58 protein-coding genes (1 of these 58 only partly in view) are annotated in these 55,296 nt (G+C 70.3%); 38 read left to right on the top strand and 20 right to left on the bottom strand.

What is annotated here, in order from left to right:
- On the top strand, positions 1–1,121 hold the 3' portion of the coding sequence (gene yczR / locus ACWF7A_RS40115) for a MocR-like transcription factor YczR (RefSeq protein ID WP_452255733.1). Its footprint begins 316 nt before the window's first position; only the last 1,121 of its 1,437 coding nucleotides appear in the window; its start codon lies off the left edge, out of view; it ends in the stop codon at positions 1,119–1,121.
- 295 nt (positions 1,122–1,416) lie between these two features.
- Here the strand turns inward: yczR and ACWF7A_RS40110 are convergent, their stop codons facing one another.
- Positions 1,417–2,211, bottom strand: coding sequence for a hypothetical protein (locus ACWF7A_RS40110; RefSeq protein WP_452255732.1), 795 nt, complete (start codon positions 2,209–2,211; stop codon positions 1,417–1,419).
- Between the two features lie 406 nt (positions 2,212–2,617).
- Between ACWF7A_RS40110 and ACWF7A_RS40105 the strand changes: the two genes are divergently transcribed.
- Entirely contained in the window at positions 2,618–3,304 is a 687-nt protein-coding gene (locus ACWF7A_RS40105; protein WP_452255731.1) for a hypothetical protein, read from the top strand.
- On the opposite strand, the gene ACWF7A_RS40100 is transcribed toward ACWF7A_RS40105, so the two are convergent.
- The 5 genes from ACWF7A_RS40100 to ACWF7A_RS40080 form a co-directional block, all read right to left on the bottom strand.
- Complete coding sequence (locus tag ACWF7A_RS40100) at positions 3,274–5,265, bottom strand: CHAT domain-containing protein (RefSeq protein WP_452255730.1); 1,992 nt, start codon at positions 5,263–5,265, stop codon at positions 3,274–3,276. The genes ACWF7A_RS40105 and ACWF7A_RS40100 overlap by 31 nt on opposite strands.
- Complete coding sequence (locus ACWF7A_RS40095; RefSeq protein ID WP_452255729.1) at positions 5,262–5,618, bottom strand: hypothetical protein; 357 nt, start codon at positions 5,616–5,618, stop codon at positions 5,262–5,264. Before ACWF7A_RS40095 ends, ACWF7A_RS40100 begins: the two co-directional genes overlap by 4 nt.
- Complete coding sequence (locus ACWF7A_RS40090; RefSeq protein WP_452255728.1) at positions 5,615–5,776, bottom strand: hypothetical protein; 162 nt, start codon at positions 5,774–5,776, stop codon at positions 5,615–5,617. Before ACWF7A_RS40090 ends, ACWF7A_RS40095 begins: the two co-directional genes overlap by 4 nt.
- Positions 5,773–6,303 carry an RNA polymerase sigma factor gene (locus ACWF7A_RS40085; protein ID WP_452255727.1) on the bottom strand — a complete coding sequence of 177 codons (531 nt, stop codon included), beginning with the start codon at positions 6,301–6,303 and terminating at the stop codon, positions 5,773–5,775. Before ACWF7A_RS40085 ends, ACWF7A_RS40090 begins: the two co-directional genes overlap by 4 nt.
- A 96-nt stretch (positions 6,304–6,399) precedes the next feature.
- On the bottom strand, positions 6,400–7,563 hold the full coding sequence (locus tag ACWF7A_RS40080; RefSeq protein ID WP_452255726.1) for a pyridoxal phosphate-dependent aminotransferase: 1,164 nt from the start codon (positions 7,561–7,563) through the stop codon (positions 6,400–6,402).
- An 80-nt stretch (positions 7,564–7,643) separates the two neighbouring features.
- Between ACWF7A_RS40080 and ACWF7A_RS40075 the strand changes: the two genes are divergently transcribed.
- Positions 7,644–8,840, top strand: a complete 1,197-nt coding sequence (locus ACWF7A_RS40075; protein WP_452255791.1) for a DUF445 domain-containing protein — start codon at positions 7,644–7,646, stop codon at positions 8,838–8,840.
- Here ACWF7A_RS40075 and ACWF7A_RS40070 read toward each other — a convergent pair.
- A complete protein-coding gene (locus tag ACWF7A_RS40070; RefSeq protein ID WP_245822736.1) occupies positions 8,813–9,310 on the bottom strand; it encodes a CGNR zinc finger domain-containing protein in 498 nt (165 codons plus the stop codon). The two genes, ACWF7A_RS40075 and ACWF7A_RS40070, sit on opposite strands and share 28 nt — an antisense overlap.
- A gap of 86 nt (positions 9,311–9,396) precedes the next feature.
- On the opposite strand from ACWF7A_RS40070, the gene ACWF7A_RS40065 reads away from it, so the two are divergent.
- Genes ACWF7A_RS40065 through ACWF7A_RS40055 form a run of 3 tightly spaced genes read left to right on the top strand, consistent with a single transcriptional unit; the run spans position 9,397 to position 12,832 of the window.
- On the top strand, positions 9,397–9,921 hold the full coding sequence (locus ACWF7A_RS40065) for a PadR family transcriptional regulator (protein ID WP_452255725.1): 525 nt from the start codon (positions 9,397–9,399) through the stop codon (positions 9,919–9,921).
- Positions 9,918–10,595 carry an ABC transporter ATP-binding protein gene (locus ACWF7A_RS40060; protein ID WP_452255724.1) on the top strand — a complete coding sequence of 226 codons (678 nt, stop codon included), beginning with the start codon at positions 9,918–9,920 and terminating at the stop codon, positions 10,593–10,595. Before ACWF7A_RS40065 ends, ACWF7A_RS40060 begins: the two co-directional genes overlap by 4 nt.
- Complete coding sequence (locus ACWF7A_RS40055; protein WP_452255723.1) at positions 10,592–12,832, top strand: FtsX-like permease family protein; 2,241 nt, start codon at positions 10,592–10,594, stop codon at positions 12,830–12,832. Before ACWF7A_RS40060 ends, ACWF7A_RS40055 begins: the two co-directional genes overlap by 4 nt.
- Here ACWF7A_RS40055 and ACWF7A_RS40050 read toward each other — a convergent pair.
- Together ACWF7A_RS40050 and ACWF7A_RS40045 are read right to left on the bottom strand one after the other, a co-directional pair.
- The gene (locus ACWF7A_RS40050) at positions 12,768–14,786 is read right to left on the bottom strand and encodes an NACHT domain-containing protein (protein ID WP_452255722.1); all 2,019 of its coding nucleotides are present in this window, start codon (positions 14,784–14,786) and stop codon (positions 12,768–12,770) included. The genes ACWF7A_RS40055 and ACWF7A_RS40050 overlap by 65 nt on opposite strands.
- Positions 14,787–14,858: 72 nt before the next feature.
- The gene (locus tag ACWF7A_RS40045) at positions 14,859–15,926 is read right to left on the bottom strand and encodes a methyltransferase domain-containing protein (protein ID WP_452255721.1); all 1,068 of its coding nucleotides are present in this window, start codon (positions 15,924–15,926) and stop codon (positions 14,859–14,861) included.
- Positions 15,927–16,044: 118 nt separating this feature from the next.
- On the opposite strand from ACWF7A_RS40045, the gene ACWF7A_RS40040 reads away from it, so the two are divergent.
- From ACWF7A_RS40040 to ACWF7A_RS40020, 5 genes are all read left to right on the top strand, one after another.
- Complete coding sequence (locus ACWF7A_RS40040) at positions 16,045–16,422, top strand: helix-turn-helix domain-containing protein (protein ID WP_189159062.1); 378 nt, start codon at positions 16,045–16,047, stop codon at positions 16,420–16,422.
- Positions 16,423–16,427: 5 nt separating this feature from the next.
- On the top strand, positions 16,428–17,087 hold the full coding sequence (locus ACWF7A_RS40035) for a hypothetical protein (RefSeq protein ID WP_452255720.1): 660 nt from the start codon (positions 16,428–16,430) through the stop codon (positions 17,085–17,087).
- A 101-nt stretch (positions 17,088–17,188) separates the two neighbouring features.
- Positions 17,189–17,482, top strand: coding sequence for a DUF2516 family protein (locus ACWF7A_RS40030; RefSeq protein WP_266036577.1), 294 nt, complete (start codon positions 17,189–17,191; stop codon positions 17,480–17,482).
- Positions 17,479–18,135 (top strand): alpha/beta fold hydrolase, encoded by a 657-nt coding sequence (locus tag ACWF7A_RS40025; RefSeq protein WP_452255719.1) that lies wholly within the window; start codon positions 17,479–17,481, stop codon positions 18,133–18,135. Before ACWF7A_RS40030 ends, ACWF7A_RS40025 begins: the two co-directional genes overlap by 4 nt.
- Before the next feature lie 9 nt (positions 18,136–18,144).
- Positions 18,145–18,693, top strand: a complete 549-nt coding sequence (locus ACWF7A_RS40020) for a type 1 glutamine amidotransferase domain-containing protein (RefSeq protein WP_452255718.1) — start codon at positions 18,145–18,147, stop codon at positions 18,691–18,693.
- Between the two features lie 30 nt (positions 18,694–18,723).
- Here ACWF7A_RS40020 and ACWF7A_RS40015 read toward each other — a convergent pair whose 3' ends face one another.
- Positions 18,724–19,482, bottom strand: coding sequence for a MerR family transcriptional regulator (locus ACWF7A_RS40015; RefSeq protein ID WP_452255717.1), 759 nt, complete (start codon positions 19,480–19,482; stop codon positions 18,724–18,726).
- 75 nt (positions 19,483–19,557) lie between these two features.
- Here ACWF7A_RS40015 and ACWF7A_RS40010 point away from each other — a divergent pair, with 75 nt between their 5' ends.
- Positions 19,558–20,106, top strand: coding sequence for a YbaK/EbsC family protein (locus tag ACWF7A_RS40010; RefSeq protein WP_402904767.1), 549 nt, complete (start codon positions 19,558–19,560; stop codon positions 20,104–20,106).
- Here ACWF7A_RS40010 and ACWF7A_RS40005 read toward each other — a convergent pair.
- The gene (locus ACWF7A_RS40005) at positions 20,103–23,513 is read right to left on the bottom strand and encodes an nSTAND1 domain-containing NTPase (RefSeq protein WP_452255716.1); all 3,411 of its coding nucleotides are present in this window, start codon (positions 23,511–23,513) and stop codon (positions 20,103–20,105) included. The genes ACWF7A_RS40010 and ACWF7A_RS40005 overlap by 4 nt on opposite strands.
- Positions 23,514–23,626: 113 nt before the next feature.
- Here ACWF7A_RS40005 and ACWF7A_RS40000 point away from each other — a divergent pair, with 113 nt between their 5' ends.
- Both ACWF7A_RS40000 and ACWF7A_RS39995 read left to right on the top strand, forming a co-directional pair.
- Positions 23,627–24,898 (top strand): hypothetical protein, encoded by a 1,272-nt coding sequence (locus ACWF7A_RS40000; protein ID WP_452255715.1) that lies wholly within the window; start codon positions 23,627–23,629, stop codon positions 24,896–24,898.
- Positions 24,899–24,957: 59 nt separating this feature from the next.
- Complete coding sequence (locus tag ACWF7A_RS39995; protein ID WP_452255714.1) at positions 24,958–25,425, top strand: hypothetical protein; 468 nt, start codon at positions 24,958–24,960, stop codon at positions 25,423–25,425.
- A gap of 44 nt (positions 25,426–25,469) precedes the next feature.
- On the opposite strand, the gene ACWF7A_RS39990 is transcribed toward ACWF7A_RS39995, so the two are convergent.
- Positions 25,470–26,537, bottom strand: a complete 1,068-nt coding sequence (locus tag ACWF7A_RS39990; RefSeq protein ID WP_452255713.1) for an LOG family protein — start codon at positions 26,535–26,537, stop codon at positions 25,470–25,472.
- Positions 26,538–26,664: 127 nt separating this feature from the next.
- Between ACWF7A_RS39990 and ACWF7A_RS39985 the strand changes: the two genes are divergently transcribed.
- Positions 26,665–27,639: an aminotransferase class III-fold pyridoxal phosphate-dependent enzyme gene (locus tag ACWF7A_RS39985; protein WP_452255712.1), complete on the top strand. Its 975-nt coding sequence runs from the start codon at positions 26,665–26,667 to the stop codon at positions 27,637–27,639.
- Positions 27,640–27,886: 247 nt separating this feature from the next.
- On the opposite strand, the gene purU is transcribed toward ACWF7A_RS39985, so the two are convergent.
- Genes purU through ACWF7A_RS39965 form a run of 4 tightly spaced genes read right to left on the bottom strand, consistent with a single transcriptional unit; the run spans position 27,887 to position 30,785 of the window.
- Entirely contained in the window at positions 27,887–28,738 is an 852-nt protein-coding gene (purU, locus tag ACWF7A_RS39980; protein ID WP_452255711.1) for a formyltetrahydrofolate deformylase, read from the bottom strand.
- A gap of 37 nt (positions 28,739–28,775) precedes the next feature.
- Entirely contained in the window at positions 28,776–29,501 is a 726-nt protein-coding gene (locus ACWF7A_RS39975; RefSeq protein WP_452255710.1) for a maleylpyruvate isomerase N-terminal domain-containing protein, read from the bottom strand.
- 10 nt (positions 29,502–29,511) lie between these two features.
- Positions 29,512–30,318 carry a class I SAM-dependent methyltransferase gene (locus ACWF7A_RS39970; protein WP_452255709.1) on the bottom strand — a complete coding sequence of 269 codons (807 nt, stop codon included), beginning with the start codon at positions 30,316–30,318 and terminating at the stop codon, positions 29,512–29,514.
- Positions 30,297–30,785, bottom strand: coding sequence for a DUF2505 domain-containing protein (locus tag ACWF7A_RS39965; protein WP_452255708.1), 489 nt, complete (start codon positions 30,783–30,785; stop codon positions 30,297–30,299). The genes ACWF7A_RS39970 and ACWF7A_RS39965 overlap by 22 nt, the downstream gene beginning before the upstream one ends.
- Between ACWF7A_RS39965 and ACWF7A_RS39960 the strand changes: the two genes are divergently transcribed.
- Positions 30,784–31,884 (top strand): UDP-N-acetylmuramate dehydrogenase, encoded by a 1,101-nt coding sequence (locus tag ACWF7A_RS39960; protein WP_452255707.1) that lies wholly within the window; start codon positions 30,784–30,786, stop codon positions 31,882–31,884. The genes ACWF7A_RS39965 and ACWF7A_RS39960 overlap by 2 nt on opposite strands.
- Positions 31,885–31,988: 104 nt before the next feature.
- Positions 31,989–33,002 (top strand): hypothetical protein, encoded by a 1,014-nt coding sequence (locus ACWF7A_RS39955; protein WP_452255706.1) that lies wholly within the window; start codon positions 31,989–31,991, stop codon positions 33,000–33,002.
- Here the strand turns inward: ACWF7A_RS39955 and ACWF7A_RS39950 are convergent.
- The gene (locus ACWF7A_RS39950; RefSeq protein WP_452255705.1) at positions 32,956–33,687 is read right to left on the bottom strand and encodes an SDR family NAD(P)-dependent oxidoreductase; all 732 of its coding nucleotides are present in this window, start codon (positions 33,685–33,687) and stop codon (positions 32,956–32,958) included. The two genes, ACWF7A_RS39955 and ACWF7A_RS39950, sit on opposite strands and share 47 nt — an antisense overlap.
- 93 nt (positions 33,688–33,780) lie before the next feature.
- Between ACWF7A_RS39950 and ACWF7A_RS39945 the strand changes: the two genes are divergently transcribed.
- The 6 genes from ACWF7A_RS39945 (at position 33,781) to ACWF7A_RS39920 (ending at position 40,353) form a co-directional block, all read left to right on the top strand.
- Positions 33,781–34,920, top strand: coding sequence for a L,D-transpeptidase (locus ACWF7A_RS39945; protein WP_452255704.1), 1,140 nt, complete (start codon positions 33,781–33,783; stop codon positions 34,918–34,920).
- A 43-nt stretch (positions 34,921–34,963) separates the two neighbouring features.
- The gene (locus ACWF7A_RS39940) at positions 34,964–35,728 is read left to right on the top strand and encodes an alpha/beta fold hydrolase (RefSeq protein WP_452255703.1); all 765 of its coding nucleotides are present in this window, start codon (positions 34,964–34,966) and stop codon (positions 35,726–35,728) included.
- The gene (gene mshA / locus ACWF7A_RS39935; RefSeq protein ID WP_452255702.1) at positions 35,725–36,972 is read left to right on the top strand and encodes a D-inositol-3-phosphate glycosyltransferase; all 1,248 of its coding nucleotides are present in this window, start codon (positions 35,725–35,727) and stop codon (positions 36,970–36,972) included. The genes ACWF7A_RS39940 and mshA overlap by 4 nt, the downstream gene beginning before the upstream one ends.
- A 5-nt stretch (positions 36,973–36,977) precedes the next feature.
- On the top strand, positions 36,978–37,457 hold the full coding sequence (locus ACWF7A_RS39930; protein ID WP_452255790.1) for a YbjN domain-containing protein: 480 nt from the start codon (positions 36,978–36,980) through the stop codon (positions 37,455–37,457).
- Positions 37,458–37,517: 60 nt separating this feature from the next.
- Positions 37,518–38,378, top strand: coding sequence for a DUF4349 domain-containing protein (locus tag ACWF7A_RS39925; RefSeq protein ID WP_452255701.1), 861 nt, complete (start codon positions 37,518–37,520; stop codon positions 38,376–38,378).
- A gap of 409 nt (positions 38,379–38,787) precedes the next feature.
- The gene (locus ACWF7A_RS39920) at positions 38,788–40,353 is read left to right on the top strand and encodes a 4-coumarate--CoA ligase family protein (RefSeq protein WP_452255700.1); all 1,566 of its coding nucleotides are present in this window, start codon (positions 38,788–38,790) and stop codon (positions 40,351–40,353) included.
- Between the two features lie 55 nt (positions 40,354–40,408).
- Here the strand turns inward: ACWF7A_RS39920 and ACWF7A_RS39915 are convergent, their stop codons facing one another.
- The gene (locus tag ACWF7A_RS39915; RefSeq protein ID WP_452255699.1) at positions 40,409–40,639 is read right to left on the bottom strand and encodes a hypothetical protein; all 231 of its coding nucleotides are present in this window, start codon (positions 40,637–40,639) and stop codon (positions 40,409–40,411) included.
- 37 nt (positions 40,640–40,676) lie between these two features.
- A complete protein-coding gene (locus ACWF7A_RS39910) occupies positions 40,677–41,315 on the bottom strand; it encodes a TetR/AcrR family transcriptional regulator (RefSeq protein WP_452255698.1) in 639 nt (212 codons plus the stop codon).
- A 59-nt stretch (positions 41,316–41,374) separates the two neighbouring features.
- Between ACWF7A_RS39910 and ACWF7A_RS39905 the strand changes: the two genes are divergently transcribed.
- From ACWF7A_RS39905 to ACWF7A_RS39840, 14 genes are all read left to right on the top strand, one after another.
- Positions 41,375–41,818 (top strand): VOC family protein, encoded by a 444-nt coding sequence (locus ACWF7A_RS39905; RefSeq protein WP_452255697.1) that lies wholly within the window; start codon positions 41,375–41,377, stop codon positions 41,816–41,818.
- 5 nt (positions 41,819–41,823) lie between these two features.
- Positions 41,824–42,570, top strand: coding sequence for a phosphoglyceromutase (locus tag ACWF7A_RS39900; RefSeq protein WP_452255696.1), 747 nt, complete (start codon positions 41,824–41,826; stop codon positions 42,568–42,570).
- A gap of 178 nt (positions 42,571–42,748) precedes the next feature.
- On the top strand, positions 42,749–43,921 hold the full coding sequence (locus ACWF7A_RS39895) for a sensor histidine kinase (protein WP_452255695.1): 1,173 nt from the start codon (positions 42,749–42,751) through the stop codon (positions 43,919–43,921).
- Positions 43,918–44,598 carry a response regulator gene (locus tag ACWF7A_RS39890; RefSeq protein WP_452255694.1) on the top strand — a complete coding sequence of 227 codons (681 nt, stop codon included), beginning with the start codon at positions 43,918–43,920 and terminating at the stop codon, positions 44,596–44,598. Before ACWF7A_RS39895 ends, ACWF7A_RS39890 begins: the two co-directional genes overlap by 4 nt.
- Positions 44,599–44,625: 27 nt before the next feature.
- Positions 44,626–45,606, top strand: coding sequence for a Ppx/GppA phosphatase family protein (locus tag ACWF7A_RS39885; RefSeq protein ID WP_452255693.1), 981 nt, complete (start codon positions 44,626–44,628; stop codon positions 45,604–45,606).
- Positions 45,606–46,892, top strand: coding sequence for a hypothetical protein (locus ACWF7A_RS39880; protein WP_452255692.1), 1,287 nt, complete (start codon positions 45,606–45,608; stop codon positions 46,890–46,892). Before ACWF7A_RS39885 ends, ACWF7A_RS39880 begins: the two co-directional genes overlap by 1 nt.
- Entirely contained in the window at positions 46,889–47,734 is an 846-nt protein-coding gene (locus ACWF7A_RS39875; protein WP_452255691.1) for a sugar phosphate isomerase/epimerase family protein, read from the top strand. Before ACWF7A_RS39880 ends, ACWF7A_RS39875 begins: the two co-directional genes overlap by 4 nt.
- A 53-nt stretch (positions 47,735–47,787) precedes the next feature.
- Positions 47,788–48,684, top strand: coding sequence for a proline dehydrogenase family protein (locus ACWF7A_RS39870; protein WP_452255690.1), 897 nt, complete (start codon positions 47,788–47,790; stop codon positions 48,682–48,684).
- Positions 48,681–49,463 carry a thioesterase family protein gene (locus tag ACWF7A_RS39865; protein WP_452255689.1) on the top strand — a complete coding sequence of 261 codons (783 nt, stop codon included), beginning with the start codon at positions 48,681–48,683 and terminating at the stop codon, positions 49,461–49,463. The genes ACWF7A_RS39870 and ACWF7A_RS39865 overlap by 4 nt, the downstream gene beginning before the upstream one ends.
- A gap of 10 nt (positions 49,464–49,473) precedes the next feature.
- Positions 49,474–50,283: a pyrroline-5-carboxylate reductase gene (proC, locus tag ACWF7A_RS39860; RefSeq protein WP_452255688.1), complete on the top strand. Its 810-nt coding sequence runs from the start codon at positions 49,474–49,476 to the stop codon at positions 50,281–50,283.
- Between the two features lie 137 nt (positions 50,284–50,420).
- Positions 50,421–50,633, top strand: a complete 213-nt coding sequence (locus tag ACWF7A_RS39855) for a helix-turn-helix domain-containing protein (RefSeq protein ID WP_030477960.1) — start codon at positions 50,421–50,423, stop codon at positions 50,631–50,633.
- A 120-nt stretch (positions 50,634–50,753) separates the two neighbouring features.
- Positions 50,754–50,855 (top strand): 30S ribosomal protein bS22, encoded by a 102-nt coding sequence (locus ACWF7A_RS39850; RefSeq protein WP_015105422.1) that lies wholly within the window; start codon positions 50,754–50,756, stop codon positions 50,853–50,855.
- A gap of 275 nt (positions 50,856–51,130) precedes the next feature.
- Positions 51,131–52,168, top strand: a complete 1,038-nt coding sequence (locus ACWF7A_RS39845; protein WP_452255687.1) for an NAD-dependent epimerase/dehydratase family protein — start codon at positions 51,131–51,133, stop codon at positions 52,166–52,168.
- 16 nt (positions 52,169–52,184) lie between these two features.
- Positions 52,185–53,144, top strand: a complete 960-nt coding sequence (locus ACWF7A_RS39840) for a lysophospholipid acyltransferase family protein (protein WP_452255686.1) — start codon at positions 52,185–52,187, stop codon at positions 53,142–53,144.
- Here the strand turns inward: ACWF7A_RS39840 and ACWF7A_RS39835 are convergent.
- Positions 53,113–54,384, bottom strand: coding sequence for an isocitrate lyase/phosphoenolpyruvate mutase family protein (locus ACWF7A_RS39835; RefSeq protein WP_452255685.1), 1,272 nt, complete (start codon positions 54,382–54,384; stop codon positions 53,113–53,115). The two genes, ACWF7A_RS39840 and ACWF7A_RS39835, sit on opposite strands and share 32 nt — an antisense overlap.
- 29 nt (positions 54,385–54,413) lie before the next feature.
- Here ACWF7A_RS39835 and ACWF7A_RS39830 point away from each other — a divergent pair, with 29 nt between their 5' ends.
- Positions 54,414–55,184, top strand: a complete 771-nt coding sequence (locus ACWF7A_RS39830) for an ArsR/SmtB family transcription factor (RefSeq protein WP_452255684.1) — start codon at positions 54,414–54,416, stop codon at positions 55,182–55,184.
- The last annotated feature ends 112 nt before the right edge of the window (positions 55,185–55,296 follow it).

Below are 55,296 nucleotides of genomic sequence, written 5' to 3'. Positions count from 1 at the left end.
ACACGTTGATCGACCTGTCCCGCGCCGCGCCGCCCGCGTTGCCGTCCGTGCGGCTCGCCATGGAGGTGGCGATGGGCCAGATGCCGGAGCACCTCGCGTCGCACGGGTACGACGAACGGGGTCTTCTGGTGCTGCGGCAGCGGATCGCCGACCGGTACGCGGCTCGGGGACTGCCGACCTCGCCGGACCAGATCGTGGTGACGTCCGGGGCTCAGCACGCGTGGGCGTTGGTGCTGCGGCTCTTCGTCGGGCCCGGCGACCGGGTGCTGGTGGAGCAGCCGAGCTACCCCAACGCGCTGGAGGCGGTGCGGGCGTCGTTCGGCATCCCGGTGCCCGTGCCGATGCTGGCGGACGGCTGGGACCTGGACGGGTTCGAGGCCGCGCTGCGGCAGGCGGGTCCCCGGCTGGCCTACCTGATCCCGGACTTCCAGAACCCGACCGGACTGCGGATGTCGTCCGAGTCGCGGGAGTCGCTTTCGGCCGTTCTGAGAAAAGCACGCACTCCGGTGGTCATCGACGAGACCTTGGTGGAGCTGGCGCTCGACTCGGCCGAGGCGCCGTTGCCGATGGCCGCGTTCGGCGGGCATTCGGTGGTGACGCTGGGATCCGCCAGCAAGTCGCACTGGGGTGGACTGCGGATCGGGTGGATCAGGGCGTCCGCGGACGTCGTGCACCGGCTGCTGTCGACGCGGGCGGCGATCGACCTCGGCACGCCGGTGTTCGAGCAGCTCGTGCTGGCCGCGTTGCTGGAGTCGCCGGAAAGCGTTCTGCGGCAACGGCGCGAGGAGGCCCTGGTGCAGCGGGACGTGGCGGTCGCGGCGTTGCGCGAACATTGTCCACAGTGGAGTTTCGACGTGCCGGCCGGTGGGCTCGGGGTGTGGTGCACGCTCGACGGGCCGGTGAGCACGCGCATCGCGGTGGTGGCGCAGAACCACGGCCTGCGGCTCGTCCCAGGTCCTCGGTTCGCGGTGCACGGCGGGTGCGAGCAAATGCTCCGAGTGCCGTACACGCAGTCACCCGAAGTGCTGCGTGAGGCGATAGCCCGTTTGGGTGTGGTGGCTGCATCCGTTGCGGGTACTGGATTTCCGGCGGGCGCCGACCTGTCCGTACCGGTCGCGTGACACACGTCGGCCCGGTCTCCCGCAGCGGTGGAGACCGGGCCGACGAACTTGCAACCGAGAGGCCTGCGGAGGGGGACGACCCAGGGATTGGCGTCCCCCGTCCGCAGGTTTCCCGTGTGGTCCGAGACTGCGGGGGCAGCGCGGCACTCGGACCAGACCCGACCTGCCAGGGCGCGGTTGGCAGGTCAGGAAGACTGGGTTCCTTGCGTACAACGGGAAATAAGAGGAGGAGTTACTGGCGCGACGGAACAGAACGGTCACAAATCGCGCAGAGGGCAGACTTGTCCTGTCGGACTCAGTCGGGTGACGTGGCGGGCAGGCCCGGAATGCTGCCGGGCGCAGTGCCGTCGCGACGCTCCTCGACCGACCACGTGGTGGGCGGGAAGAGCGAGTCGTGCGACGTCAGAACGGCGAGCACGCCGCGCGTGCCGCCGGAGTTGTCGGTGTGGCCGGACGACGCGGAGGCCGTCGCGATCACGACGGGCGCCTGCTGCGGTGCGGGCAGCGGCGCGTCCGGGCCGGGAGCGGACCAGTTGTAGTCGCTCGCGGGCGCGGGTTCGGACTTCACGGGAGCGGGCACCGGGAGGTCGGGCAGCAGCTGAACGACCTTCTTGGCCACCAGCACGGGTGCGGGTGGCGGAGGAGGAGGCGGCGGCGGGAGCTCGGCGGCGATCTTCGCCGCGATCTTGGCGGCGCGCACCGCGGCCTTGGCCTGGACGACCTCGGCCGGCGCCTGGTTCGTGACGGTGCCGGAGCGCGTGGTGCTGTTCGAGCCGCCGGTGAAGTCGAGGATCGGGCCCTCGTCGGGCTCCTCCTCCGGTTCTTCTTCCGGCCTGGTCACGACCGGCGGCGGGATGAGCTTCTCCGGCTGGTGCTTCTCGACGACCGACGCGGTGAAGGACTTCGCCCACCCGGCGGGATCCTCGAGCAGCTGCGGGGCCTCGGCCTCGGCCTCGGTGGTGATCTCGACGGCCGGCGGTTCCTCGGGACTGGCCGACGCGGTCGTGCCGCTCAGCAGCCAGGCGGCGGCGGTGAGCCCGCCGAGCGCAGCGGTCCGCAGCAGCAGTGCACGAACTCCACCACCTGCCACAGGATCACCACCCGTCCACCGTTTCGGGTCACCCTCAACGCACAGCGCCGTCGGAGGTCGACGTAGAGCTATGTCTAGCACCGGAGAGTGACTTCGTGAACCAACTCGGCGCGAAACACCCGGAAGGGCGGTCTCGTGCGGCTGTCCGTGTTGCCCTGATCAGGCATGAACACCGTCAGTGTCGTCATCGGATCGAGTGACTTTGCGCGTCGGTCCCCTGTGGACCGTGTCGCGGCGGGGGATGGTGTCCGATGTGGACGCGCCAAAGCAGGTCAACAGCCTCTCTGAGCTGGTCGATCACGCCTCTCGCGAGCTCGGCCCCGTAGTCGTGCACGACAGCGCGGGGCCAAACGAGTGCTTGGTCCGTTCGGGGGAACTAGTAGTGCTGCCAGCGGACGCACCCACTGTGCGCAAGCGTTTGCGAGGCGTCTACTCGCACGAGGAGATCGCTTCGGGTGCCATCCGCATGCATCTGAAGGCGTCCGAACGAGCGCGCGTCGTGGAGATCGCCGTGGAGGTGGGCGCCACGCCGAACCACGTCCACATCGCCTGCCCGATCATGATCGGCACCTCCCGTCCGGTGGTCGGCGAACGCATCCCCGAGTTGCTGGGCGAGGGCACGGTCGCGTTGCTCGACACCCCTCTCGAAGCCCCGCACGGCGCGTTGGTCGCCGGTGTCCTCCGCCACCACGGCGCCTCGGTGCGTCCGTTCCCCGTCCTGGGCGCCTCGGGGTTCGGCGACGACCTGACCCTCGCCGCCGCTCTGCGCGCGACCCGCGACCTGCCGGTGGTGCTGGTGGCGTCCGGCACGTACTCGTTCGACGACGAGTGCCCGCCCGTGCTGGCCTCGTGCGGCGGGAACGTGGTGGCCGCGGCGGGCAACGGCGGTTCCGCACGCCCGTGGTGGCCCGCTGCTCTGCCCGCGGTGACGGCGGTGGGCACCTCGGCCGCGTTCTCGGGCCGCGGTCCCTGGGTCGACGTGGTCGTGCCCGGTGTCGACGTGCCGGCCACGGTGGGGACGTCCCAGCAGTTGTGCACCGGCACCTCCTTCGCCGCGGCCCTTCACGCCGCGACCCTCGTGCCGGTGCCGTAGCAGCTGAAGCCGAGGTGGGCGACGGCCCTCGCCGCCTCCGCCGGGTGGTCGATCCCGCGGTGGACCTCCCGCATGGCCTCGCTGACCAGCGCGTCCGGTACCGGGAGGACGCTCGCGATCACAGCCCTGGTGCCGGCGTCGAGGAAGGCGCGGGCGAGGCCCGACTCGCAGGCCGACAGCACGACGGTGTCGGGCGGGTTCCGGATTCTCGCGATGTCGTAGCCGTAGAGCGGGCCGTCGCGCAGGTCGAGGTGGGAGAACAGCGGGTTGCCGGGGTGGACGTGCCCGTGCGCCGCTATGTGCACGACCCCGGCGCCTTCCAGCGACCTGAGCGTCTCCTCGACGGTGGGCTCGACGACGTCACCGCCGTGTTCTCGTTGGAGCGCGGTCACTTCCCTGCCCACGTTCGGCCCGTTGATCCAGACTCGGCGGCCGCGGTGACCGGCCGGACGCCAGTGCCTCGTCGACGGGACGACGTGGACGCGGCGGCCGAGCGCGGCCCACGGCATCTCGTGGAGCACGCCGTCCGGGATCACGACGACCTCCTCCGCGTCCGGCAGGAGATCCGTCACGACAGCGCGTCCGGCCCGCAACGCGAGCCTGGCGGTGCTGACGAGTGCGGCCGGCTCGGGGACCGTGCGCATGCCGGCACGCCCGTCGATCAGGGTGACCGCCTTCATCTGTCCTTCGTGGACGATGAAGCTGACCAACGGAAGTCCCGGGGGCGTGGTGACGTCGTGGCGGGTTCTGGTGCCGGCGGCCAGGGTCAGCCTCCGCACGTCGCGTTCCAGTGCTTCCAGCGGCAGCCCGAACGCCCTCGCCCCGCGCAGGCTCGTGAGCGCGTTCATGAGGTCAGGTTCGTTGGGAGGCAACGGAACCGACGCCCGGTGGTGCTCGGACCAGTGCAGCACCTCGCGCGCGGTTCTGGCGAGCCCGAGCGCGTGCCCGGTCAGCTCGCGGCGCGGCCAGTCGCCGTGGTGTTCGTCGAGCAGCTTGAGCCCGGCCCGGCACGCGGCGAGCGCACCTCGGCGATCCGACCGCCGTGCCTGCGCGAGCCACCCGAGTGCCCGCGTCTGCACAGGTCCGCGAAACCTGTGCGCCGCAACGGCGTCGAGCTTCCCGGCGGCCAGCATGAACTCGACGTCCGGCCCGCCGAGTCGCCGCGCGGGCTCGGGATCGCCGTCCCGCAGGGCACAGCGGGCACTCAGCACGGCCAGCTCCGGTACGTGCCTGTTGCAGCGCCGCAACAGTTCCATCGCGGGAGCCAGCACCGAGCGCGCCTCCGCCGTCAGTCCGGCGGCGAGCAGCGCCTCGGCCCGGTCGACGAGAGCCTCGGGCCTGCTGGCCGAGTCCAGACCGTTCTTCGCGGCCTCTTCGTACCGGCGCAGCGCGAGCGGCAGGTCGCCGGCGAGCATCGCGACGAACCCCTTGTTGTGCAGGCACATCGCCGCCCTGCCCGGCTCGCCCAGCGCCCGCAGCACCGTCTCCGCCGCGGTGAAGTCGGCTTCCGCCCGGGAGAGCTCGAGCGCGGAGCACCGTGCGATCCCGCGCCCGATGAGCGCGTTGGCCAGCCAGCGTTCGTCGCCGTGCCGGCGCAGGTCCTTGATGACCGCGGTGAGTTCGGCGATGGCCAGCCGAGGTTCTGTCGCGCAGAGGTGCAGCCCGCGCAGGCACCGCGCCCGCCCCAGGTCCCTGCCGCGCAGCCCGGGCGTGGCGAGGTCGAGGTGCTGAAGGCTCTGCCTGCGGCGCCCGCGATCCAGGTCGATCCACGCGAGCGTGAGGTGGAACCGGGCCTCGCCGGTGAGCCGCAGCCCGCGCCGCGCGAACCGGGCGGCGACGTCGAGGTGGCCGAGCTCCACGTGGGCGACGCTGAGGTCGTGCAGGGCGTCGGCGCGCTGGGCCGGGGTGCCGCGGACCTCGGTCGTGGCGATGGTGGCCCGAGGATCGGCGCTGGCGCTCATGCGACGAACCAGCCCGTCGTCGCGCCGAGCGCGGGCACCGTCACGCAGATCGGGCCCGGCCTGACGCTCGTGCGGAACCAGCCTTCGGCGTCGGGCCGCAGCGCTTGGACGCAGGACGGGGAGTGCACCTCGACGGCGAGGCTGTCGTCCATGACGCCGGTCAGCCGGCCCGCGTCGACCTGCAGGTGCAGGCGGCCGGTGCCGAGGTGGAACACGAGCTGGTGGGAGGAACCGCGGACCGGTTCTCGGACGGCCTCCATGAGATCGAGGCCGGTCGGGCGCGGGGTCAGGACGGGCGGTGGGGTGTCCGAGCGGAGCAGGTCGGCGATCTCGTCGAGCAGTGAGTCCCTCATCGCGCACCTCCGAGGTCGGGCAGGCTGTGGACAACGGGCTGAGGCCGGGTCTCAGCGCAGTTCAGGAGGGTGGCCGCCAGGCCGTCGGCGGTGAGCCGGGGCGGGCCGTCGGTGCGGTCCGGCCGGCCGGCCGGCAGCGTCAGGAGGGCGTCCCTCATCGCAGGCCCTCCACCTTCCGTCGCAGGTCAGCGAGGCAACGGCTGCGCGTGGAGCCAACGCTCCCCACCTTCATCCCCAGGGCGTCGGCAACCTGTGCATAACTCAGTTCGGGGCTGTGGGCGGCGATCCTCAGCAGGCGCTGGCAGCGCTCGGTCAAGGTCGTCAGCGCGGACCACAGCCGGCGCTGCCGATCGTTGGTGATGGCGACCTCGTCCGGGGCCGGCAGGACGGAGGCCGGCTCCCACAGGTCGTACGAGACCTCACGGCCGCGGGTGCGCAGGACCGCCAGCGACTGGTGAGTGGCGGTACGGACCAGCCACGTGCCGATGCGCTCCGGTTCTCGAATGCGGGTCAGGTGTTCTGCCAGGCAGAGCCACGTGCACTGGTAGACGTCGGCGGCGTCGGCCTGGCTCAGGCGGAACGATCTGGGCACCGACCAGACGAGGCGGGAGTAGCGGTCGACGAGGGCGTCCCAGCCCGAGAGGCCGGAACGCCACGCCACGAGAAGCTCTGTGTTCGAGTCCATGCCATTTGGAGTCGAACTCCGGTGAGGAGGCTCCAAGCCTCACCCGAAAGTGGGTTGTCCACAGTTGTGGAGAAACTCATCCACACCTGTGGACAACTACAGCTTGTGGAGCCTTTCCACGGCTTCGTCGATCACGGCGTCCTGCTTGCAGAACGCGAAGCGGATCAGGTGCTTCCACTGGTCCGGGCGGTCGGTGAACACCTGGACGGGCACGGCCGCGACGCCGATCTTCGCCGGCAGGTCGCGGCACAGGGCCAGGCCGTCCTCGTAGCCCAGGGGCCGGACGTCGGCGCAGATGAAGTACGTGCCCTCGGACGACCGCACCTCGAAGCCGGCGGCACGCAGACCCTCGGCCAGACGGGCGCGCTTCGACGCCAGCGAGTCGCGCAGCGACGTGACCCAGTCCAGTTCGGCGGTCAGCGCGTGGGCGACGGCTGGCTGGAACGGGGCGCCGCCGACGAAGGTCATGAACTGCTTGGCCGCGCGCACCGCGCCGACCAGTTCGGCGGGGCCGCAGACCCAGCCGATCTTCCATCCCGTGCAGTTGAACGTCTTGCCCGCGCCGGAGATCGACAACGTCCGCGACGCCATGCCGGGCAGCGAGGCCAGCGGGATGTGGACGAGCCCGTCGAACACCAGGTGCTCGTAGACCTCGTCGGTGATCGCCAGCAGGTCGTGCTCGACGCACAGGGCGGCGATCGCTTGGAGCTCCTCCAAGCGGAACACCGTGCCGGTCGGGTTGTGCGGGGTGTTGACCAGGATGGCCCGCGTCCGGGGCGTGACGGCGGCGCGGAGGGCGTCCACGTCCAGCGCGAGGCGGCCGGACTCGTCCTCGCGCAGGCCGACGGTCACCCGCGTCGCACCCGCCATGGCGACGGAGGCGGCGTACGAGTCGTAGTACGGCTCGATGAGGATCACTTCGTCGCCGGCCTCGACCAGCGCCAGCAGCGAGGCCGCGATGGCCTCGGTGGCGCCGACGGTCACCAGGACCTCGGTGTCGGGGTCGTACGAGAGCCCGTACCGCGAGCGGTGGGCGGCGACGGCGCGGCGCAGCACCGGCATGCCGGGACCCGGCGGGTACTGGTTCACGCCCGACGCGATCGCCGACTGGGCCGCCGCGAGCATCGACGACGGACCGTCGGTGTCGGGGAAGCCCTGACCGAGGTTGACGGCGTCGTGCCGCACGGCCAGCGCCGTCATCTCCGCGAAGATGGTCGACGTGAACGGCTGCAACCGAGGAACTAGCGCTGGTACCCGCACAACGCAGGATCTTCACGGACAATGGTGTCGTGGAGCAACTGACCGTCGCTGACCAGCAGAAGCGCACCGACCTGCGCAAGATGAAGCTCGTCGCGACGAGCTTCCTGATAGGCGCGACGGTGATCTTCTTCGCCACCCACGCCTTCGAGGGCGCCTGGGTCGGCTACGTGCGGGCCGCCGCGGAGGCCGGCATGGTCGGCGCGCTCGCGGACTGGTTCGCCGTCACGGCGCTCTTCCGCAGGCCACTGGGCCTGCCGATCCCGCACACCGCGATCATCCCCGAGCGCAAGAACATGTTCGGCCAGACGCTCGGTGACTTCGTCGGCGTCAACTTCCTGAGCCCCGAGATCGTGCAGGACAAGCTGCGCCGGGCGGGCATCGCGGAACGGGCCGGGGCCTGGGTCAAGCAGCCCGAGAACGCCGAACGGATCACCAACGAGCTCTCGAACGTCCTCAAGGGCGCGATCACGGTCCTCAAGGACGAGGAGGTCCAGGCCGTCGTCGAGCAGGCGATCGTCAAACGGGTCACCGTGAAGCCGTGGGGGCCGCCGCTCGGCAAGCTGCTCGGGCAGGTCCTGACCGACGGCGCGCACCACAAGCTCGTCGACCTCATGTGCGACCGCGCCTACGAGTGGGTGCGCGACAACTCCGACAAGGTCAGCCTGATCGTCACGGACCGCGCGCCCACGTGGTCGCCCAAGTTCGTCGACGCGCTGCTCGGCGACAAGGTCTACACCGAGCTCGTCAACTTCGCGTGGGCGGTCAAGACCGACGTCAACCACCCGATGCGGCTCGCGGTCGACCAGTTCATGATCGAGTTCGCCACCGACATGCAGAGCGACCCGGTCACGATGCAGAAGGCCGAGCAGGTCAAGCAGCAGGTGATCAACCACCCGGACGTGCAGAAGGTGATCAGCTCGGCCTGGGGCACGGCCAAGAAGATGCTGATCGACGCCGCCGAGGACCCGTCCAGCGAGCTCCGCAAGCGCGTCACGCAGGGGCTGATCACGCTCGGCACCAACCTCACCGACGACCCGGAGCTGCGCGCCAAGGTCGACGGCTGGCTGGAGCAGGCCGCCGGGTACGTCGTCGGCAACTACCGCGCGGAGATCACCACGCTGATCACGGACACGGTCGAGCGCTGGGACGCCGAGGAGACCTCGCGCAAGATCGAACTGCAGGTCGGCAGGGACCTGCAGTTCATCCGGATCAACGGCACCGTGGTCGGCGCGCTCGCCGGCCTGGTGATCTACACCGTGGCCAACGTGCTGTTCTGAGGCGGGTTCTGGGCTCGTGTTCGTTTTCGGAACGTGCGGGCCTTCTCGCGGTTCCCGCAGACCTGCATCGAGCACCAGGTGCGCGAGCGGTTGCGCGAGCGGTCGAAGAACGCACGCAGGCAGTCGTCGGCCGGACAGATCTTGAAGCGTTCCCACGAACCGAGCACGGCGAGGCGGGCCGAGGCGGCGAGCACCGCGCCGAGCGCGTCCGAGCTCGACAGCACCGGGACGCCGTCGGTGAGCTCGATGTGGACGACGCCCGCTGCCGTCTGCGGCCCTGAGGACCCCTCGATGGACGACCTCAGCGCCGCACGAGCGGCGCGCGCCTGCGCGATTTCACTGCTCCGCCCGAGGCCGCGCTCGGTCACCCATGCGCGCCAGGAGGCTTCACTGTCCAGTACGTGTCGAGTGTTCAGGAAGTCGAGCAGCAGCTCGACGTCGTGATCCCAGCCGACAGTCAGACCAGTCACCCCACCACTGTAGGCGCCACGGCGGTTGCCCGTCAGGGCATCCGATGAATACACCGGGTGTATACCTCGTGTGTATAGTGCTCCTCATGTCGATCGGACACGCACTGTTGGGCCTGCTAGAAGGCGGTCCAAGGCATGGTTACGACCTGAAGCGCGCCTATGACGAGCGTTTCGGCCAGGACCGGCCGTTGCACTACGGACAGGTGTATTCGACCCTGTCGAGGTTGTTGAAGAACGGCCTCGTGAGCGAGGCGGGCGTGGAGGCGGGCGACGGTCCGGAGCGCAAGCGCTACGCGATCACGGACGCCGGAGTCACTGATGTGGAGCGCTGGCTCGGCACGCCGGAGAAACCCGACCCGTATCTGCAGAACACGCTCTTCACGAAGGTCGTGCTGGCCCTGCTGTCCGGCCGCAGCGCGTCCGGCGTGCTCGACACTCAACGCTCCGCGCACCTCACGACGATGCGCGAACTGACCAGGCGCAAGGCGGACGGCGACCTCGCCGACCAGCTCATCTGCGACTTCGCCCTGTTCCACCTCGAAGCGGACCTGCGGTGGCTCGAGCTCACCGCCGCCCGCGTGGACAAGCTCGCCGAGGAGGTGGCCCGATGACGTCCCTGTTGACAGCTGAGGGCCTGCACAAGTCGTTCGGGAAGACGAGCGCGCTGGACGGCGCCGGCATCGCGATCCGCGAGGGCGAGGTCGTCGCGATCATGGGCCCATCCGGGTCCGGCAAGTCCACGCTGCTGCACTGCCTCGCGGGCATCATGCCGCCGGACTCCGGCACGGTCACCTACCGCGGCCGCGACCTGACCGCGATGAACGACAGCACCCGCAGTGAGCTGCGGCGGACCGAGTTCGGGTTCGTCTTCCAGTTCGGCCAGCTCGTGCCGGAGCTGACGTGTCTGGAGAACGTCGCGCTCCCGCTGCGCCTGAGCGGCATGAAGCGCAAGGACGCCGAACGGGCCGCGAAGGAGTGGATGTCCCGCCTGGAGGTCGACACCGTCGCCGACCAGCGACCGGGCGAGACCTCCGGTGGCCAGGGGCAACGCGTCGCGGTCGCCCGTGCGCTGGTCACGGCGCCGAAGGTGGTCTTCGCCGACGAACCGACCGGCGCGCTCGACTCGCTCAACGGCGAACGGGTCATGCACCTGCTCACGACCGCGGCCAGGGAGACCGGCGCGGCGGTCGTGCTCGTCACGCACGAGCCGCGGGTCGCCGCGTACTCGGACCGCGAGGTCGTGGTGCGCGACGGCCGTTCGCGGGACGTGGAGTTCGTCAGGTGAAGCGGGTGTTGAGCGACCTCGCCCTGGGAGTCCGGCTGGCTGTCGGGGGCAGCCGGAAGTCCTGGGTGAGGCTCGCGCTCCAAGGGGCCGGCATCGGCATGTGCGTGGCGGTGCTGCTGCTCGCCGCGTCGATTCCGACCGCATTCGGCAACCGCAACGAGCGCTCGAACGACCGTGCCGTCGTCACGAAGGGCACCGGTGCCGCGCCGCTGCTGGTGGAGGAGTCGTCGGTCGCGTTCCGCTCCGACTACGTCGTCGGCGCCTACGTGCGCGTTCTCGCGCCCGACGCGCCCAAGCCGCCCGGTGTGGACAGGCTGCCGGCCGACGGCGAGGTCGTCGTGTCACCGAGGCTCGGGGCGCTGCTCGCGAGTCCGGAAGGCGAGCTGCTGCGGCCGAGGTTCCCGCAGAAGGTCATCGGCACGTTCGCGCTCGAAGGCTTGGACGGCCCGCAGGACCTGCGGTTCCTCGCCGGTGACGCCGGGATCGCGCCGAACGACGGCAACGAGGTCCACGGCTTCGGGCGGGAGGGGCGTGGCGGTGGGCTGCCGACGATCCTGCTGATGCTGAGCATCGTCGCGGCGGTCGTGCTGTTGTTCCCGGTGCTGGTGTTCGTCAGCGTCTCGGCCAGGCTCGCCGCGGCCCAGCGCGATCGCAGGCTGGCGGCGTTGCGGCTGGTCGGAGCGGGCGCGAACCGGGTGCGGCTGATCGCGTCCGGGGAAGCGCTGGCGGGAGCGGTGCTGGGGCTCGCGGTCGGGTTCGGGCTGCTGTTCGCGCTGCGGCCGTTCGTGGACGACATTCCGCTCGCCGAGATCGCGGTGTTCCCGAGCGACGTCACGCCGACGTGGGCGTTGACGCTCGTCGTGGTGGTTTCGGTGCCGGCGCTGGCCGTGCTGGCCTCGGTGTTCGCCATGCGCCGGACGATCATCGAACCGCTCGGCGTGGTCCGCGAGCAGAAGCCGGTGAAGCGCAGGCTGTGGTGGCGGGTCGTGCCCGCCCTGGCCGGCGCGGCACTGCTGGCGAGCCAGTTCGGCAGGCTCGGCGAGACCGAGAAGCCCGCCGCGTGGCCGATCGTCGCCGGCGTCGTGCTGCTGATGTTCGCCATCCCGGTGCTGCTGCCGTGGCTGGTCGAACAGGTCGCCTACCGGCTGCGCGGCGCCACGCCCGCGTTGCAGCTGGCCGTGCGCCGGTTGCAGCTCGACGCGGGCACGGCGGCGCGGGTCGTCGGCGGCGTGGCGGTGGTGCTCGCCGGTGTGGTCACGCTGCAGGTGATGCTCGCGGGCGTCGAGAAGGAGGTGACGGAGGAGAACCGCCGGGAGGCGAGCTACAACTACCTCTCGGTCTCCGTGCACGAGAGCACGCCGCTGCCCGACCTGCCGGGGCTCCTGGCCGGGACTCGGGGCGTCATCGGCGTCCACACCATGACGCGCTCTTACGGGGTCCTGCCCGGCGGCGACCACACGATCATCGGCATCGGGACGTGCACGGCGCTCCAGTCGACGGGGCGCTTCGCGGACTGCGCCGACGGCAAGGCGTACGTCGTGCCGGAGGCCTCCGTCGCCAACGGCGATCCGAAAGCCGGCGACGAGCTCGAGCTGGAGGACACCGAGACCACCTGGACGGTCCCCGCGGTCGAACCGGCGGGCGGTACCCGTCCCGGCCTCTACCTCACGCCCGCCGCGGCCAAGGGGCTCAGCCTCACCAGGGGCACCACCGAGGTCCAGGCCGAGCTGGACGCGGCGATGCCGGACGTCGCGGAGCACGTGCGCAACGCCATCGCGCCCTACTCCTGGCGGGTCCACGCCTACTACGTGGGTCAGAACGACTCCAGCGAGATCACGCAGGTCTTCTTCGTGATGCGCAGGGCGCTCTACGCCGCCGCGTTGCTCACGTTGCTGCTCGCCGGGGCGTCGCTGCTGGTAGTGGGGTTGGAGCAGGTGCGGGAACGCCGCCGTCCACTCGCGGCCATGGCGGCCGGCGGGGTGCCGCGCGGCACGCTCGCCCTGTCGCTGGTGTGGCAGAACGCGATCCCGCTGGTGATCTCCACCGTGGTGTCGGTGGGCACCGGCCTCCTGCTCGGAGTGCTGGTCACGCGGGTGTTCGACGCCGAGGTCGCCTTCGACTGGGCGGGTATCGGCGTCGTCACCGGCATCGCGGTCGGACTGGTCGTGCTGGTCACTGCTCTGACGTTGCCTTCGCTGAGAAGGGCGACCGGAGCACTGGGCCTGCGGACCGAGTGATCACCTCGTGCTCTGCCAGGCGGTCCTGCACCAGTCCGTGACGGAACTGGTAGCAGGCTCCCGCCCGGCAGAGCACGCCGAGCTTGCGGGAGTCCTCCAGGAAGACCATCAGCTCCCAGGGCAGTTTTCCGCGCAGTGCCAGCCAGATCCGCGCGACGGTGAACCACCACCAGCGCAGGTGCAGCACGGCCAGCGCGAAGCCGAGCATCAGCCCGGACGCGAGTCCCAGCCCGACCATGCCGGTCTGGCCGGGGCCGAACACCAGTGCCGCGGCCGAGCCGAAGACCACGGCCAGCACCAGAGATCCGGTCCACACGGCGATCCGGTCGCGCGCCATCGTCCACAGAGGACTGGAGGCCTGTGAGAGCTCCGCCGCGCTCGACAATGCGAACCGCAGCGCGATCGCCACGGCCATGCCGAGGCCGACCACGAGTCCGGCCGAGAGTCCGTACAGGGCACCGAAGACGAGTCCGGCGGCGAGTCCGAGCACGCCGGGCACGAGCAGCAGGCTGCGCGCGATCCCCAGGCGTGGCCTGGCTTTCCGCTCGTGCGAGGCGGTCAGGGCCGCCGCGCCGACGCCGATGCCCGCCACCAGACCGGTGATCGGGGCGAGCGACGGTGTGATCGAGTACGCCATCAGCCAGCCGACGCCGAACCCGCCGATCGCGCCCAGCACCAGTGCGCCGAGCAGCGCGAGCCACGTGTTGCCGACCGAGCGGCGCAGCTCCCACCAGGCCAGTTCGCGGATGCCCCTGTCCCGCATCTCGTGCGCGAGGAACTCGAGCCACTTGCGGGCGCGGTCGCGGGGCCAGACCTGCGTCGCCTTGGCGTGGTGCGCGAACGCCCTGTTGCCGAACGCCCGCGACACCAGCTCGTCGCAGAGGTGGTCGGAGATCGCCCGCGCGTCCGGGAAACGACCGCGGTCGAGCAGTTCGGTCGGCTCGGCCTCGGCGTCCGCGTAGACCATGCTCGCGAGCCACATGGTGAGCGGCGTCGACAACGCGTCCGCGAGCCTGCCGTCCGGTTCCTCGCGCAGCTGGATGAACACCGGCTCCCAGCGCGCGGCACCCCAGCTGTCGGCGCTCGCCCGCAGGTAGGCGGCGACCTCGTCCAGGTCGAGCGGGGCCAGTTCGACGACGTCCGCGCCCGGCAGCGGACCGGCGAGGCGCACGGCGGACGCGAACTCGTCCGTGCGGCACGTCAGCACCATCGGCCGGTTCGCGGGGAACGCCTTGGCGATCCGCGAGAGCGCGTCCGCGCGCTGGTGGGCGGGGACGTCGTCGAGGCCGTCGAGCACGGGCAGCACCAGGTGCTGCTCGATCAGCAGGTCGCCGGCGTAGCTGCCGTACAGCTCGGTGTTGCGCAGCGCCGGATGGTCCTCGTACAGCCTGCGCGTGAGCCACGTGCGGATGTCCTCGACCGCCGGGTTCCACGTCGACAGGGGCAGCAGGACCGGCACCATGCCGCCGTCGTAGCGGTCGAGCAGGCCGCACGTCAGCAGCATCGCCACCGTCGACTTGCCGGTGCCGGCCTCACCGATGATCACCATGCGCCGGTTGATCTGCCGTTCGAACGCGCCCACGACCGCGTCGCTGCGTCCGGGAGGGGCGTCGGGCTCGTCGCTCACGTCGAGCTCGGGCGCGATCCAGTGCAGTTCGAGCACGTCGGGGTCGACGAGGCCGCGCGAACGGACCTCCTCGTTCCACTGCGCCTGCAGGCCGACGGCGAGCGCCCGGCACGCGGCGTCGAGGTGCTCGTCAGTGCTCAGCGCGGCGTTGTGCCTGCGCCGGACCCACGGGTCGAGCAGCGCCAGCAAGCCCAGGAACGCCACCGCGAGCACGATCAGCCACAGGTGCGGGTTGATGCCGTGGTCGGACGCGATCAGTCCGGCGGCGGTGAGCACCGCGGTCAGCACGCAGCCGGTCAGCAACGCCTGCTGACGGAATCTGGACATGCGTCGAATCATGACGCACCGCATCCACCCGGGGTCGATTCAGTGACCCGTGTCGTGACGTTCGTTTGTTGATCACAGATGCCAGCTCAGATCGCCCAGTGTGAGGTGCTGACCGTCGGGCCCGATCGTGACGCCGAACTGGCTGCGGCGGGGTTTGCCCAGGTCATGCCACGTGATCAGCGCGTCCTCCGCGATGTCCCACAGCCGGCGCGGGCCGCCCTGGTCGACGTGCGTGCCGCGGTGGTGCACCCAGGATCCGTCCGAATGGCCCAGCCGGTTGGGTCCCGCGACGACGTCCGGCAGGGCGATGCCCGCGAAGAACTCGAACGGGCTGGCCGGGTCGAGCACCGTCGCGAACTCGACCGTCGTGGTGCGACGGTCGAACGTCTCCGTTCCCTTCAACGCCGGAGGACGGGCGTGAGCGCGCAACGGCATGAAGCGCCCGTCCTCGTTGAGCACGCGCCCTTCGCCGGTGCCGTCACCGTTCGAGACGATCCGCACCAGCCCGGCGCCGATGGGGCGGTGCAGCGTCGTGACCACCAGGCCGCCGGGCCTCGTCTGCTCCAGCCAGGCGGGTGGGACGGTCGCGACGGAGCAGGTCGCGAGCAAGCGGTCGTACGGTGCGCGCTCCGGGTGACCGAGCGCGCCGTCGCCCATCACACAGGTGGGGTGGAAACCGTTGCGGTGCAGACGTTCGCGCGCTCGTGCGGAGATGTGCGGGTCGACGTCGATCGTCGTCACGTTGCCCGCACCGGCCGCGTGGCAGAGCAAAGCCGCGTTGTAGCCCGTGCCGGTGCCGACCTCGAGCACCGTCTGTCCGGTGTGGACGTCCAGCGCCTCCAGCATGATCGCCATGATCGTGGGCATGCTCGACGAGCAGGTCGGTGTGCCGCCGGTCACCGTGTCGTCGCCGTCGAACTGGGTAACCCAGACGCGGTCGGCGTAGACCAGCGCGAGCCAGCCGGGGTCGCCCGCGGTGATCCGCTCCCAGTCGCCGCTGTGCAGCTGACGGTAGAAGTGCGGCAGGAACTCGTGCCGCGGGACGGTGCTGAAAGCCTTGTGCCACTTGGAATCGCGCAGGACACCATCACCGAGCAGGTGGTCCGCCAGCTCGGCGCGCAACACCACGGCGTCATCCATGTCACTCCCACGGTATCCCTGTGGCGGAGCACACGCAGCGATTGCTAGCAGAGTGCTTGCAACTGCTAGCACTCGTCGCTAACGTTGGTGGTGGCACGAGGGAACGGGAGCGGGAACAGTGGACAAGTCCATCGACAAAGCAGTCGCGGACCTCGGCCGCAACATCGGTGAGTACATCCGCGAGCAGCGCAACACCGCCAAGATCTCCTTGCGGGAGTTGGCGAAGCAGGCGGGTGTCTCCAACCCATACCTCAGCCAGATCGAGCGAGGACTGCGCAAGCCCAGCGCGGAGATCCTTCAGCAGATCGCCAAGGGGCTGCGCATCTCGGCCGAAGTGCTCTACGTCGAGGCCGGGATCCTCCAGCAGCGCGAAGGCGGTGCGCTGGCGGACGCCATCGTCGCCGCGACCGATCTGACAGAGCGGCAGAAGCAGGTGCTGCTCGACGTCTACGAATCTTTCCGGCGGGAGAACACCGCCACTGACAAGGAGGACTGATCTCCATGCCGAAGCTCACCCAGGACGACGTTCGCAAGGCCGCCGAGCAGGGCGCCCACGCCGCACGCCAGGCGCTGCTCGCCGCGCTCGGTGCCGGTGACCTCGCCGCCAAGGCCGTGGTCGAGGCCCTGAACAAGGCCAAGGACCGCGCCGACGAGGCCCGCACCCAGGCCGTCGACATCCCGAACGAGCTCAAGGACCTGCGCGAGAAGCTGCAGCCGGCCGAGCTCAAGAAGCTCGTCGACGCCTACACCGCCTCCGCGGTGAACCTGTACACCTACCTCGCCGACCAGGGCGAGCAGACGCTGGAGCAGATCAAGGCCCAGCCGCAGGTCAAGCAGGCCGTGGAGCAGGTCGAGCAGGCCGTCGAGGCCGCGCAGAAGCGCGCCGAGTCCGCCGCCGCCGACGCCCGCGTGATCGCGGACGACGTGCTCGGCAAGGTGACCCGCCGCACCCGTTCGGTCGGCGAGAAGGTCGCCCACGAGGTCGAGGACGCCGCCGAGAAGCTGGCGGAGGAGATCGTCGAGGTCGGTGGCGAGGCCGCGCACGAGGTCCGCAGCACCGCCCGCAAGACCGCGAACCGCACGGCGCCGCGCAAGCCGGCGACGACGACCCGCACCACGACCACGGCGGCGAAGAAGACCACGCCGAACACCGCCAAGTGAGTCTCTGAAGTCACCGGGAGGGGAGCAGTCCGCGAGGGCTGCTCCCCTCCCGGCGTACGTCCACGTAGTCTGGGGAGGTGTTCGACATCCCGATCTTCAGCATCTGGTACCTCGACACCGTCGTGTACTTCGTGTTCGACCTCGTGTTCAGCATCATGGGGCTGTTCGCGTTCTTCCACGCGCTCACACAGCGCGTGGACGCCTACACGGCGGCCGAGCGCATGACCAAGCCCGCCTGGCTGGGTATCACCGGTGGCGGGACGGCGGCGTTGCTGCTGTTCGGGCCCGGTGGCGTCGGGTCGATCTTCTGGTTGGCCGGCCTCATCGCGGTGCTCGTCTACATGGTGGACGTGCGCCCCAAGCTGATCGAGGTCCAGCGCGGCCCGCGCTGGTGATCACCCACTCGTACGGCTCCGGCTCACCGGTGACCCTGGTCGCCCACGGGCTCGGGGCCACGCCTGGCGAGGCGAGGATCCCCGCCTCCGGGCTGCCCGGCACCCGCGTCGTGGTGACGCTGCCGTCGCACGGCGACGCCCCGGACGCGCCGGAGGGCTACTGGGACTACGGCCGGATCGCGGCCGACCTGGGCACCGTTCCCGCTGACCACGCCGTCGGCGTGTCGCTGGGTGCCGGTGCGCTGGTGCGGCTGCTGTCGATCGAACCCGATCGGTTCGCGCGCGTGGCCCTGCTGCTGCCCGCGGTGCTGGACCAGCCGCGGCAGCCGTTCACGTTGCAGCAGCTCTCGGACCTGACCACGGGCCCGCCGATCTACGTGGCCGAGCGCCGGGCGGCACTTTCCCGCCTCGAGGCCGCCGCCTCGCAGCTGCCGGGCCAGGTGGCTGTTCCCGATGCCTCGGTGCTGGCCGCCGTGACGGCTCCGGTGCTGGTCATCGGTGCTGTGGGCGACCCGCTGCACCCCGAGGACGTGGCGAAGGCGACGGCGGCGGCGTTCCCCGAGGGGGAGCTGTGGCTGATCGACTCGGCCTCACCGATGATCACCCACCGCACTCAGATCCGTCACCGGTTGGTGTCCTTCTTCGCCGGGTAGCCGAAGTGCATGGCTGAACAGAAGAAGATCGCGTTCCTCGTCGCGTCGGAAGGCATCGAGCAGGTCGAGCTCACCGAGCCGTGGGCGCACGTCGAGAAGGCCGGCGGAGTGCCGCGCCTGCTCGCGCCGAAGCTCGGAGAGGTGCGGGGTTTCCACCACCTGACGCCCGCCGACGCGTTCCCGGTCGACACGACGTTCGCCGACGCCTCGGCTGACGACTACGCCGGTGCCGTCATCCCTGGTGGTGTCGCCAACGCGGACTTCCTGCGCATGGAGGACGACGCCGTTGAACTCGTGCACGCCCTGGTGGCGGCAGGCAAGCCGATCGCGTCGATCTGCCACGGGCCGTGGCTGCTCGTCGAGGCGAACGTGGTGCGCGGCAAGATGCTGACCTCGTTCCCGAGCCTGCAGACCGACATCCGCAACGCGGGCGGCGACTGGGCCGACGAGGAGGTCCGGGTGTGCGACATGAACGGGTGGACGCTCGTGACGTCCCGCAACCCCGACGACCTGCCGGCGTTCAACCGGGAGGCCCTCAAGGCGTTCGGCCTGGGGTGATCACCGGGATCTGCAGCTCCCGGTGATCTTCTAGAGGCGGGTCTCGGCGTAGTGCGCCATGGCGTCACGCGTCCACTCGGCCATGTTGCCGCCGCCGTCGACCTCGAAGTTGACCCGGAACTCGTCCGAGTCGACGTAGAGGTCGCCCAGGCCCTTGTAGGACTCCCGGTTGGGCGTCCAGCTCAGGCAGATCCAGCGGTAGTGGCGGTCGATCTGCTCCTGCGTTCGCGGAGCGTCGATCGCCGCGCCCTCCGTGTACAGGGCACCGAGCTTCTCCGCGATGTCCCGCCAGTCGGCCATGAACTGGTCCGCGTCAGCGCGCGTCCAGCCCTGCATCTTCTTGCGGCTCTCGACGATGTGCTCCCGCGCACCCTCGCCGTAGCGCTCGACGAGCTCGGCCTCGTGCCGTTCCTGCTTCTTCGCGTCGAAGCCGTCGAACAGCTCTTCCATCTTCACTTCGTCCCCTCCTTCCAGTTCTGCGATCGTTCGCGCGACGGTGCTCGCGAGCCGGTCCAGCCGTTGCTGCTCGTCCCGCAGCCACCGGTGGTGGTTGCGCAGGACGGTCAGCTGGTCCGTGCCGTCGAGCACCTTGGCCACCACGTCGAGGCCCAGGCCCAGGTCGCGCAGCAGCAGGATCTGCTGCAGGCGGTGCACCTGTTCCTTCTCGTAGTAGCGGTAACCGTTGTCGCCGATCCAGGCCGGCGGCAGCAGGCCGATCGAGTCGTAGTGCCGCAGCGTCCTGGACGTCACCTTCGACATCCGGGCCACCTGGGCGATCGACCAGGCCATCTCGGTTCTCCTCTCGCGCTCTGGATTCGAAGGTAGGGGTTGACGCAGCGTCAAAGTCAAACAGCGTTTGGCAGGATGGGCAGCGTGTGGACCATCGCCGGGTCTCTCGAACCCGTACCTGTGCTCTCCCGCCTCGACCTCGTGCCCGAACCGGTCGCGGCCGCTTTGAAGACCCTGGACGGCGCGGACCGCGTCGCCGTGGCCGAGATCGATCCGACCCTCGCCGACACCGCCGAGTTCTGCGCGCACTACGGCTCGCCGCTCGAAGCCTCCGCGAACTGCGTCGTCGTCGCGGGCAAGCGCGGTGACGTGGTCCGTTACGCCGCCTGCATGGTGCTCGCGACCATGCGTGCGGACGTGAACGGTGTCATCCGCAAGCGGCTCGACGCGCGCAAGGCGTCGTTCGCGCCGATGGACGAGGCCGTGGCGTTGACCGGCATGGAGTACGGCGGCATCACGCCCGTGGGTGTGCCGGCGGACTGGCCGATCCTCGTCTCGCCCGAGGTGGCCGCCGCCCCCGAACTGATCGTGGGCAGCGGCATCCGGGGCAGCAAGATCCTCATCCCCGGTGACGTGCTGATGAAGCTCACCGGGGCCGAAGTGCTGCCTGACCTGGCGCGTTAGCAGCCCGGCGCGCAGAGGCGGGCGATCACCTCGTCCGGGTCCAGGTCCCACCTGATCACCCGCGGGTCCGGGCCGGACGACGTGAGGTCGCCGTCGGCGTCGAACAGCACGGCGTTGACCGGGCCGGTGTGGCCGGTCAGCGTTGCCACCTGCGTACCGTCGCCGACCTGCCACAACGTGATCAGGCTGTCGTTGGCGGCGGCCGCCACGGTGGTGCCGTCGCTGCTGGCGGTGACGGCTCCGATAGCGCCTCGGCCGGTGACGAGTGTGCGCGCCTTGCCGTTGTGGTCCCACAGGGCCACTTCGCCGCCTGCGTCGCCCACCACCAGCAGGTCCGAGCCGGGCACGGCGGCGATCGACTTCACGGCGGGGCCGGTCTCGCGGACCACCTCGACCCGGTCGCCGGACCACCGCAGCACCCGGCCGTCGGCTCCGCCCGTGACCACCAGGTCGTTCAGCAACGCCACGGTGTTCACCGGGCCTGAGTGGGCGGTGGGCAGGGCGCGGCCCGGTTCGGTGGCGTTCAGGTCCTGCACGACCACCGCCGCGTCGGCGCCGCCGGTCACCGCCCGGTCGCCGGACACGACGAGGCTCCTGATCGCGCCGCGGTGGTCCTGCCACGTGTGCAGCGGCCGGCCGTCGGTCCGCCAAGTCGAGAGCACGCCGCGCACGTCGGCGACCACGATCTCGTCGGCGTTGCGGAACGCCAGGGCCGTGACGTGCGCCGGGACGTCGATGCGCGCGATCTGCCTGCCCTCGCGGTTCCACAGCAGCACCATCCGGTCGCGGCCGCCGGTGGCGAGCACCGCGCCGTCCGGGGAGAGCGCGATGCCGTCCGGCGGGCTGGTGTGGCCGGTCAGGGGCGGGAGCGGCAGGCTCCAGAGGCTCACGCTCTCGTCGCCGCCCGCCGCGAACCAGGTGCCGTCCGGGCTGAGCGCCGCCACGTAGAACGGGTGCGTGCGGGTGATCAAGCCGGTCAGCCAGCCGCCGTCGGGCACCGTCCACCAGCGGATGCTCCCGTCGTCGCTGGTCGACACGAGTTTGGTGCCGGTCGCGTCGAACTGCACCGAGTGCACGCCGCCGACGTGCCTGCGCAGTCCCGAAGTCTTGCCCGTGGCCAGTACGCGCAGCACCACCTGATGGTCGTCACCGCCAGAAGCGAGCACACGGCCGTCAGGGCTCAACGCGACCGTGCGGACCGCTGAGACGTGATCGGTGAACGTGTGCGCGACGCCGTTCTCCACCACCAACGTGCCCTTCTCGCCACCTGCGACGAGCACGGATCCGTTCAACGCCAACGCGTGAACCTCGCCCAGTTCGTGCAGGACCGTGCCGGTTCGTGTCCAGTCGTCCGTGCGCCACAAGGAGATCAGGCCGTCGGCCGTCGCGACTGCGGCCGTCTTCCCGTCTGCTGCGAGCACGAGCGCACGTACCTCGGCGTCGAGAGAGATGGTCCGCAACGGCAGGTGCGTTCTGGTGTCCCACAAGATGATTCGCCGGTCATCGCCCGCGGACACGAGCGTCGTGCCGCCGGGCATGAACGCGAGCGCGCGCACCGCGCCGTTGTGCTGCGTCAGAACCGCTGGTGCCGCAACGGATGAAGGCGTCCGCAGCAGCACGGAGTGATCGTCGCCCGCAGTGGCCAGCAACGAGCTGTCCGCGCTGAACGCGACCGCACGGACCGTGCCGCGATGATCCTTCAGGACTGCTCGCGCGGGCTTGTAGGCCGCGGTGCTGAGCAACGCCCCGCGCGCTTCGGCGGTCGCCGAGCTGCGGTAGGCGTCCACCGCGAGCTGTGCGGCGGCCTCCGGCCAGGACGCGCTGAGATCCTGTGCCTGCACGGCGATCTGGCGCGACTCGGCGACCCGTTGCTCCCTCAGCGCGGCGTTGCCCTGCACGACGGCCACGGACGTCACCACCAGGCACGCCACGGTCAGCACGGCCAGCGACTTCACCAGCGTGCGCAACCGGCGCGACTGCCGGTCCGCCGCCTGCCGGGACGCGCTCTCCTCGTCCACCGCCGCCTGCAGGAACTCGCGTTCCAGCTCGTTGGACGACACCGGCCACTCGATCCGGCCGGCCAGGTCCCGCATCGCGGCGAGCCGGACTCCCCGGTAGAGCTCACCGGGATCGCGCCCGGCGGCCTGCCACGCCGTCGCGGCGGTGGTGAAGTCGCGGTGCAGCCGCAACGACTCCCGGTCGTCGTCGATCCACTGCCGGAACCGGGGCCACGCGCGCACGAGCGCTTCGTGCGCAAGCTCCACAACGCCGTCCGCGACGACGATCAGCCGTGCGTTCGCGAGGACGTTCACGACGTGCGCGGTATCGGACGGCCTGCCTGCCGCCATCACCTCGTCGAGCGGGGCGCGGCGGCGCAGGTCGTTCACGTCGTCGTGCGTCTGCACGAGCCGAAGCAGCACAGCGCGCGCGACGGCACGTCCACGGACGGACAGCTCGGCATAGGTGCTTTCGGCCGTGGCAGCGACAGCACCGGTGACGCCACCGCTGGCCCGGTAACCGTCGAGGGTCAACCGGCCGCGGTCGCGTCTTCGCCACGTCTCCAACAGCGCGTGCGACAGCAACGGCAGCGCGCCCGACTGCCCGCGCACGTCGGCCATCGCGGCCGCGAGCATGTCCGGCTGCACCTTCAGCCCGGCACGCACGGCCGGTAGCTCGACGGCGGCGCGCAGGTCGTCGTCGGTCATCGGCCCGACCAGCACCTGGGCGTCGCGCAACGCCTCCACCAGCGCAGGAACCGCGGCGCAATGGCCGAGGAAGTCCGCCCGCACGGCCAGCAGCACCCGCTGGTCGCCGTCGAGCAGCGACGCCACGAACGCCTCCCGGTCGGCCGCGCCGTCGAAGTGGGTGAAGAGCTCCTCGAACTGGTCGATCACCACGAGGTCGGCCTGGCCGCCGCGCCAGGTCGTCGGTGTCGCGGTGACGACCTCCCAGTCCGTCAGCGCGGGCAGCACCCCGGCGTGCAGCAACGAGGACTTGCCCGACCCGGACGGCCCGAACACGCCGACGACGCGCTGCCGCCGGATGCGCGCGGTGATGTCGGCGGCGAGCTCCTCACGGCCGAAGTACCTGTCCGCGTCACCGATCCCGAACGCCGTCAGCCCGAGGTACGGCGGCATGTCGTCATCGCCCTTGGCGGCCTGGCGCCAGCGCTGCTCCCATTGGGCCACATCACCTTCGCACGCCTGGACGTACGCGAGCGCCACCGCCAGCGACGGCAGCTGCTCGCCCGCGGCGGCCTGCGACAGCGCGGTGGCGGAGTAGTGCGCGCGCTGGGCGAGCGTCCGGTAGTTCGGTGAGCCCGCCTTCTCCCGCAGTCGCCGAAGCTCCCAGGCGAACCGCTGGACCGCGCCTTCCTCGGGATCGATCGGCCGCTCTCGTCTGCCCACTCGAACTCCCCAGTTGATCTGAGTTGATTGAAAAGCGCCCGCACCCCTGCCTGATCAACTCAACCCGCTCTAAACCTGGTGCCGCAACGACTTCGGCCTGAGCAGGAGCGATGATGACCAGACGCTGGCGCACAGCACTTCTAGTGGCGTTGACGGGTGCGCTGAGCGCGGCGTTGCCCGTGCAGGCGCAGGAGGCGGCGGACGAGCTGATCCACAGCCGCCCGACGGGTGCCTTCGCGTTGACGCCCGACTGGAGCCTGGAGTCCTCCGCCGCGCAGTTGCAGGCAGCCGTCGGCACCACGACGTCGGTCGCCGCGTTGCTGCGTGACGCGAACCGGGACCTCGCGTCGTGCAACAGCGCGCAGCAGCAGGCGCTCCCGGAGAACTACGACCGAACGGACTACCCGCTGACGTCCGGGCAGATCCTGCACAGCAGCGAGAAGTTCTGCTGGGACCCCGGCGACAGCAAGGTCGACTACTGGATCCCCCAGGGCGTCACCGGTTCGTCGGACGCCGACGACGACGGACTCTGGGGCGAGAACCGCATCCTGCTCGTCAGCTGGCACCACGACGACTCCGGGCCGGACAAGGGCGTGCGGATCTCGTTCGTCGACATGAAGAACCGCAAGTACCGGCACGTGCTGCTGGTCGAACCGACCGCGAACGCGAACTACAAGGCCGTGCCCATCCACGCCGGCGGACTCGCCTGGCTCGGCCACTACCTCTACGTGGCCGACACCAACGGCGGCCTGCGCGTGTTCGACGTCGAACGCCTCCTCGAGGTCTCCGACGCGCAGGACAGCATCGGCAAGAGCGGCAGTACCTACTACGCCTACAACTACAAGTACGTGCTGCCGCAGATCGGCTGGTACCGGCAGTCCGTGCGGACGGACTGCGAGCCGAGTGCCGTCCAGCTGTGCTTCTCGTCGCTGTCGCTGGACCGCAGCTCCACGCCGGACACGCTCGTCGTCGGCGAGTACCGCGACGGACGCAGCACCGACACCGCCGTCGACGGTGGCCGGGTGGTCCGCTACCGCGTCGACGCCTCGTCCCGGCAGCTCACGCTCACCAACGGCAAGGCCGTGCCGCAGGACGTGGTGACCGTGCCGCGCAGCAACCTCCAGGGAGTCCAGACCTGGGGCGACACCTACTACCTCGGCCGCAGCTCCAACCGGAAGCACAGCTGGATGCACTTCGGTCGGGCCGGCGGCACCACGGCCACGAACAGCTGGGCGATCGGCGGCGAGGACCTCTACCACGAGCACGGTCCGGGGATCACCGCCGGAAAGCTCTGGACCGTCTCCGAGCACGCCTGGACCGAGGACGGCAGCACCTTCATCGACCGGCGAGCGATCTTCGCCGTGCCGCTCAGCGAGATCGGCTGAGCCCACTCGACTTCCGCCTCCTCCGAGGCGGGAACCCCGGCAAACCTGGAGGAATCTCAATGCGCAAGCTCGTGCTCGCCTTCTCGATGGCCTTCCTGGCCGTCATGGGCTCGATGATGCCCGCTTCCGCGGCGGCGGAGGTCACGTCCGCGCTGGCGGTGTCCGAGGTCGGTGTGGCGGCGGACGGAGTGCAGTTCGCGGTCGCCGGCTCGTTGCCGCCCCGCTCCCAGCTGACGTGCCACTCGTACACGGCCGTGGAGATCTGTTACGAGAAGGGCGGCGACCACTGGTGGGTGCAGGACCAGGACAGCAGTGACAACTCGTCGGCCGGTGTGTACTGGGAGAACTTCCGCGGCGGCAGCCTGTACCGCAACGGCTTCTGCATCAGCAGCCTCGGCAACGGCAACTGGGGACAGTGCAACAAGGACTACTACGAGGACAGCGTGCTGAACGGCTTCCCCTGCACCTGGAACCGCAGCGCGGGCGGCGACATCGTCTGCTCCTCGTCGGGCTACCGCTACCAGTAGGAGCTGATCACCTCGCGCCCTGAACGCAGGGCGCGAGGCCGCCACTAGGCCTGGTACTTGGCCAACAGCTCGATCGCCTCGTCCACGTCGTCCGTGACGAGGATCCACTGCTCGGCCTCCCGGCCCGCCGCGAGCTTCATCACGAGCGGCGCGGCCGGGATCTCGTTCGTCCAGAACGCCTTGCCCAGGAAGATCATGGGGGCGGCCGGGCCGACGCTGCCGTAGTAGTTCTGCGTGAAGTCCTGGAAGACCTCCTGGACCGTGCCCGCCTTGCCCGGCGTGTAGACGATGCCGCCGGTCGCGACCGTCAGCAGGCCCTCCTCGCGCACCGAGTTCGCGAAGTACTTCGCGTGCAGCTCGCAGGCCGGGTTGGGCGGCTCGTGGCCGTAGAACCAGGTCGGGATGCCGATCGTGCGCGGGGTGTCGAAGCTCCGGATCTCCGGGAACGCCGCGAGCCACCGGCCGATCGACTCGTCGTCGTGGCCGAACGACGGGGCCTGCGCGATGGTGGCGAGGACGTCGTTGTCCACCTCGCCGAGCCGCACGCCCAGCGGGACCGCCTCCATCGCACCCGGTCCGCCGCCGGTCAGCACGGTGAAGCCCGCGTTGCCCAGCGCGGCGCCGAGGGCGACGGCGTTGCGGTAGCCGTCGGAGCCGCGGGCGAGCGCGTGACCGCCCATGACCGCGATCGGCGAGCCCGTCAGCATCTCGTCGAGGGCCTCGGTGATCGAGTGGTCGTGCAGGCGTTCGGCCAGCGCGTGCAGCGGGTCCGGGTGGTGGCCCTGCTGCCTGCTGTGCCGGTAGATCTCCGCGTCCGGGGTGTCGGCGTACGACTTGGGGTCGTCCGGGTCGAACCCCGCGAACAGCTCAGCGGGCGTGTAGAGCGCCGACCGGTACACGTCGTAGGGCAGGTCCGGGATGACCGGGAAGATCAACGCTCCCGCGGCTTCGGCCCGGCGCTGCATGGTCTCGCTGAGGGTGCAGCCGAGCAGCAGCGCGCCGTCGAGCGGCACCCGCACGTCCTCGCGAGTGAGGTCCAGCCCGATGATGACGGCTTTGCGCAGGTCAGGAGCTGCCCGCAGCTGGTCGAGGTCGGTGATTTCGATCCGCACGGGAAAAAGCCTATGCCTCGGCCGAACCGCCGTGCCCTCGAATCCGAATGAGTTGGTGGGAACACAGGTCCGCTCGCCCTCCCGACGAGCGGCCGCGGGCCGCGCTGCCCAGGAAAGGTTCCCCGCCATGGCCACCGAACTGCTGACCGGATGCGCCGCCAGAGGCGCACGAGTCGTAGATCCCCACCGCGTCGAGTACCTGGACTGCGGTGGGTACGGAGTCCCCCTGCTCGGCCACGCCCACCCGGCCGTCGTGCAGGCCGTCGTCGGCCAGGTGCGCCGGCCGTCGCTGCTGGACCGCCTGATGCTCGACCTGGTCACCCCGAACGGCCTCGACCACATCCACACCTTCGCCTCGGCCTCCGAGGCCGCCCAGTTCGCCGTCGCCCTCGCCCAGGCGAATGGCCGCCCACGTGTGCTGACCACGGGCGACGTCCCGTACGGCGGCATCGACTCGTTGCGCTCCACCTTGGCGTCCGGACCACCGGCGTGCGTGCTCGTCGAACCGGTCCGCGGCGCCGCGCTGCCCCCCACGGGCTACCTGAGCGCCGTGGCGGAGGTGTGCCGCGAGTCCGGCGCCCTGCTCGTCGTGGACGAGACGCGGTCGGGCCTGGGGCGCCTCGGCGTGTGGTGGGGCGTCGACCTCGACGGCGTGACGCCGGACATCATGCTGGTCGGCGAGGGCCTGTCCGGCGGCGTGCTCCCGATCGCCGCCGTGGTGGCCACGGCCGCCGTAGAGGTGCCGTTGTGGCGCGGCTCGGAAGCCGTGTCACCGCTGGCCTCCGCCGCCGTCAACGCCACCCTGCGCGTCACCGCGTCCGAGGGCCTGGTCGAACGCGCCAAGCTGCTGGGCGACGAGCTGCTGTACGGCCTGCGCGCCGTCGTGGCGGGCAAGGCGCACGCGACCGGGCGGGGGTTGTTGCTCGGTGTCGAGCTGCCCGACCAGAAGGCCGCGGACGTGTTCACCGGTGAGCTGTTGCGACGGCGGGTGCTCGCGGACTTCCGCGGGCGGAAGGTGGGCCTCACCCCGCCCGCGGTCCTCTCGGCCGCCGATGCCGGGTGGCTGATCGAGGCGGTGGGCATGGCGGCCAACAAGATCTGACAGCAATGCCGGGGCGCTGCTCAGACGCCACAGCAATGCCGGGGCGCTGCTCAGGCGCCACAGCAATGCCGGGGCGCTGCTCAGGCGCCACAGCAATGCCGGGGCGCTGCTCAGGCGCCACAGCAATGCCGGGGCGCCGCGCAGGCGCCCCGGCGCTCGCTTGGGCAACGCCCCGCCTGTGCTGCCTACTCGTTCAAAGCACTGCTCAAAGCACTGCTCAAAGCACTGTTCACAACACTGCTCAAACTCAGAAGATCACCGTCTGGTTGCCGTGCACCAGCACCCGGTCCTCCAGGTGCCACCGCAACCCGCGCGCCAGCACCACCTTCTCGATGTCCCGCCCCTTGCGCACCATGTCCGCCACCGAGTCGCCGTGGTGCACGCGCATCACGTCCTGCTCGATGATCGGCCCCGCGTCCAGGTCGGCCGTCACGTAGTGGCAGGTCGCGCCGACCAGCTTCACACCGCGGCGATGCGCCTGGTGGTACGGGCGCGCGCCGATGAACGACGGCAGGAAGCTGTGGTGGATGTTGATCGTGCGACCGGTCCACGCCGCGCACAGCTCCGGCGGCAGGATCTGCATGAAGCGGGCCAGCACCACGGCGTGCGGGTCGTGCTTCTCGACCAGCTGGCGCAGCTGCGCGAACGCCGCCTGCTTGCCCTCGGGGTCGTTGACCGGGAACGGCACGTGGTGGAACGGGATGCCGTGCGCGCGCGTGATGTCGCCCAGCTCCGGGTGGTTGCCGATGACGGCGGACACCTCGACGTCCAGCTCGCCGGTCGCCACGCGGGCCAGCAGGTCGTAGAGGCAGTGGCCCTCCTTCGACACGAGGATGACCAGGCGCTTGCGGGAGCCCGTGTCGGTCACCGTCCACGTCGACTGCGCGCCCAGCGAGGCGGCGACGCCGGCGAAGCGCTCGCGCAGTTCGTCCACGCCGAACGGCAGGGAGTCCGCGCGGACCTCCTGGCGCGTGAAGAACCAGCCCGTCTCCGGGTCGGTGTGGTACGCGGCCTCGACGATCCAGCCGCCGTTGTCCGCGAGGAAGGACGAGATCCTCGCGATGATGCCGGTGCGGTCCGGGCAGCCGAAGGTGATCACATAGCGACGTTCAGGCGATGACACGCCGCAGAAGTATTCACGGCCTGGGCAGCCCCGCCAACAGCGACTCGTCTCCCGTCACGATCGCGTGGCTCGGACGGCCGTAGACGAACCGGTAGAGCGCGTCGGCGGTGCCCGCGAGGGTGGCGTCCTCCTCGAACGCCGAGTCCCGCGGCGCGGCGACGACCAGGGGCTCGCCCTCCGTCAGCCTGACCTCCCAGGTGCGGCCCGCGTCGGCGGCGTGCAGCAGGAGCCTGCCGGTGGCGGTGACGGGGAAGCCCAGCTCGATCCGGCGCCCCACCAGGACCGTGAGGTACTCGTCGACGCCGTCCGCGGCGAACTCCGGGTCGAACACCAGCGCCGGCAGGTCGTGCCCGACGGCCAGTTCCGCGTCCAGGCGGTGGATCGACGTCTCGTGCGCCTGCCTGCGTGCCCAGAAGCCGGCCAGCTTCGGGCCCTGGAACGTCCACGCCGGACGGTCGGCCGGCACCTCGCGCAGGCGGTCCAGGAGCGTGGAAAGCCCTGTCTCCCACCACGAGAGCGCCTCGTCGAGGCCTTCCGGCGCGTGCGGCCACTGGGGCCGACGGTCCTCGGGAGCGGTGACGACGGCCTCCGCCGCCCACGTGTGCACCTCGGCCTGGTGCCGCACGAGGTCGAGCACTGTCCATTCAGGACACGAGGGAACCGGTGCGTCCGAGCCGGCCTTCACGGCGGCCGAACGCATCAGTGAAGCCTGGGTCTCGACCTGCGCGACGTAGTCCACAAGACCCACCCTAGGGCGCGACGGCGGCCCATTCGAGCGTGATCTCGCCGAGCCGCCACCGCTTCCGGTCGTCCAGCACCGGCCAGCCGCGTTCCACCAGCAGCCGCGCCGACTCCACCCACCGCGCCCGAGGCCCGAACGGAGCGAACGGCGCCGCGGTGGCCCAGCAGGCGTCCAGCTCGGCCAGCAACGCGTGCACGCGCTCGCCCGGCACGTTCTTGTGGATCAACGCCTTGGGCAGCCGCTCGGCGACGTCGGAGGGCACCTCGATCGCGGACGGTTTCACCGCCAGCGTGAACGTCTGCGGCCCTTCGGACGACAACGTCACCCACGTGCACCGGCGGCCGATCTCGTCGCACGTGCCCTCGACGACCAGCCCACCCGGAGCCATCCGCGACAGCATCGTGTCCCACGCCTCGAACGACTGCTCCTCGGTGTACTGGCGCAGCACGTTGAAGGCGCGCAACAACACCGGCCGCGCGCCGGCCAACTCGAAGCCGCCGCGCCGGAAGTCGAGGAACGGCGGGTCCGACACGGCCTTGCCCGCGTCCACCCGGTCCTGGTCGATCTCCAGGCCGAGCACGCGCACGTCGGGACGGACGGTCCGCAGTCGTGCGGCCATCTCGACGGTGGTGATCGGCGTGGCCCCGTACCCGAGGTCGACCACGAGCGGGTCGGCCGCGTCCTGCAGGAACGAGGCGAGCGTCCCGGTCATCCACCGGTCGACCCGGCGCAGGCGGTTCGGGTTGGTCGTGCCGCGCGTCGGCAGGCCGAGCGCGCGGGCCCGGCCTGCTGCTAGCCGCGGTTTGCGAGCCATTCGGACGTGAACTCGCTCTCCTTGTCGAGCAGCACGACGACCTGCTCGGCGATCAGCTTCTCCAGCTTGCCGCCGAGGAACGGGATGCCGACCTTGACCTCCCCCGCGAGGGTGGTCTTCGAGCCCGAGCCGTTGTCCAGGACCGTGAACGAGCCCTCGAGGCGGCTGGGCACGCCGTTGATCAGCACCTCGACCGTGCCGGCGCCCGCGGCCCACGTCTCCGTGCGCTGGATCACCAGGTCGCCCCCGAGCGCGGCCTTGACCGCCGACGGCAGGTGCTCGGCGGGAACACCCTGCTTGAGCTGGTACGACGTCCGCTCGTCGGTCTGGTCGAACGACACGAGCGCGGCGTCCTTGCCGCCGATCGCGGCCAGCCTGTCCCGCAGATAGGTCTCGTCGACCATCGCGCCGAAGACCTTCTCCGCCGAATGGGGTGACGTGGTGTGGTGCTCGATGCGGCGTGCCATGTCGCGGAGGCTACCGTTGACGTCTGTGACCACCACGCAGTCCGTACCTCTGGCCGAGCGCACCACGCTCCGACTCGGTGGCCCGGCCGCGCGGTTCGTCCACGCCACGACCGCCGCTGAGCTGGTCGAAGCCGTGCGAACAGCCGACGCCGCCGCCGACGAGAAGGTCCTCGTGCTCGGCGGCGGGTCCAACCTCGTCATCTCCGACGGCGGCTTCGACGGCACCGTCGTGCACGTCGCCACCAACGGTTTCCGGCTCGACCCGCTGGGCGGCGGCATCGTCCAGTTCACCGTCGAGGCGGGCGAGGAGTGGGACGCCGTCGTCGCCGAGGCGGTCGCGCAGGGCCTCGGTGGCCTGGAGTGCCTGTCGGGCATCCCCGGCCTCAACGGCGCCACGCCCGTGCAGAACGTCGGCGCGTACGGCGTCGAGATCTCCCAGGTGCTGCAGTCGGTGGACCTGCTGGACCGCCGCAGCGGCAAGGTGCACCAGGTGCCCGCGGCCAAGCTGGGCCTCGGTTACCGCACCAGCGTGCTCAAGGGCACGGACAACGCCGTCGTGCTGCGCACCAGGTTCACGCTGACGTCCGGGGGCATGTCCGCGCCGATCCGCTACGGCGAGCTCGCGCGCGTCCTCGGTGTGGCGCAAGGGGATCGCGTTCCGGCCGACGAGGCCCGCAAGGCCGTGCTCGAACTGCGCCGCGGCAAGGGCATGGTGCTCGACGCCACCGACCACGACACGTGGAGCGCGGGCTCGTTCTTCACCAACCCGATCATCGACGACTCGACGTTCAACGGCGTGCTGATCCGCATCGCCGAACGCCTGGGCGCGGACGTCGACGTCCCGAGCTACCCGGCGGGCCACGGCCAGAAGAAGCTCTCGGCCGCGTGGCTGATCGAACGGGCGGGCTTCCGCAAGGGGCACCAGGGGCCCGGCGGCCGGGTGTCGTTGTCCGGCAAGCACACGCTGGCCCTGACGAACCGCGGCGGCGCGTCGACCGAGGACCTGCTGGACCTCGCGCGCGAGGTGCGCGACGGCGTGCGGTCCGCGTTCGGCGTGGAGCTGCACCCGGAGCCGGTCTTCGTAGGCGTTCAGCTCTAGCTCTGAGCCACGTGACTAGCGCTGTTCGGGTGACTCCGTGTGACGAACCGCTACTTGGCGTGTTTCATTGAGGTAGGGCTGTCGCCCGTGGAACGGAGGTCGCTGTGAGCTACCTCGACGACAACGTGCGGGCGGTCATCCGCCCGGTCAAGCGGATGGTCGAAGACGAGTTCCTGTCCCGGCCGGGCGTGATCGGCGTCGACATCGGCGAGAAGGTCACCGCCGGGCGCCCGACGGGCAAGGCCGCGATCGTGGTCTACGTGTGCGCCAAGGGACCCGACCTGCCGCACCAGATCCCGGCCGAGGTGCGGGGCGTGCCGACCGACGTCGTGGCCGAGTCGATCGTGCTGCACCGCGCCGGCATGACGCGCGTCAGCGACACGCAACCCGTTGCGGTGGAACGGCATCCGGTCCTGCGCGGCGGCATCGGCATCGGGCCCGCCCGGTCGTTCCGGGTGGTGCCGCCGGAGGTCGAGCGGGCCGGCGAGTTCGTGATCGCCGGCACGCTCGGCGCGTTCGTCGTGACGCGGGACGAGCCGCGCAGGGTGCTGGGCCTCACCACGTTCCACGTCGGCTGCGTCGACGACTCGTGGGCGGTGGGCGACGAGTTCGTGCATCCGTCCAGAGTGGACGGTGGGGTGCCCGGTGTCGACGGGATCGGCGTGCTGGACCGGGCCGCGCTCGCGGGCGCGGTGTGCGCGGCGGCGCTGAGGATGGGCGCGCGGCCGTTCCGCGCGGAGGTGGTCGACATCGGCGCGGTCACGGGCAGCGCGCCGGCGACGATCGGCTCGACCGTGCGCAAACGCGGCCGCACCACCGAGCTCACCTACGGCGTGATCGAGTCGGCCGACGCGACGATCAGGCTCGACTTCGGCGACGGCATCGGCGTGCGGACGTTGCGCGACCAGATCCGCGTCCACTCGTCCGAGCGCTTCGGCGACCACGGCGACAGCGGGGCGGTGCTGGTCGACGCCGACAACCAGGTCGTCGGTCTCTACGTCGCCGGATCGGGCCCGACCGGGTTCGCGAACCCGATCCAGCCCGTCCTGCGTCAGCTCGACGTGGACCTGCTCACTCCCGGTGTGCCCGAGTCGCGGAGGCCTGGGCCCGCGGCTTGAGCACGATCGTGTCGAGGTTCACGTGCGACGGCCGGGTGACGGCGAACGCGATCACGTCCGCCACGTCGTCCGCGACCAGCGGCTCGATGCCCTGGTAGACCTTGGCCGCGCGCTCGGTGTCGCCGCCGAACCGGTTCGCCGAGAAGTCCGTCTCGACCATGCCCGGCTGGATCTCGGTGACCCGCACCGGCTGACCGAGCAGCTCGCCCCTCAGCGTCCGGTGCAGCGCCGACTGGGCGTGCTTGGCGCTCGTGTAGCCCGAGCCGTTGTCATAGGCCTCGTACGCCGCGATGGACGTCACGGACACGATGTGCCCGTCCCCGGACGCGATCAGCTTCGGGATGAACGCCTTGGTCGCCAGCAGGGTGCCGAGGACGTTCGCCTCCCACATCCAGCGCCACTCGTCCGCGACCCCCTCGGCCACGGTCGAGAGCCCGCGGGCTCCACCCGCGTTGTTCACGAGCACGTTCGTTTCGGGTACCCGGTCCGCGAAGGCGGCGACGGAGGCTTCGTCGGTGACGTCCAGCTCGATGGCCGTCCCGTCGATCTCCTTCGCGATAACGTGGAGGAGGTCCAGGCGACGTGCGCCGAGCACGACGTGGAAGCCCTCGGCGGCGAGCCGCCGGGCGGTGGCCTCGCCGATGCCCGCGCTGGCTCCGGTCACAACTGCGACAGGTCGATTCACGACTTCGATCGTAGGCCGCCGAACCGGGTGTGACCGACATCACCCACACCCCGATGGGTTCCTGGACGTCCACCATGGTGGGAGGTCGAAACCGTGAAGAGAACACTTGTCGCGCTGGTCGCTGGACTGACGCTGCTGACCGGCTGCTCGAGTGTCGAGGCGGGGTCACCGAAGGCGGACAGCTCGCTGCCGTCCGCGAAGGTGACCGTGTCCCCGGTCGACGGAACCAAGGACGTGCAGGTCACGACCCCGGTCCAGGTCACCGTGGTGGACGGCAAGATCGAGTCCGTCGCACTGAAGTCACCGGAGGGCGCCGACGTCAAGGGCACCCTCACCGAGGACAAGTCCGGCTGGACGACGGCCGAGCCGCTGGGCTACGGCAAGACGTACAGCTACACCGGCAAGGCCGTCGGCACCGACGGCAAGCCCGTCGAGCTCAAGGGCTCGTTCACCACCGTCGCGCCGGGCTCGCAGACCCGCGCGACCCTCTGGCCCTCCGACAACCAGACCGTCGGCGTCGCGGCGCCGATCATGGTCAAGTTCGAGGCGCCGGTGCAGGACAAGGCGACCGTCGAGAAGGCGCTCAAGGTCACCAACTCGGCGAACGTGCAGGGCTCCTGGGCCTGGCTCAGCTCGCAGGAGGTGCACTACCGGCCGGAGAAGTACTGGCCCGCCAACACGACGATCAAGGTCGAGGCCAAGCTCTACGGCGTCAACTACGGCGGCGGCGCGTTCGGCAAGGCGGACGTGACCAGCGACTTCACCGTCGGCCGCAACCAGGTCGTGAAGATCGACAACCCGACGCACCGGCTCAAGGTGTTCCGGGACGGCGCGCAGGTCGCGGACTACCCGGCCTCGTTCGGCAAGGACGCGGACCCCGAGCTCACGACGCCGAACGGCACGTTCGTGGTCATGGCGAAGAACGACACGTTCTCGTTCGACAACCCGCGCTACGGCTACACCAACGTCGTGAAGAAGTGGGCCGTCCGGTTCTCGAACCACGGCGAGTTCATCCACGAGAACAACGACAACGCGGCCAACATCGGCACGAACAACACCTCGCACGGCTGCGCGAACCTGCTGGAAGCCGACGCGAAGGCGTACTACGACTCGGCCCTGGTCGGCGACCCGGTCGAGGTCACCGGCTCCATCACGACGCTGCCCGCCCAGTTCGACTGGTACGACTGGCAGCTCTCCTGGGCGCAGTGGAAGGAGAAGTCGGCCATCAAGTAGGGCCGGCGGGAATGCGTCCCCCGACCTGGTCGTTCGTACTTGTGTGCATCTGACACACGTGACGGCGGCAGGCGGGGGACGACTGGCCGTTCGTGAGTCGGGTCCGGACGGCGCGCCACCCGTGGTCCTGATCCACGGCTGGGCGCAGACGGGTGAGGTCTGGGACCTCCCCGATTTCCACACCTACGCCGTCGACCTGCGGGGACACGGCGAGTCCGAGGACTTCGGCGACTACCGCGACTCCGCCCGGTGGGCCGCGGACCTGAAGGCCGTGCTCGACCACACCGGGCCCGCGACCGTCGTTGCGTGGTCCTACGGCGGGCTCGTCGTCACCGACCACCTCCGCTTCCACGGCACGTCGTCGATCAACGCGATCGTGCTCGTGAGCGCCATCACCGAGATCGGTCGTGGTCGCCCGGGAGGCGCCACCGGCCGGGTCATGCGGGCCGCGTTGCCCGGCGCGATCACCGACGACGCCGTGATGGGCGAGTTCTGCCGCGCCATGGCACCCGTACTACCTGCTGGGACGGTCGCGAAGCTCACTGCCGCCGCGACCTCCGTGAGCCATAAAGTGCGAGGTGAGCTGTTCCGCAGGGACGTGGGCAGCGCTGACGTGCTGAAGGCCGTAGACGTGCCGACCCTGGTCGTGCACGGAACTCAAGACGAGGTGGTCGCCCCTGCCGCCGCCGAGTACTCCGCCGCCCTGATCCCCGGAGCCGAGTTGAGCCTCTACCCCGACACCGCGCACGCGCCCTTCCTGGAGCGGCCCGAGCGGTTCACCGCCGATCTCCTGCGAGTCGCCCGATGAAGCGCGTCGCGGTGCTCTCAGTGCACACCTCGCCGCTCGAACAGCCGGGAACGGGTGATGCGGGCGGGATGAACGTCTACATCGTGCAGACGGCCACTCGGATGGCCCAGCGCGGCGTCGAGGTGGAGATCTTCACGCGCGCCACGTCGTCGGAGCTGCCGCCGGTGGCCGAGCTCGCGCCCGGCGTGCGGGTCCGGCACGTCGCCGCGGGGCCGTTCGAGGGCCTGGGCAAGGAGGAGCTGCCCGGCCAGCTCTGTGCGTTCACGGCGGGCGTCCTGCGCGCCGAGGCACGGCACGAGCCGGGCTACTACGACGCGATCCACTCGCACTACTGGCTGTCCGGGCAGGTCGGCTGGCTCGCCCGCGAACGGTGGGGCGTGCCGCTCGTCTACACCGCGCACACGCTCGCCAAGGTGAAGAACCTGGCGCTGGCCGAGGGCGACGCCCCGGAACCCAGGATGCGGGTGATCGGCGAGGAGCAGGTCGTCGCCGAGTCGGACCGGCTGGTGGCGAACACCGACATCGAGGCCGGCGAGCTGATCAAGCTCTACGACGCGGAACCGTCCAAGGTCGCCGTCGTGCCGCCCGGTGTCGACCTCGACCGCTTCACACCGGGCGACCAGCGCGCGGCCCGGCAGTCGCTCGGCATCCCGCAGGACGCGATCGTGCTGGCGTTCGTCGGCCGGATCCAGCCGCTGAAGGCCCCTGACGTGCTGCTCCGCGCCGCCGCCGAGATGCTCGTGCGCGATCCCGGGCTGCGTTCGAAGCTCGTCGTGCTGATCGTCGGCGGGCCGTCGGGCAGCGGTACCGAACGGCCGAAGGCGCTGGAGGAGCTGGCCGCGCAGCTGCGGATCACGGACGTCGTGCGCTTTCTGCCGCCGCAGCCCGGCCCGGCGCTGGCCGAGGTCTTCCGGGCCGCGGACCTGGTCGCCGTGCCGAGCCACAACGAGTCGTTCGGGCTGGTGGCGCTGGAGGCCCAGGCCTGCGGAACGCCCGTGGTCGCGGCGGCCGTCGGCGGGCTGCCGGTGGCGGTCAACGACGGCGTGTCCGGGGTGCTGGTGCACGGGCACGAGCCCGGTGAGTGGGCCTCGGCGATCAGCGGGGTCGCCCTGCCGCAGCGGGAGCACCTGGCGAGCAACGCCGTGGGACATGCGCGACGCTTCTCGTGGGACCGCACGACTGACGCCCTGCTGGCGGGGTATCAAGAGGCGGCAGAAGTGTTCCGCCGGGAGGTTTTCGCTTGAGCGACTTGACAGTTGATGCAGTGATCAAGGCTTTTCTGGACGAGCGCGAGCTGAAGTACGACCGGCGCGAGCCGGGCAAGTTCTTCGTGACCCTGCCGGGCACCAAGAAGCTGCAGACCAACGTGTGGCTGGTCGAGACCACGCACGCGCTGGTCGTCGAGGCCTTCGTGTGCCGGCGGCCGGACCAGTCGTTCGAGGACGTCTACCGGTTCTTGCTGCGCCGCAACGCGCGGCTGTACGGCGTGCACTACACGATCGACGCCGAGGGCGACATCTACCTGGTCGGACGGGTCGGCAAGCACGCCGTGACCGCGGACGAGCTGGACCGGGTGCTCGGGCAGGTGCTGGAGGCGGCGGACGGCGACTTCAACCCGTTGCTCGAGATCGGGTTCGCCGACGCGATCCGGCGCGAGTGGGCGTGGCGGGTGTCGCGCGGCGAGTCGCTCGCGAACCTGGCGGCGTTCCAACATCTCGTTTCGGACTAGTCGCCGACTCGTTTCGGCTTCCCCGGCAACTCCCCGGTGGTCCCGAGCCGTCCGACAGGCATGCGTAGACCAGTGCTGTGGGTGGGAGTGGCGTTGCTGGCCCTGGTTTCGACGGGGTGTGGCAGCAGCAACATGAGCGGGACGTCGGCGAAGGATGCCGCCGCGCCTCCGCAGGCGGCGCAGAACGTGGCGCCGCAGCAGAACCCGGCGAAGGAGAACAACGCGGGTCAGGCCGTGCAGTCCGTGCAGCAGCAGGAACGTCAGCTGGTGCGCACGGCGAACGTCGACCTGCGCAGTGACGACGTGCTGAAGGCGATCGGGCAGGTCAAGGACCGTGCGGCGGGCGTCGGCGGGTTCGCCGGCGAGGAGAACTCGACCAAGAACTCCGGGTCCGTGACCGTGCGGGTGCCGTCCACCGAGCTGGACAAGGTCGTCCGGGACCTCGCGAGTGTGGGCGAGGTCACCCGCAGCGAGGTGCGCAGCGAGGACGTCACCGACCAGCTGGTGGACGTCGAGGCGCGGATCGCGACGCAGAAGGCCAGCGTCGAGCGGCTGCGCGTGCTGTTCGAGCGGGCCGGGTCGACGTCCGAGGTCGCGCAGGTCGAGCAGGAGCTGACCAAGCGGCAGGCCGACCTGGAGTCGATGCAGCGGCGCAGCGCGTCGTTGAAGGGCCAGGTCTCGATGGCGACGCTGACCGTGCGGGTCGCGACCGTGCCGATCGCGGCACCGGAGCCGGAGAAGGTCGGGTTCCTCGGCGCTCTGGCGGGCGGCTGGGACGCGCTGGTCGCGGTCGTGGGCGTGATCCTGATCGGCGTCGGCGCCATGCTGCCGTTCCTGGTGGCGCTCGGCGTGCCCGCCGTGGCGATCGTCTACCTGCTGCGTCGGCGCAGGCGTGTCACCCGGATGAACGAAGCAGGGTGATCAAGTTCTACTGAGAGTTGCCTTTGATGATGCGCGGAACGGCTCGGGAGAGAGGGGGAGTCGCATCGAGCCGTCCCGCGTCAAAGGTCCCCGCTGCGGGGGATCCGTGGACGGGGGGTGCCTGCGGATCCCAAGCGGGCCACGCGATTCGACGGGGGATGACGAACCGCGCAAGGTGCCTCGCGCTCGTCGAGTAAGCGTGGGAGCCGACTCGCGGAGGCGGTATCAACTTCTCAGATACATCCTTGCGATCACAAGTGCTTGTATTGCTCCATTCGAGTGTATTTAGCGGCGCAAAGTAACGCATCTGTAGCGATCGAGTTGTCCTTGACCTGCCCAGTGGGCTGGATCACGATGAGCCCACAGGCTGGGTGTACAGCGCTGTACAGCGAGTGAATGAGGTCGCCGCATGGTCTTTCGCAGTCCGTACCCCGATGTCGAGATCCCCGATGTGTCGCTGCACCAGCTGTTGTTCGGCGACATCGCCGACCGGGTGGACCGGGTTGCGCTGATCGACGGCATGTCCGGCGCGACGATGACCTACGGACAGTTGGCCGGAGCCATCGACCGCATGGCCGCCGCACTGGCCGCGCGAGGTATTGGCAAAGGTGATGTCGTCGGCATCCTCAGCCCGAACACGCCCTACTACGCCGTCGTGTTCCACGGCATCCTGCGCGCGGGCGCCACGGCCACCACGATCAACGCGCTCTACACGCCCGACGAGGTCGCGCACCAGCTGCACGACGCGGGCGCGAAGATGCTGTTCACGGTGTCGGTGCTGCTCCCGAACGCCGCTCCGGGCGCCGCGAAGGCCGGAGTGACCGACGTCGTCGTCCTGGACGGCGCCGAGGGCTACCCGTCGTTGCCGGAGCTGCTGGCGAACGACCACCCCGTGCCCGAGGTGACGATCAACCCGTCCGAGGACCTGGCGGTGCTGCCGTACTCGTCCGGCACGACCGCGCTGCCCAAGGGCGTGATGCTGACGCACCGCAACCTGGTCGCGAACCTCGTGCAGTGCGGCCCGATCCTGTCCGACGTGGGCGAGAACACCCGGATCCTCGCCGTGCTGCCGTTCTTCCACATCTACGGCATGCAGGTCCTGATGAACAACGGCCTCTACATCGGCGGTGTCGTGGTGACGCTGCCGAAGTTCGAGCTGCCCGAGTTCCTCCGCGTGATCGCCGAGCACAAGACCGACCGCGTGTACATCGCGCCGCCGGTGGCCGTCGCCCTGGCGAAGCACCCGATCGTCGACAACTACGACCTGTCGGCGCTGCACACGCTGTTCTCCGGAGCCGCGCCTCTCGACGAGGACCTCGCCGCCGCCGTCCGCAAGCGCATCGGCTGCCGCGTCGTGCAGGGCTACGGCATGACGGAGATGTCGCCCGTCAGCCACGCCATCCCGGACGGCCGCGACGACATCTCGGTCGGCACCGTCGGCGTGATCATCCCGAACCTCGAGTGCCGCCTGGTCGACCCGGCCACCGGCGACGACGTCGGCGTGGGCGAGCGCGGCGAGCTGTGGTGCAAGGGCCCGAACATCATGAAGGGCTACCTGAACAACGCCGAGGCCACCGCCGCCACCATCGACGACGACGGCTGGCTGCACACCGGCGACGTGGCGGTGATCGACGCCGACGGCATCGTCTCGATCGTCGACCGCGTCAAGGAGCTCATCAAGTACAAGGGCTACCAGGTCCCGCCGGCCGAGCTCGAGGCCGTGCTGCTCACGCACGAGGAGATCGCCGACGCGGCGGTCATCGGCGTGAAGGACGAGGACGGCGAGGAGGTCCCGAAGGCGTTCGTCGTGCGCCAGCCGGGGTCCTCTGTGGACGGTGACGCCGTGATGGCGTTCGTGGCCTCGCACGTGGCGCCGCACAAGAAGGTGCGCGTGGTGGAGTTCATCGAGGCGATCCCGAAGTCGGCCGCGGGCAAGATCCTGCGCAAGGACCTGCGGGCGCGCGAACAGTCCTGATCCCGTGTTGCCCGAACGCCCCCGGCGAGACCGTCGCCGGGGGCGTTCGGCCGTTCTACCCGCGACGGATGCGCCGCCACAGCACGGCGAAGACGACGGCCGAGCCGAGCACGACGACGACCAGCGTTCCCCAGGGCACGTACCTCGACCAGTCGTCGGCCAGGACCACCCCCAGCACGACCGCGACCGCCAGGGCCGCACAGATGAACAGCACCAACTGCCAGGCCGTCTGCTTGAGGACCCGCAACCGCTCGCGTCGCGAGTCGTCCATCTCGCTGTTCCCCATGCAGCCGACCCTTCCACGAAGAGCGGTCGCGCGGGCCTCAGTTGCTCTTGGTCAGCAACGAGTCGGCGAGGGTGCCGGCGAGCCACTCGCGGTACCGGTCTGGGGGCCAGCCGAGGATCTGGTGCACGTGCGGTGAGCACATCGTCACCAGCACGTCCGCCACCGCCGCCGCGTCGAGCTCCGCCCGCACCTCGCCCGTGGCCATCAACGCCTCCGCGACCACCAGGCAGTTGGCCCGCATCGCGCGCTCGCCCTCGTCCGAGATCCGCCGCATGTCGGCATCGGCCCCGGCGGACTCGATCCCGGCCATGATCAACGCACCGGCCCGTTCCTGCACGATCCCGTTGCGCCGCACCATCTCCGCGATCAGCTCGGTCGCGGACGGCGCCGCGAGCACCTCGGCGAACTCCGGCCGGTCCCGCAGTGCCACGGGCTCCTCGTCGCCCGCGATCGCCACGTTCAACGCGTCCTGGAAGAGCTCGACCTTGTTGCGGTAGTGCGTGTACACGGTCCGCTCGGACACCCCGGCCTCGGCCGCGATCCGCCGCATCGACGTCGCCACGAACCCGTCGCGCGTGAACAGCCGGTGCCCCGCCAGGCGCACCTGCAGGCGCGTCTGGGCGGCCGCCTGCTCCCGCAGCGGTGAGCTGTACGAACGCTTGACTTCGTCCTTCATCGAGCGCAGCCTACCTGTATTCGTTGCGGAGCTTCTGCAGTCAAATGGAGGAACCCGGGATGGCGAAGATCAGCGGCATCAGAGGCGTGAAGATCCCGGTGTCCGACCTGCGGCGCAGCATCGAGTGGTACGACCGGGTCTTCGGCTACGAGGTCGTCTGGGAGTTCGCCGACGAGGACGGCGTCGTGCGAGGCGTCTCGGGCTGGGTGAGCGACGGCGCGGCAGGGCTGAGCCTGCGCGAGAACCCCGCGAAGGCGAAGGCCATCGCCGGGTTCGACCCGGTCAACTGGGCCGTGGAGACCCGGCGGGACCTGGGCGAGTGGATCGCGCACCTCGACGGGCTCGGCATCGAGCACTCACCCGAGATCGAGGCGAGCATCGGGTGGTTGCTGGTCTTCAACGACCCCGACGGCCTGGAGATCCACATGTACACCGACGAGGAACATGGCGTGGATCACGGTGCCCGGCCGGGGTACGGCAGGCGGGTCGGCATGGCAGGCTAGCCGCCATGTCTGTCGGAACCTTGGTCCTGCTCCGCCACGGCGAGAGCACGTGGAACGCGGAGAACCTCTTCACCGGCTGGGTGGACGTTCCCCTGTCGGAGAAGGGCGAGAAGGAGGCCCGTCGCGGCGGGCTGCTCCTCAAAGAGGCCGGCGTGCTGCCGGAGGTGCTGCACACGAGCCTCATGCGCCGGGCGATCATGACCGCCAACCTGGCTCTCGACGCCGCGGACCGGCACTGGATCCCGGTCAAGCGCGACTGGCGGCTCAACGAGCGCCACTACGGCGCGTTGCAGGGCAAGAACAAGAAGCAGACGCTCGAGGAGTTCGGCGAGGAGCAGTTCATGCTCTGGCGCCGGTCCTACGACACCCCGCCGCCGCCCATCGAGCCCGGCAGCGAGTTCAGCCAGGACACCGACCCGCGCTACGCGGACCTCGGCCCCGACCTGCCGCTCACCGAGTGCCTGCTCGACGTCGTGAAGCGCATGCTGCCGTACTGGGACCAGGAGATCGTCCCGGACCTGCGCGCCGGCAAGACGGTCCTCGTGGCCGCCCACGGCAACTCGCTGCGCGCCCTCGTGAAGCACCTCGACGGCATCTCGGACGAGGCCATCGCGGGGCTCAACATCCCGACGGGCATCCCGCTGCGCTACGACCTCGACGAGGACCTCAAGCCGATCAAGCCGGGCGGCGAGTACCTCGACCCGGACGCCGCCAAGGACGCCATCGCGGCGGTGGCGAACCAGGGTCGCTGACCACGTTCTGAGAAGGGCGCACCCACGCGGTGGGTGCGCCCTTTCGCGTGTTTGGACACGGTTGGGTGAACAGCGGCTGACCAGCCACGGAACAACCGTCCACTGAGGTGTCGCGGGTGTCACGGTTCACGCTTCCGCACTAGGCCAAGACACCTCTGAGCTGCTTACCATTCGCCTCGTGACCACAACGGGTTACCTCGCTGTGTCGATCGGCCTCGTGCTCATCGGCGCGATCGCCGCTTTCTTCATCGGCCGGTTCACCGCTCCACGGCACCCCAAGAAGCCGGAGGGCCTCACGGTCGCCGACCTGATCCAACAGATCGTGCACGACTCCCACGACGGCATCGTGGTGCTGAACCACTTCGGCGACGTCGTGCTGCACAACCCCCGCGCCGAGGACCTCGGCATCGTCCGCAACAACCGCGTGGACGACCGGGCGCGCAAGGCCGCCGAGGGCGTCCGCAACAGCAACGAGGTCGTGTACGTCGACCTCTCGCCGCTGGACGGCTACCGGACCGGGCGCCAGCCCGAGGCCGTGCACGCCGAGGTCCGGCTGCTCATCGAGGACTTCACGGTCGTGGACGCCACGGACGAGTCCGAGGCCGTGCGGCTGGAGAAGACCCGGCGCGACTTCGTGGCGAACGTCAGCCACGAGCTCAAGACCCCCGTCGGCGCGCTGGCCCTGCTCGCGGAGGCCGTGCTGGACGCGAGCGACGACCAGGACGAGGTCCGCCGGTTCAGCGCGAAGATCATGCAGGAGGCCACCCGCCTCGGCGCGCTCGTCACCGAGCTCATCGCGCTCTCCCGGCTGCAGGGCGCCGAGAAGCTGCCCGAGCTGTCCGACACCGAGATCGACGTCGTGATCAACGAGGCGCTCTCGCGGTCCAAGCTCGCCGCCGAGTCGGTCAACATCTCGATCAACGTCGACGAACCGAGCGGGTTCGTCGTGCCGGGCGACCGGTCGTTGCTGGTCACGGCCCTGACGAACCTCCTGGACAACGCGGTCGCGTACTCGCCTCCCGGCAGTCCCGTCAGCGTGAGCCGCCGGCTGGTCGACGGGCACGTCGAGATCGCCGTGACCGACCGCGGCATCGGCATCGCCGAGGACCAGCAGATCCGCGTCTTCGAACGGTTCTACCGCGTCGACAAGGCCCGGTCGCGCGCCACCGGGGGCACCGGCCTCGGGCTCGCGATCGTCAAGCACGTCGCCGCCAACCACGGTGGTGAGGTGAAGCTGTGGAGCCTGCCAGGAACGGGGTCCACCTTCACGCTGCGGCTCCCGGCCGCGGCGACCGAACCGAACCCGACTCTCGTGCCGGCTGGCACGGGTGACCCAGGAGGAGAGCTGTGACCAGGGTGCTCATCGTGGAGGACGAGGAGTCCTTCGCCGATCCGCTCGCCTTCCTGCTGCGCAAGGAAGGGTTCACCGCGGCGCTCGCGGCCACCGGCCAGGAGGCGCTCGAGGAGTTCGACCGCAACGGTGCCGACATCGTGCTGCTCGACCTGATGCTGCCCGGCATGAGCGGCACGGACGTGTGCAAGCAGCTCCGCCAGCGCTCGGCCGTCCCCGTGATCATGGTGACGGCGCGCGACAGCGAGATCGACAAGGTCGTGGGTCTCGAGCTCGGTGCTGACGACTACGTCACAAAGCCGTACTCGGCGCGGGAGCTCATCGCCCGCATCCGCGCGGTGCTGCGCCGCGGCGGAGAGTCCGAGGACCTGCTCCCGCAGATCCTCGAGGCGGGCCCGGTGCGGATGGACGTGGAACGCCACGTCGTGACCGTCGCGGGCCAGGACGTCAGCCTGCCGCTCAAGGAGTTCGACCTGCTCGAATACCTGCTGCGCAACGTCGGCCGCGTCCTCACCCGAGGTCAGCTGATCGACCGCGTGTGGGGAGCGGACTACGTGGGCGACACGAAGACGCTGGACGTGCACGTCAAGCGGTTGCGTTCGAAGATCGAACCGGACCCGTCGGCACCGCGGCACCTCGTGACCGTGAGGGGTCTGGGTTACAAGTTCGAGTCCTGACGGACACGACCAGGTACCGTTTCCGGCGTGCGCCTGGGCGTTCTCGACGTGGGTTCCAACACCGTCCACCTACTCGTGGTGGACGCGCATCGTGGTGCCCACCCCATCCCGATGACGTCGGAGAAGACGATTCTTCGTCTCGCCGAGCAGCTCGACGACAAGGGTCAGCTCCGCAAAGCCGGTGCTGACCAGCTCGTTCGTGCCGTCGCCGCCGCCAAGGCGTCGGCCAAGCGGTCCGGCTGCGAGGACCTGATGGCGTTCGCGACCTCGGCGGTGCGCGAGGCGGGCAACTCGGCCGAGGTGCTCGACCGGGTGCGCACCGAGACCGGGGTCGAACTGAAGGTCCTGTCCGGCGAGGACGAGGCGAAGTTCACCTTTCTCGCGGTCCGCCGCTGGTACGGCTGGTCCGCGGGCAAGTTGCTCAGCCTCGACATCGGCGGCGGCTCTCTTGAGCTCGCCATCGGCCGCGACGAGAACCCGGACCTGGCCTTCTCCGTGCCCCTCGGCGCGGGAAGGCTCACCAGGACCCGGTTCCACAAGGACCCTCCCCGGCGTTCGGAGGTCCGCGAGACCACCGAGTGGCTCGCCGAGCAGCTCGCGCCCGTGGCGCGGAAGCTGAAGCGAGCGGGGGAACCCGATCGAGTGGTTGCGACCTCAAAAACTTTCCGAACGCTGGCGCGGCTCACCGGGGCCGCGCCATCGTCTGCCGGGCCCAGGGCACGACGCGTGCTCACCGACGCGGGCCTGCGGCAGCTGATCGCGTTCATTTCCCGGATGTCGGCCAGTGACCTCGCCGAACTGGAGGGCGTGAGCACCTCGCGCGCACACCAGCTCGTCGCGGGCGCACTGGTCGCGGAGGCCACAATGCGAGCCCTGTCACTCACCCAGCTGGAGATTTGCCCCTGGGCACTCCGGGAGGGTGTCATCCTCCGTCGGCTGGACCACACTGACGGGACGGACCAGAGCGATACTGGACGGACTGGCCAGACCGGGGCACGGTGGAGTTGATGAGTCGAGAGAGCGGATCGGACCAGACGCAGCGCACAGTCGCTGAGCTGCTCGCCCAGTACGGCGGCAGCGCAGAGAGTGCGCCACGTCGGCGACGCCGCCGGGCTGCGGACGAAGAGGACGAGGTCCAGCAGCCGGAGACCGCGCCCCAGACGATCATCGAGCGGGTGCTGTCCGACAGCGGTCGCCTGATGGCGATCCGCGACGACGCCGCACCGCCGGCCGGTCGTCGCGCCGCCCCGGAACCGCAGGCAGCACCGCTGCCGCCGGCCGCCGAGCGCACGGCGTACCAGCCGAAGCCGCAGGTGGCGCCCCCCAAGCCGCCTGGGCAGCCGCAGCCGTCGCAGCAGCTCCCGGTGCCGCCGGCCCAGCCGCCTCAGGTCCGCAGACCGGCACCGCCGAAGCCCGCGCCGCCGGCCGCCAAGCCGCCGGCGCCCGTGCCACCGCCTCCCGCGGCCGCCGAGCAGACCCGGCAGGTGCCGCAGGTCCGCGACCAGCCGTCGAACTCCGGCATGCCGCGCCCGGACGTGCCCGGCCGCCTGGAGGCGAGGCTCGACTCGTCGCCGTCGCGCACGAACATCACCCGGCCGCCGAAGCCGGTGCCCCCGTCGGTGCAGATGCCGGTTCCCGGCCCGCCGCGCGAGGCGATGACCGAGCAGCTGCCGCGCATCCCGGCGAAGGCGCCGGTGGACAAGATCGCCGCGCTCGAGACCGAGTCCGTGCTGATCGTGCCGCCCGCACCGCCGAGGCTCCCGGACCCGCTGCCGGGCAACGTCCCCGACGCCTGGTTCGGCGACGACGACCCGCAGGCCAAGACCGACCTGTCGATGGCGCCGATGGAGTCGACCGCGGCGCACCCCGGCCCGTACGTGGACGACGACGACTCGCAGGAGTACGCCGCCTACCGCGCCGAGGACGACTACCTCGCGGACACCGACGAGGAGGACGACGAGGACGACGACGGCCCCGCGGGTCTGGACGACGCCGCCGAGGTCGAGGAGGACGCGGACGCCGAACCGCGCTCCGCCGGCAAGGAATGGCTGATCATGATCGGCCAGCTCGCCGTCGGCGTGCTCGGGGGCGCGGGCCTGTGGCTCGCGTTCAACTACCTGTGGCGCTCGGTGCCCGCCGCCGCACTCGTGGTGGCCCTGGCGGTGACCGTGGGTCTGGTGTTGCTGGTGCGGAAGATCCGCCGTGCGGACGATCTGCAGACCACCGTCCTGGCCGTGCTCGTGGGCCTCATCGTGACCGTCTCACCAGCGGCGATGCTGCTGGTGAAGAGTTGACCTCCCGCATCCCGGTCGGGCTTTCCACGGCGTCGGTCTACCCGCAGCCCGCCGGTGCGGCGTTCGAGATCGCGTCCGAGCTGGGGTACGACGGCGTCGAGCTCATGGTCTGGGCCGACCCGGTGTCGCAGGACATCCGTGCCGTCGACCGGCTCTCGTCCCGCTGGGGCATGCCGGTGCTGGCCGTGCACGCGCCCTGCCTGCTGATCTCGCAGCGCGTGTGGTCGCCGGACCCGTCCGAACGGCTGCGGCGGGCGGTGGAGGCCGCGTCCGAGCTCGGCGCGCCCACGGTCGTGCTGCACCCGCCGTTCCGGTGGCAGCGCAAGTACGCGGACGGGTTCGCCGAGCTGGTGTCCTCGCTGGAGGACTCGAGCGGGATCGCCATCGCCGTCGAGAACATGTTCCCGGTCAAGCGGCCCCTCGGGCGGGGGCGTTCGGTCGAGATGAACGCGTTCAAGCCGTCCGTCGACCCGACCGACGTGGGCCACGCCAACTACACGCTGGACCTCTCGCACTCGGCCGCCGCGCACATGGACGCGCTGGAGCTGGCCAAGCGGATGGGGGACGGGCTCCGGCACGTCCACCTCGCCGACGGGTCCGGTGCGCCCAAGGACGAGCACATGGTGCCGGGGCGGGGCACCCAGCCGTGCGCCGAGCTGTGCGAGACCCTCGCCAGGGGCGGGTTCGACGGGCAGGTCGTGCTGGAGGTCAACACCCGGCGTGCCGGGTCGCCTGCCGCCCGGCGGGAGATGCTCGCGGAGTCGTTGCTGTTCGCCCGGCTGCACCTGGACTGGTCGACCGAGGGCGGCGCCGGGAAGGCCCGTTCGGGGCTGCCGCGCTGACCGTCCAGGGTCGTTCGGCGCTGTCGTGACGACTCCGGGTTAGGGTTCGGGGTGTGAACCCGCTGCGAGCGTTGATCATGGCCGCGTCTCGCAACGAGACGGTCCGCCACCTGGTCGCCAACGCCCCCATCAGCCGTGATGTCGTGAAGCGGTTCGTCGCGGGCGAGAGGACGGCCGACGCCGTCGAGGTCGTGCGGGGGCTCGGTCTGCCGGTCACGCTCGACTACCTCGGCGAGGACACGAAGGACGAGGCGCAGGCCGAGAAGACCGTCCAGGCCTACCTGGAGCTGCTCGACGCGCTGCACGCCGCGGGGCTGGCCGGGAACGCCGAGGTGAGCGTCAAGCTGTCCGCGGTCGGGCAGTCGCTCGACGAGTCCCTCGCCCTGACGAATGCCTCCCGGATCTGCGCCGCCGCCGAGCAGTGCGGGACGACGGTCACGCTCGACATGGAGGACCACACCACCACGGATTCCACCTTGCGGGTCCTGGCCGAGCTGCGGCGGAGCTGGCCCTGGGTCGGGGCCGTGCTGCAGACGTACCTGCACCGGACCCTGGACGACTGCAAGCAGCTCGCGGGGCCCGGGAGCAGGGTCCGGCTGGTCAAGGGGGCCTACGCGGAGCCTCCCGAGGTTGCGATTCAGGATCCATCAGAGGTTGATCTGAACTACGTGCGGTGCCTGAACGTTCTCCTCGCTGGAGAGGGCTACCCCATGTTCGCCACGCACGACCCCAGACTGATCGAAATCATTGGCGAACGAGCCCGCTGGTATGACAAAACTGACTTCGAGTACCAGATGCTGTACGGCATCCGGCCCGAGGAGCAGAGGCGTCTCGGCACTCGCGTTTATGTCCCCTACGGCGAGCAGTGGTACGGATATCTCATGCGGCGACTTGCAGAACGGCCTGCCAACGTGACCTTTTTCCTGCGGTCGCTGGCCAGCCGCTCATGACCTTCTCGAAGTCCAGTGCGGTGCGGTCGCTCGGTGACGGAACCTTCACCGCGTCCCTGCCCGCCGAGTGGACCGTCGGGCCCAAGCCCCACGGTGGTTTCCTCCTCGCGGTGATGACCCGTGCGGCCGCCCAGGTCGCCGACGGCGACCCGTTGGCGGTGTCCGCTCAGTTCCTGCGCGCGCCGGAGGTGGGGCCCGTGCTGGTCCGCACCGACGTGCGCAAGGCGGGGCGGACGGCCACGGTCATCGCGGTGTCCCTGGAGCAACGCGGCCAGGTGTGCGTCGAGGCTTCGGTGACCACGGGGCGGATCCCCGAGCACCGGGCCGACTACGTGAACCTGCCGTCGATGCCCGCGGCGCCTCCGCCGGGGTCGGTGGAGATGGCGACGTTCCCGACCGGCGGGATCTACCGGGTGGGCGCGTTGTGCGACCTGCGGGTGGACCGCGAGTCGGCGACGTTCCTCGACCGGCGCACGGACGGGCCGCTGACGCTCAAGCTCTGGGCGCGGCCCACCGACGAGCAGCCCGACCCGTACTTCGCGTTGCTCGCGGGCGACCTGTCGATGCCCGTGACGTTCAACCTCGGGCGTTTCGGCTGGTCACCGACGGTGCAGCTGACGGCGTTGCTACGGGCCCGGCCGGCGCCGGGCTGGCTGCGGATCCACGTCACCTGTCAGGCGGTGCACGGCCAGTGGTTCGACGAGGACGCCACGGTGATCGACTCGGCCGGGCGGCTCGTGTGCCAGGCACGGCAGCTGGCGCTGACCCCCGCTGTGTGAGACTTGACCGATGACGAAGATCGCGGTGCTGGGCGCGGGCAAGATCGGTGAGGCGCTGCTGTCCGGGCTGCTCCAGGGCGGGCGCCCGGCTGCGGATCTGATGTTCACGGAGAAGCACGAGTCCCGCGCGAAGGCGCTGACCGAGCAGTACGGCTTCGAGGCCGTCACGGTCTCGGGCGCGGCGGCGAAGGCCGACGTGCTCGTCGTGGCGGTCAAGCCGCAGGACATCGAGCCGTTGCTCACCGAGCTCGCGCCCGTGCTGCGGGACGGCACGCTGATCGTCTCGCTCTGCGCGGGCCTGCCGACGGCCCTGTACGAACGCAGGCTGCCCGCGGGCACCCCGGTGGTGCGGGTCATGCCGAACACGCCGATGGTCGTCGGTGAGGCCATGAGCGCCGTCTCCGGCGGTTCCAACGCCACGCCGGAGCACCTGAAGGTCGTCGAGGAGCTCCTGTCGACCGTCGGCAAGGTCGCGGTGGTGCCGGAGTCGCAGCAGGACGCGGTGACGGCGCTGTCGGGCTCCGGTCCCGCGTACTTCTTCTTCCTGGTCGAGGCGATGATCGACGCGGGCATCCTGCTCGGCATCCCGCGCGACCTGGCCTCGCAGCTCATCATCCAGTCGGCCGTGGGTGCCGCGACGATGCTCAACGAGGGCTCGAGCCACCCCGTGATCCTGCGCGAGGCGGTCACTTCGCCCGCCGGTACGACGATCATGGCGATCCGCGAGCTGGAGAAGCACGGAGTCCGTGCGGCCCTGCTCGCGGCCATCGAGAGCGCCCGCGACCGCTCCGTCGAACTGGGTCGTCAGCACGAGGACTGACCCGAAGTGAGGGTCCGGCCCCACTTGGACGTCGCAGGAGTCACACCAGTCCCGCTACTCTCAGGGCAGCACGTGCGTGTCGAACCGTCGGTGGGGAAGACCGACGGCACGACACGTGTCGAAGGATGCGGTGATGTATGCCTGCGAAGGAGAACGAACGAACAGGCCTCGCTCAGGTGCAGTTCCTGACCGTGGCCGAGGTGGCCTCGATGATGCGGGTCTCCAAGATGACCGTGTACCGCCTGGTGCACTCCGGTGAGCTGCCCGCTGTGCGGGTCGGCAAGTCGTTCCGGGTGCCGGAAAAAGCGGTGCACGCCTACCTGGAGAACGCGTACTTCGACGCTGGCTGAAGGCTGGTGAACCCCGCCGGGTAGACTGGTAGGCCGATCGTGCTTACCGGCGCGCCGTGCTTGACACGGCCAAGGCTGGGGCGCGCCAGTCAAAGCAACGTCTAGAGCTAAGGAACCCGCATGGGCTCGGTCATCAAGAAGCGCCGCAAGCGCATGTCGAAGAAGAAGCACCGCAAGCTGCTGCGCAAGACCAGGGTCCAGCGCAGGAAGCGCGGCAAGTAAGCCCGCATGCGCTCTGCCGCCGTCGGCCTCCGTGAGGAGACCGGCGGCGGTTGCGTTTTCCGGACCCTGGGTGGCACCCGCAAGGGTGCTTGCGCAGGGTACGGGTATCACCCACTGAGACGAACGACGGGAAACACGGGATCGGTCGCCGCCGTTCGGGTGATTAGCCCGTAAAGCCTGCGTGACCTGCGTCAAGACGGCGTTCCGGCCCCGTGCGGTTCCCAATCAGGTCTGTAGCATCGACCAATCGCCACGCCCTTCGTGCTTGGAGTCGCATGACGCCCAAGGTCGTCCTCGTCACCGGAGTCAGCCGCTTCCTCGGCGGCCACCTCGCCGCGCGCTTCGCCGCGAACCCGGACGTCGAGCGCGTGCTCGGCGTGGACACCGAGCCGCCGCCACGCGACCTGCTGCGCCGCATGGGCCGCGCGGAGTTCGTGCGGGCCGACATCCGCAACCCGCTGATCAGCAAGGTCATCTCCACCGCGAACGTGGACACGGTCGTGCACGCCTCCGTCACCGCGAGCCCGGCCGGGCCCACCGGCCGCACGGTGATGAAGGAGATGAACGTCATCGGGACCATGCAGCTGCTGGCCGCGTGCCAGAAGTCGCCGAACGTGCGCAAGCTCGTCGTGAAGTCCACCAGCGCCGTCTACGGGTCCAGCAGCCGCGACCCGGCGGTGTTCACCGAGGACATGGGCCCCAAGGACCTGCCGTCGTCCGGCTACGCCAAGGACGCGGTCGAGGTCGAGGGCTACGTGCGCGGGTTCAGCCGCCGCCGGCCGGACGTGGACGTGACGACCCTGCGCTTCACGAACTTCATCGGCCCGCGCATCGACACGGTGCTGACGCGCTATTTCGCCCTACCGGTCGTGCCCACCGTCCTGGGCTACGACGCTCGTGTGCAGCTGCTGCACTCCGAGGACGCACTGGCGGTCCTGGAACGCGCGACGCTGCACGACCTGCCAGGTGTCTACAACGTGGGCGGCGACGGCGTGCTGCTGCTGTCGCAGGCGATCAGGCGGGCGGGCAGGCTGAACCTGCCGGTGCCCAGTGCCGCCGTGCCCACCGTCGGAGGCTTCTTCCGGAGCGCCCGGCTCGTCGACTTCTCGCCCGACCAGATGAGGTTCCTCAACTGGGGGCGCGTGGTCGACACCACCCTGCTGAAGAAGGAATTCGGGTTCACGCCGCGGTGGACCACCCAGCAGGCGTTCGACGACTACGTGAACGGCCGGGGTCTGAAGCCGCTCATCGACCCGGAGACGGTCGATGCCGCAGAGCGGACCATCCTCGACGCGGCCGCTCGATTCCGCTGATCTTTGCTATGAGGAGATGAACGCAGTGGCAGGAGCACGCGTTATCCCGCTGCACGACCCGGAACGCGACGCCGCGCGCAGATCGCGCCACGTCGAGGTCGTTCCCGAGCCCGAGCAGCAGCAGTCCGCGACACCGGACTGGGAACGCAGGCTGACCGACCTCCTGTCGTTCGCGCGCCGGCGGATCGCGGGCGACTACCAGATCGACGAGTTCGGCTTCGACCGCGACCTCACCGAGAACGTGCTGATGCCGCCGCTGAAGCCGTTGTACGAGAAGTGGTTCCGCGTCGAGACCATCGGCCTGAACAACATCCCGATGGCCGGCGGCGCGCTGATCGTGGCGAACCACTCCGGCACGGTGCCGCTCGACGCCCTGATGACGGCGTACGGCATCGCGTCCGAGCACCCGGCGCACCGCCCGTTGCGCGGCCTCGGGGCGGACCTGGTGTTCCGCACGCCCGTGCTGGGCGCGTTGGCGCGCAAGGGCGGCCAGACGCTCGCCTGCAACGCCGACGCCGAGCGGCTGCTGTCGTCCGGTGAGCTCGTGGGCGTGTGGCCGGAGGGCTTCAAGGGCATCGGCAAGCCGTTCAAGGACCGCTACAAGCTGCAGCGCTTCGGCCGCGGCGGCTTCGTGTCGGCGGCGCTGAAGACCGGCGTGCCGATCATCCCCGTCTCGATCGTCGGGGCCGAGGAGATCTACCCGATGATCGGCGACATCAAGACGCTCGCCCGGTTGCTGGGCTTCCCGTACTTCCCGGTGACGCCGTTCTTCCCGCTGCTCGGGCCGCTCGGCGCCATCCCGCTGCCCTCGAAGTGGTACATCGAGTTCGGCGAGCCGATCCAGACTGACGTCTTCGGTGAGAACGCGGCCGACGACCCGATGCTCGTGTTCAACCTGACCGACCAGGTGCGGGAGACGATCCAGCAGACCCTCTACCGGCTGCTCACCCAGCGTCGGAACGTGTTCCTCGGCTGACCATCCGCTGCACCTCGTCGTAGCTGAACGCCGGGGCCGTGCCGCCGTCGCGCACCGCTTTCGCGGTCTCGACGGTGTGGTGCAGGGCTGCCCTGAACAGCAGCGATCCGGTGCTGATGCGCTTGACGCCCAGGTCGCCCAGCTCCTTCGGGGTGCGTTGCTGGGCCAGGACGTTGAGCGGAGCCAGGGTCGCCAGGTCTTCGATCTCGCGCGGGTCTGTCAGGCCTGCCACGAAGATTCCGTCCGCGCCCGCGTCGACGTAGCGGCGGGCTCGTTCCTTGGTCTCCTCCTTCGCCGTGCCGAGCCAGTGGGTGTCGATCCGAGCGTTGAGGAAGACGCCGGGAGCGCGTTCCTTGACGGCTGCGATGAGCTCGGCCTGTTCTGCCGGGGTCGCGAGGCCGTGCGGGCGGCCGTCCTCCAGGTTCACGCCCGCGACACCGAGACCGGCGACCAGCTCGGCGGTTTCTCGTGGTGACCTGCCGAAGCCCGACTCCAGGTCTGCGGTGACCGGGCAGGGCAGGGTGCCCAGCAGCCTCGCCAGCGCGACGGCCTGCTCACCGGCCAGGCCCATGCCGTCCGGGATGCCGTGGGCGGCGGCCACGCCGAGGCTGGTCGTGCCGATCGCGGGGAACCCGGCCGCGTGCAGGGCCACGGCGGAGGCGTGGTCCCAGGCGTTGGGCAGGAGCAGCGGCTCGTCCTGGTGGTGCAGGGCTCTGAACGCCATGTTCTTGGCGATCCGGGTGGCCAGGTCCCGGCCGGGGCAGGCGTGGGGGCCGTGGCCGAAGGGGTGGTTTTCGAGGCTGACCTCGATCGTGCCTGTCTTCGTTGCCCTGCGGGTGATCGGGACCGGTGGTGCCTGGTCGCCCGTGCGCAGGTGCTCCGCAAGGGCGTTCGTGGCCGCCCAGGCCTGGACGAGCAGGCCGATCCTTGCCGCCGTCTCCTCGTCGTGGGTGGTGGTCAGGCGTTCCACTGCCGCGTCGGCTGCTTCGGTTATCGGTTCGTGGGGCTGGTAGCTCTGGGCGATCGTTGCGATGTCGTTCAGGGAGCCCGGCAGGCCCAGTGCCGTGGCCAGCTCGTCCAGGGCGGTGGCCTGCACGCCGTCGAGGAGTTTGGTGGTCAGGGCGCGTCTGCGGGTGTGCGTGGGGCCGTTGCTGAACCTGACCACCGAGGACCTGAGCCAGGCGACGCCGGACTCTCCTGGCTCGACCTGGGGGACGGGCAGGTTCAGCTCTTCGGTCATGCCGACGACGGTAGGGGTTGGACGGTTCGGTGTCGGCCGAAGCGTTCCGGTCGCAGAATGGCGTTGTGGACGCACTTGCGCGGGTTGCCGGGCTGCTCGCGGATCGGACCCGTGCCTCGATCTGCGGGGCTCTGCTCGACGGGCGGGCCTGGACTGCCCGTGAGCTGGCCGTTCATGCCGGAGTCGCTGCTTCTACGGCTAGTGAGCACCTGACTCGGCTGGTCGAGGGTGGGGTGCTGGTCGAGTACCGGCAGGGGCGGCATCGGTATGTCGCTTTGGCCGGGCCTCATGTCGCCGAGTTGCTGGAGGGCTTGGTCGCGTTCGCCGGGCCCGAGCGTCCTCGGTCGTTGCGGGCGGCGGTTGTTTCCGAGGCCATGGCTCGGGGGCGTACCTGTTACGACCACCTTGCTGGTCGGCTCGGGGTTGCGTTGAGGTCCGGGTTGGTCGGGCTCGGGGTGGTCGGTGCCGAGCTGGCGGTCACCGAGCCCGGGATGGTGTGGCTGAAGGAGCTCGGGTTCGAGCCGGCCAAGCGCCAGGTCAGCAGGGCTTGTCTGGACTGGACCGAGCGGGTGCCGCATCTGGGTGGGGCGGCTGGGGCCTTTTTGTGTTCGGCGTTTTTTGAGCGTGGGTGGGTTCGGCGAGTTGGTTCGTCTCGGGCTGTTCTGCTCACCGATGAGGGGGAGTCGGGGTGGGTCGGGCTCGGGCTGCTCGATGCCGGCCTCGAGGGTGGTCACCTTGCGGGCGGCCAGGTTGCGTTGCGTGGTTCCCCTGGGGCTCTGCCCCAGACCCCGGCAATCTGAGATGGGGGCCAGCGCCTTGAGCAGGTAGATGGCACGCCTGTTGCTTAGAGCGGCTGCCTGTTGATTTGAATGGTGGCGTCGGCGGTGGGGTCCCATCACGAGCCGCGCCAAG

The organism is Lentzea sp. NPDC055074, from assembly GCF_053608005.1.
This window is presented reverse-complemented; position numbering and strand designations above follow the sequence as displayed.

What these genes read in the sequence shown, in the direction of transcription:
- ACWF7A_RS40015 (WP_452255717.1), bottom strand. Translation starts at nt 19,482, where the DNA reads ATGGCCTGGTCGATCGCCCAGGTGGCCCGGATGTCGAAGGTGACGTCC.
- ACWF7A_RS39845 (WP_452255687.1), top strand. Translation starts at nt 51,131, where the DNA reads ATGACGCCCAAGGTCGTCCTCGTCACCGGAGTCAGCCGCTTCCTCGGC.
- ACWF7A_RS40095 (WP_452255729.1), bottom strand. Translation starts at nt 5,618, where the DNA reads ATGAGGGACTCACTGCTCGACGAGATCGCCGACCTGCTCCGCTCGGAC.
- ACWF7A_RS39855 (WP_030477960.1), top strand. Translation starts at nt 50,421, where the DNA reads ATGCCTGCGAAGGAGAACGAACGAACAGGCCTCGCTCAGGTGCAGTTC.
- ACWF7A_RS40075 (WP_452255791.1), top strand. Translation starts at nt 7,644, where the DNA reads ATGAAGCTCGTCGCGACGAGCTTCCTGATAGGCGCGACGGTGATCTTC.
- ACWF7A_RS39900 (WP_452255696.1), top strand. Translation starts at nt 41,824, where the DNA reads ATGTCTGTCGGAACCTTGGTCCTGCTCCGCCACGGCGAGAGCACGTGG.
- ACWF7A_RS40065 (WP_452255725.1), top strand. Translation starts at nt 9,397, where the DNA reads ATGTCGATCGGACACGCACTGTTGGGCCTGCTAGAAGGCGGTCCAAGG.
- ACWF7A_RS39905 (WP_452255697.1), top strand. Translation starts at nt 41,375, where the DNA reads ATGGCGAAGATCAGCGGCATCAGAGGCGTGAAGATCCCGGTGTCCGAC.
- ACWF7A_RS40020 (WP_452255718.1), top strand. Translation starts at nt 18,145, where the DNA reads ATGGCTGAACAGAAGAAGATCGCGTTCCTCGTCGCGTCGGAAGGCATC.
- proC (WP_452255688.1), top strand. Translation starts at nt 49,474, where the DNA reads ATGACGAAGATCGCGGTGCTGGGCGCGGGCAAGATCGGTGAGGCGCTG.
- ACWF7A_RS40010 (WP_402904767.1), top strand. Translation starts at nt 19,558, where the DNA reads ATGGGCAGCGTGTGGACCATCGCCGGGTCTCTCGAACCCGTACCTGTG.
- ACWF7A_RS39995 (WP_452255714.1), top strand. Translation starts at nt 24,958, where the DNA reads ATGCGCAAGCTCGTGCTCGCCTTCTCGATGGCCTTCCTGGCCGTCATG.
- ACWF7A_RS39970 (WP_452255709.1), bottom strand. Translation starts at nt 30,318, where the DNA reads ATGGCTCGCAAACCGCGGCTAGCAGCAGGCCGGGCCCGCGCGCTCGGC.
- mshA (WP_452255702.1), top strand. Translation starts at nt 35,725, where the DNA reads ATGAAGCGCGTCGCGGTGCTCTCAGTGCACACCTCGCCGCTCGAACAG.
- ACWF7A_RS40035 (WP_452255720.1), top strand. Translation starts at nt 16,428, where the DNA reads ATGCCGAAGCTCACCCAGGACGACGTTCGCAAGGCCGCCGAGCAGGGC.
- ACWF7A_RS40060 (WP_452255724.1), top strand. Translation starts at nt 9,918, where the DNA reads ATGACGTCCCTGTTGACAGCTGAGGGCCTGCACAAGTCGTTCGGGAAG.
- ACWF7A_RS40000 (WP_452255715.1), top strand. Translation starts at nt 23,627, where the DNA reads ATGACCAGACGCTGGCGCACAGCACTTCTAGTGGCGTTGACGGGTGCG.
- ACWF7A_RS40045 (WP_452255721.1), bottom strand. Translation starts at nt 15,926, where the DNA reads ATGGATGACGCCGTGGTGTTGCGCGCCGAGCTGGCGGACCACCTGCTC.
- ACWF7A_RS40085 (WP_452255727.1), bottom strand. Translation starts at nt 6,303, where the DNA reads ATGGACTCGAACACAGAGCTTCTCGTGGCGTGGCGTTCCGGCCTCTCG.
- ACWF7A_RS40100 (WP_452255730.1), bottom strand. Translation starts at nt 5,265, where the DNA reads ATGAGCGCCAGCGCCGATCCTCGGGCCACCATCGCCACGACCGAGGTC.
- ACWF7A_RS40090 (WP_452255728.1), bottom strand. Translation starts at nt 5,776, where the DNA reads ATGAGGGACGCCCTCCTGACGCTGCCGGCCGGCCGGCCGGACCGCACC.
- ACWF7A_RS40050 (WP_452255722.1), bottom strand. Translation starts at nt 14,786, where the DNA reads ATGTCCAGATTCCGTCAGCAGGCGTTGCTGACCGGCTGCGTGCTGACC.
- ACWF7A_RS39920 (WP_452255700.1), top strand. Translation starts at nt 38,788, where the DNA reads ATGGTCTTTCGCAGTCCGTACCCCGATGTCGAGATCCCCGATGTGTCG.
- ACWF7A_RS39965 (WP_452255708.1), bottom strand. Translation starts at nt 30,785, where the DNA reads ATGGCACGCCGCATCGAGCACCACACCACGTCACCCCATTCGGCGGAG.
- ACWF7A_RS39925 (WP_452255701.1), top strand. Translation starts at nt 37,518, where the DNA reads ATGCGTAGACCAGTGCTGTGGGTGGGAGTGGCGTTGCTGGCCCTGGTT.
- ACWF7A_RS39910 (WP_452255698.1), bottom strand. Translation starts at nt 41,315, where the DNA reads ATGAAGGACGAAGTCAAGCGTTCGTACAGCTCACCGCTGCGGGAGCAG.
- ACWF7A_RS39985 (WP_452255712.1), top strand. Translation starts at nt 26,665, where the DNA reads ATGGCCACCGAACTGCTGACCGGATGCGCCGCCAGAGGCGCACGAGTC.
- ACWF7A_RS39880 (WP_452255692.1), top strand. Translation starts at nt 45,606, where the DNA reads ATGAGTCGAGAGAGCGGATCGGACCAGACGCAGCGCACAGTCGCTGAG.
- ACWF7A_RS39835 (WP_452255685.1), bottom strand. Translation starts at nt 54,384, where the DNA reads ATGACCGAAGAGCTGAACCTGCCCGTCCCCCAGGTCGAGCCAGGAGAG.
- ACWF7A_RS39840 (WP_452255686.1), top strand. Translation starts at nt 52,185, where the DNA reads ATGAACGCAGTGGCAGGAGCACGCGTTATCCCGCTGCACGACCCGGAA.
- ACWF7A_RS39960 (WP_452255707.1), top strand. Translation starts at nt 30,784, where the DNA reads ATGTCGCGGAGGCTACCGTTGACGTCTGTGACCACCACGCAGTCCGTA.
- ACWF7A_RS39850 (WP_015105422.1), top strand. Translation starts at nt 50,754, where the DNA reads ATGGGCTCGGTCATCAAGAAGCGCCGCAAGCGCATGTCGAAGAAGAAG.
- ACWF7A_RS39915 (WP_452255699.1), bottom strand. Translation starts at nt 40,639, where the DNA reads ATGGGGAACAGCGAGATGGACGACTCGCGACGCGAGCGGTTGCGGGTC.
- ACWF7A_RS39865 (WP_452255689.1), top strand. Translation starts at nt 48,681, where the DNA reads ATGACCTTCTCGAAGTCCAGTGCGGTGCGGTCGCTCGGTGACGGAACC.